Genomic DNA, 40,986 nt, shown 5'->3' with positions numbered 1-40,986 from the left:
CGTGTCCAGCACCTGCGCCGTGTGCTCGTCGGCCTCGCCGTCGAGCAGGCCCAGCAGGATCGTCACCGCCGCCCGGCCCGCCGCCTCGGTCGGCATCGCGATCGTCGTCAGCGGGGGCGCCGAGATCGCCGCGAACACCAGGTCGTCGAAGCCCACCAGGCTGATCTCGTCCGGCACCGGCACGCCGCGGGCGTTCAGCCGGGCCAGCGCGCCGAAGGCGACCAGGTCGTTGTAGGCGATGATCGCCGTCACGTCCGCCGCCAGCGCCAGGTCCGCGCCCTGCAGGCCGCCCTCGAACACCGGCGGGAACGGGCCGAACTCGACGACGTCCGTGCCGTGCTTCTGCGCGGTCTCCGCCAGGCCCTGCTTGCGGGCGCGGTTCGCCCACGACGCCCGCGGCCCGCCCAGGTAGGCGCAGCGGCGGTGGCCCAACGCGGCCAGGTGCTCGATCGCCTGGCGCATGCCGTCCGCGGCGTCCAGCACGATCGACGGGATTCCCGGCACCTCCCGGTTGAGCAGCACCAGGGTCGTCTGGCCGGCGAGCGCGCGCAGCTGGTCGTCGGTCATGCTCGGGCTGCACAGCACGACGCCGTCGACCTGCTTGGCCATCCGGCGCACGAGGTTCTGCTCCATCGCCGGGTCCTCGTCGCTGTTGGCGAACAGCACCGCGATGTCGTTCTGCCGGGCGCGGGCCTGGACGCCGTTGAGCACCCCGGTGAAGAACGGGTTGCCCAGGTCGGAGACCACGATCCCGATGTGCCCGGTGCGGGCCGCCGGTCCCGGCTGCGGCGCGCCGGCGGCGTGGTAACCCAGCTCGTGGGCCGCGGCCAGCACCCGGGTGCGCGTCTGCTGCCGGACCAGGTCCGGGGACGTGAACGCCCGTGAGACGGTCGAGATCGACACGTTGGCCCGGCGGGCGACGTCGTGAATGGTCACGGTCACGGCAACTCCTCGGCAGGCTCCGAGCAACATCATGGAAACGGCCGCGAGCGTTGTCAACAAATCTTGCAAACCGTTCCCGCGACTTGCAGGCCGAGCTGGTCTATTCCAGTAAGCGCTATCTCGAAACCCGCGCCGCCATCCGGAGTATCGAATTTTCGATGATTTCGACATCGCGGTCCTGATGATTGACACGTTTGTCGCGCACACCCTACGGTGGCGACCGGAAGTTTCTCCCGAAAGCCTGACCCCATTCGTCAGTCCCGCGCGGGCCGCCCACCGGTGCCCGCCGATCGGAGATCCATGTCGGGGAGCCGGAGCCGCACCGTGGCGGACCCGCCGAGGCTGGCGGTCGTCGGCACGTCCGGCTACGCCTTCAGCTATCTGCACCGCGCGCGAATCCTGCACGACGAAGGCCTGGTCCGGTTCGCCGGCATGGCCGACATCCGGCCTCCCTCGGCCGCCGCCGGGGCGCTGCTGCCGCCCGGCGGCACCGCGCACCCGAGTGTCGATGACCTGCTCCGCCGTTGCCGCCCGGACATCACCGTCGTCGCGACGCCGCCGCACGCGCACGTCCAGGCCGGGGCCGCGGTGCTGAGGGCGGGCAGCGACCTGCTGCTGGAGACCCCGCCGGTGCTCGACCTCGACGGCTTCACCACGCTCTCGCGGCTGGCCGCGGAGACCGGGGCGGCCTGCCAGGCCGGGTTCCAGAGCTTCGGCTCCCCGGTGCTGCCGGTCCTGCGAGCCGCGATCGCCGACGGCAAGCTCGGTACGGTGGTAGGTGTCGGCGCGGCCGGGGCGTGGATCCGCACCGACGCCTACTACCGCCGCAACCCGTGGGCCGGCCGGCGCTGGCTCGACGGCGAGGCCGTCGTCGACGGGGCCCTGACCAACCCGTTCTCCCACGCCGTGGCCACCGCGCTGCTGGTCGGCGGGGTAGCCGGGCGTGACCCGGAGGAGATCGCCCTCGAGCTCTACGGCACCCGGGACATCGAGGCCGACGACACCGCCTGCCTGCGGATCCGGTTCGCCGACGGGCCCGAAATCGTCGTCGCCGCTTCGCTGTGCGCCGAACAGGACCACGAGCCCTACGTCGTCGTGCACGGCGAGCGGGCGCGCGCGAAGTTCTGGTACAAGAGCCACCGCCTCGAGATCGACGACGAGCGGTGCCACCTCGGCGAACCGGCCGACCTGCTGCGCAACCTGATCGCCCACCACCTCGACCCGGACGGCGTGCCGCTGCTCGCGCCGCTGTCCGGGACCCGGGCGTTCGCCTCGGTGGTCGAGGCGGTGCGGGACGCGCCGTCGCCGTCGCGGATCCCGGCGGGCTGGATCCGCACGGTCGGTGAAGGGGCGAGCCGGCACCCGGTCGTGCGCGGGATCGGCGAAGAGGTCGCCGTCGCCGCGGACCGGCTGGCGCTGTTCTCGGAAATCGGCGTCCCGTGGGCGAGTGCCGCACGACGCCGGACGGGCGGCGCGGCCGCCGAACGCACCGGATAGCCCCGGCCGGTGCGCACCAGCGCTGGCAGCCCGGTCGTCGACGCCGCTGCTGTAAGCGCTTTCTCGACATGCCCGCTGAACCGTGAAAGCGTTGGTGCGCAAGGAGTATTGCCACCGTTTGCCCGTTGACACCGCTGCGGCGCACTGCCTACCGTGAGCGCGCTGACAGCGTTTTCAGAAAAGTGCTGACACGCTGAGGACGGAGAGTTCGATGGGGCGGACAACTGAGCGCAGGACCAAGAGGCGGGGTGTGGCCGCGCTGGCCGTGGTGGTCCCGCTGCTGCTGACCGGGGTGGCCGCCTGCGGCTCGGACTCCGGTGGTGGCGGGAACGTGACCATCAACTTCGTTTGGTGGGGCAGCGAAGGGCGGGCGAACCTCACGAAGAAGGCCGTCGAGCTCTTCCAGCAGAAGAACCCCAGCATCAAGGTGCAGACGTCGTTCTCGGCGTACGCGGCCTACTGGGAGAAGCTGGCGACGCAGACCGCCGGGGGCAAGCCGCCGGACGTGCTGAACGTCGACAGCCGCTACCTGGCCGAATACGGCGGCCGCAACGTCCTGGCCGACCTGAACTCCGGTGCGGGCAAGGCGATATCGCTCGCCGACGTGAACCCGGAACTGGCCGCCACCGGCGTCTACCAGGGCAAGCGCTACGCCGTGCCGTGGGCGCAGAACACCCCGGCGATGATCTACGACCCGGCGGCCTTCACCGCGGCCGGCGGCGACCCGGCGAAGGGGATGACCTGGGACGCCTACGCCGAGGTGGCCCGGAAGGCCGGCACCGCGGGCCCGGCGCGCGGGGTGACCGACTTCGGCATCCTCGACACCACGCTGGAGATCTGGCTGCGCCAGCAGGGCAAGCAGTTCTACACCCCCGAGGGCAAGCTCGGCTTCACCGCCGGCGACCTGCGCGGCTACTGGCAGCTGGCGAGCAGGTTCCGCGACACCAAGGCCGCCTCGCCCGCCGACGTCACGGCGTCCTACAACACCTCGCCCGAGCAGTCCCCGCTGGGCAAGAAGCTGACCAGCTCGGAGTTCGCCTACGACAACCTGCTGCCGGCCTACCAGAAGGCGAACGGCAAGCCGCTGAACGTGGCGCCGTACCCGACCGGCGCGAACGGCGACACCGGGCAGTACCGGCGGCCGTCGATGTTCCTCGCCGTGTCCGCGCGCAGCCAGCAGCAGGAGGCCGCCGCGAAGCTCGTCGACTTCCTGATCAACGACCCCGAGGTCGGCAAGATCGTCGGTACCGACCGCGGGCTCGCGCCGAACCTCAAGGTCCGCGCGCAGCTGGCGTCGTCGGCGAAGGGCAACGACAAGACGCTCTACGACTACGAGGCCGCGCTCGAGCCGAAGCTCGGGGCCGCGCCACCGGTGCCGCCGAAGGGTGCCGGGGCGATCCAGAAGCTGCTGCAGCGCACGTACGAAGAGGTCGCGTTCGGCCGGATGAGCATCGACGACGCGGTCAACCGGTTCATGACCGAAGCCCAGAAGGGACTGTCCTAGCCGATGACGACCCTGCGCACGCCGGACCCGCCGGTCGCGCCCCCGGCGCCCGCCGCGCGCGGCCGCCGGGGCCGTCCGGCCGGGCGCCGCCGCAAGAGCCAGCCGGAGGCGTTCGCCTTCCTCACGCCGTGGCTGCTCGGCGCGGTGGCGCTGACCGTCGGCCCGATGGTGGTCTCGCTGTACCTGTCGTTCACCGACTACGACCTGTTCACCTCGCCGGAGTGGGTCGGGTTCGGCAACTTCGCGCACATGTTCACCGGCGACGACCGCTACCTGCAGTCGGTCAAGGTCACGCTGATCTACGTGCTGGTCTCGGTGCCGCTGAAGCTGGCGGTGTCCCTGCTGGTGGCGATGCTGCTGAACACCCGCCGCGGCGCGAACGGCTTCTACCGGGCAGCGTTCTACGCGCCTTCGCTGCTCGGCGCGAGTGTCGCGGCGGCGCTGGTGTGGCGGGCGCTGTTCATGGGCGGCGGCCCGGTCAACGAGGTCCTCGCCTTCTTCGGCTGGCACACGCCGAGCTGGGTCGACGACCCGCAGTTCAGCCTCGCCTCGATCGTGCTGCTGGGCGTCTGGCAGTTCGGCGCGCCGATGGTGATCTTCCTGGCCGGGCTCAAGCAGATCCCGGCGGAACTGCACGAGGCGGCCGCGATCGACGGCGCGGGCGCATTCCGCCGGTTCCGGCACATCACGCTGCCCATGCTCTCGCCGGTGATCTTCTTCAACCTGGTGATGGAGGCGATCCACGCCTTCCAGGCGTTCACCCCGGCGTTCGTCATCGGCGGCGGCCGCGGCGGCCCGGCCGACGCGGACCTGTTCTACACGCTCTACCTGTTCGAGGTCGGCTTCCAGGACTTCCGGATGGGCTACGCGTCGGCGATGGCGTGGGTGCTGCTGGTGGTCATCGCGATCGTGACGGCCATCGTGTTCCGCACGGCGAAGCTCTGGGTCTTTTACGACGACGTGGAGAGCACGGGGGAGCGCAAATGACGGTGCTGCCGCGGAGTGCCCGCTCGGTGGGCCGGCACGTGCTGTGCCTGGTCATCGTCGCGATCGTGCTGTACCCGCTGGTGTGGCTGGCGTTCGCGTCGGTCAAGCCGCCGGACGAGATCCTGTCCCGGCTCGCGCTGCTGCCGACCCGGTTCGTCTTCGACGGCTACCCGAAGGGCTGGGAGGGCGCGGCTGACGTCGGGTTCGGCCGCTTCTTCCTCAACTCGTTCCTGGTGGCCGGCCTGTCGGTGGCGGCGAACGTGCTGTCGTGCTCACTGGCCGCGTTCGCCTTCGCCCGGCTGAAGTTCCGGTTCCGGGGCGCGCTGTTCGCGTTCATGATCACGACCCTGATGCTGCCCTACCACGTCACGCTGATCCCGCAGTACGTGATCTTCCAGCAGGCCGGGCTGGTCAACACGGTCGTCCCGCTGATCCTGCCGAAGCTGTTGGCCACCGAGGCGTTCTTCGTGTTCCTGATCGTCCAGTTCATGCGGGGGATCCCGCGCGAGCTCGACGAAGCGGCGATCATCGACGGCTGCTCGGTCTACCGCACGTTCTGGCACGTGGTGCTGCCGCTGTCGAAACCGGCGCTGGTGACGACGTCGATCTTCACGTTCATCTGGACGTGGAACGACTTCTTCACGCAGATGGTGTACCTGAACGACACGGAGAAGTTCACCGTGCCGCTGGGGCTGCGGCTGTTCGTCGACACCAGCAGCGAGTCGAACTTCGGCGCGATGTTCGCGATGTCCGCGCTCGCGCTGGTCCCGATCGTGCTGTTCTTCCTCGCCTTCCAGCGGCTGCTGGTGGAGGGCGTCAGCACCAGCGGCCTGAAGGGGTGACGGCGATGCGTACCCGATGGCGAACCGGGCTCGGCGACTTCTCGGACTGCCTGCTGGCGGGGCTGCTGGTCGCGCTGGCGTCGGTTCCGGTGGTGACGGCGGCTCCGGCGCTCGTGGCGGGCTGCCGGGTCCTCGACCGGGCCCGCCGGGACGTGGGGAGTCCACTGTGGACGACGTTCTGGGCGGACTTCCGCGAGGCCGCGCGGGGCGGGGTGCTCTTCGGGCTGGGGTTCGTGGCGGCGGTGGTGGTGTTCGCGGTGGACCTCGAGGTGGTGACGTCGATGCCCGGGGCGGGGGTGCTGAAGCCGGCGTTGTGGGTGCTGGCGGTGGCGGGGGTGGTGGTCGCCGTGCGGACGTGCGAGCTGGTGGCGACCGGCGGCCCGGCCTGGCGCCGGGCGATGTCGACCGCCGCCCGGGAAACCGCCGCCGACCCCAGGAACGCTCTGCTCCTCGCCGCGGCCCTCGGGATCGCCGTCCTGCTCGTCTGGATGCTGCCGATCCTCGCCCTCGTGGTGGCCGGGCCGCTCGCCCTGGCCGCCGTCGCGACCGGTGGCCGCCGATGAGGCCGGACGTCGTCGTCTTCGGCATGGCCGGCTACGCGGGCCAGCACCTGCGCCGGGCCCGCGCCCTGCACGACCGCGGCGAACTCGTCCTCGCCGGGGCGTGCGACATCCGCGAGCCGCCGCCGGAGGCGCGCGCGCTGCTCCCCGAAGGCGCCGTCATCACCCGGGACGCGGCCGAACTGCTCGCTCGCACCACGCCGGACGTCGCCGTGGTGGCCACCCCGCCGCACACCCACCTGCCTCTGGCGAGGCTCGCGCTCACCGCCGGGTGCCACCTGCTCGTCGAGAAGCCGCCGGTGCTCGACCTCGCGGCCTTCGGCGAACTCGCCGAGCTGGCCCGCGGCCGCGCCTGCCAGACCGGCTTCCAGAGCTTCGGCTCCGCCGCCGTCCCCGTCGTCCGGGCGGCGATCGGAAACGGCGAGATCGGGACGGTCACCGGGATCGCCGCCGCCGGGGCGTGGATCCGGCGGGACCGGTACTTCGCCCGCGCCGAGTGGGCCGGCCGCCGCCGGGTCGGCGGGCAGCCGGTCGTGGACGGGGCGCTGACCAACCCGTTCGCCCACGCCGTCGCGACCGCCCTGCTGGTGAACGGCACCGCCGAGGACGTGCCCGAGCGGATCGCCGTCGAGCTGTACCGGGCGCGGGACATCGAGTCCGACGACACCGCCTGCGCCCGGCTGAGCTTCGCCGGGGCACCGGACGTCGTCGTCGCCGCGACGCTCGACGCCGAGGCCGACCACGAGCCGTACGTGCTGGTCCACGGCACCGAAGGCCGGATCCGCTGGCACTACAAGACGGACCTGGTCACCATCGGCGGCCGGCAGCGCACGGTCGCGCCGCCCCGCGACCTGCTGGCCAACCTCGTCACGCACGTCCGCGACGGCGAGCCGCTGCTGGCCCCGCTGGCGGCCACCCGCGCGTTCACCGCGCTGGTGGAAGCGGTCCGCGACGCCCCCGAACCGCTGCCGCTGCCCGCCGAGTGGGTCCAGGCCGTGGACACCGGGCCCGAACGGCACTTCGTCGTGCCGGGCGTGGACCGGGACGTCGACACCGCGGCCGAACGGCTCGCGCTCTTCTCGGAACTCGCCCTGCCCTGGACCGGCGCCGGCACGCGCGCCTGAAAGAGATGAGGTGATGGCCGTGCGTCGCCACGCGATCGTCGGCCTGGGCTCCCGCGCCCAGCTGTTCGCCCGGGCCCTGGCCACGTCGCCGCGGGCCGAGCTCGCGGCCTTCTGCGACCACAACGAAACCCGCATGCGGGTCCACAACGGCTGGCTCGGTACGGGAATCCCCGGCTACCGGCCGGACGACTTCACCGCGATGCTGGCGAAGGAACGCATCGACGTCGTCGTGGTGTGCACGCCGGACCACACGCACGCCGGCTACGTCGTCGCCGCGCTGGAGGCCGGCTGCGACGTCGTCACGGAGAAGCCGATGACGACCGACGTCGAAGGCGCGCGGCGGATCCTCGCCGCGCGGCGCGAGACGGGCCGTTCGGTGCGGGTCGCCTTCAACTACCGGTACAACCCGGTGCACCGCCGGGTGCGGGAACTCCTGGCCACCGGGGCAATCGGGGCGATCGGCTCGGTCGAGTTCAGCTGGCTGCTCGACACCGCGCACGGCGCCGACTACTTCCGCCGCTGGCACCGGGACAAGGCGAACTCGGGCGGCCTGCTCGTGCACAAGTCGGGCCACCACTTCGACCTCGTCAACTGGTGGCTCGGCACCGGCCCCGAAACGGTGTTCGCGCTGGGCCGGCTGTTCTTCTACGGCGACAGAACCGGCCACCGCACCGATGGCGACCGGTTCGCGCTGGACCTCGAAGCGTCACCCAAGCTGCGCGCGCTCTACCTCGACGCCGAGCGGGAGGACGGCTATGTCCGCAACCAGGACGTGTTCGCGCCCGGCGTCACCATCGAAGACGACGTGTCCGTGCTCGTGCGCCACCACGGCGGAGCGGTGCTGAACTACCACCTGCACGCGTACTCGCCGCGGGAGGGCTATCGCGTCGCGTTCTCCGGCAGCGAAGGACGGCTGGAACTGGACGTCCGGGAGAACGAGTACGCGCCCGGCGCCGAGCCGGTGGCGAAGCGGGCGCGCGCCCGGCTGACCGTGCAACGGCACTGGGAACCGGCGGAAGCCGTGTTCGACGGACTCCTCGGGGACGGGCACGGCGGTGGCGACGAACGGATGCTCGCGGAGCTGCTCGGCGACGCCGAACCGGACGCGCTCGGCTGCGCGGCCGACCACGACGCCGGCCTGCAGGCCCTGCTCACCGGGCTGGCCGCGAACCGGTCCCTGGAAACCGGGCGGTCCGTGTCCGTCGGGGAACTGCTGGGGGAGATCGGGGAACCGGCGTGAGCCGGGCCGCGGTGGGGGACAGCACACCGGAGGCGACCGAGGAGGCCGACGGCCGGGTGCGCGTCCGCCTCGGCGACGTCGTCCTGGCCGAGTACGTCGTCGAGCCGCCGACGCCTGCCGGGGACTCGCCCAAGCCGTACCTGCACCCGCTGCGCACCACCGCGGGGGAGGTCGTGACCGCCGTCCGGCCGCACGACCACACCTGGCACAACGGCCTGCAGTTCACCATGGCTCACCTCTCCGGCGAGAACTTCTGGGGCGGCCGCACCTACGTCCGCGGCCGCGGCTACACCCCGCTCGACAACAACGGCACCGTCGGCCACGTCCGCTGGGAGAGCATCGACGACGCCGGCGGGCACTGCGAGCTGCGGCACGAGCTGGCCTGGCGCACCGCGGCCGGACGGCGCTGGCTCACCGAACACCGGACGCTGCGGTTCGGGGACGTCTCGCTGCGCGGCGGGCACTGGACGCTCACCTGGTCCAGCCGGCTGCGCAACACCAGCGGTCACGAGCTGCGCTGGGGGAGCCCGGTCACCGAGGGCCGCGACACGGCGGGCTACGGCGGCCTGTTCTGGCGCGGGCCGCGCTCGTTCGTCGGCGGCACGGTCCGGACGTCGGACGGGAAGTCCGCGGCCGACGCGATGGGCCACCGGGCGCCCTGGCTCGCCTTCACCGGCCAGCACGACGAAAGCCTGCGGACCTCGACGCTGCTGTTCGCCGACAGCCCGGACAACGCCGCCCACCCGACGGCCTGGTACGTCCGCGCCGAACCGTTCCCCGTGGTCAGCTTCGCCGCGACCTACCACCGGCCGTGGCTGCTCGAACCGGGCGAGGAGCTGGCCCTGACCCACCACGTCGTCGTGATCGACGGCGCCCCGGACACGGCCGGGCTCGCCCGGCACGCCGCGCGGGCGCTCCGGAGACCGGACACCGACTAGAGGAGCCGACATGCGCTGGAAGGCTTTCGCGGGGTGCTTCGCCCTGCTCGGACTGACGCTCACCGCGGCACCCGCCCAAGCCCACGGCCGCGACCCCGGCCGGGTCGTCCTCGGCGCCCACGACGGCTGGGCCGCCGCGACCACCGGCACCACCGGCGGTTCGGCCGCCGCTCGCGGAGACATCCGCACGGTGACCAAGCGCTCGGAACTCGCGGCCGCGCTGGCCGCGCAGCCCGGCGCACCGAAGATCATCTACGTCCGCGGCACGGTCGAGGGCAATGTGGACGCGACCGACCGGCCCGTGAGCTGCGAAAGTTTCGCCGATCCGGCGTACAGCCTTCCGGCGTACCTGGCGGCGTACGACCCGGCCACCTGGGGGAGAGTGCCGCCGTCCGGGCCGCTGGAGGAAGCGCGCGAGCGGTCGCAGGCCAACCAGGCGAAGCAGGTCGTCCTCGACGTCGGCCCGAACACCACGATCGTCGGCCTGGGACGCGACGCGACGCTGCACGGGCTCACCTTGCGCGTCACCGGTGACAACGTCATCCTGCGGAACCTGCACTTCTCCGATGCCCACGACTGCTTCCCGCAGTGGGACCCCCTGGACACCGCCGACGGCAACTGGAACTCCGAGTACGACAACCTCGACCTGGTCGGCGCGACGCACGTCTGGGTGGACCACAACGACTTCAGCGACGGCGGGAACGACACGCAGCCGACGTACTTCGGGCGCAAGTACGAGGTCCACGACGGCCTGCTCGACATCGTCAACGGCGCGGACCTGGTCACGGTGTCCTACAACCGGCTGCACGACCACGACAAGACCATGCTGATCGGCAACACCGACAAACCCACCTACGACGTCGGCAAGCTGCGGGTCACCTTGCACCACAACCTGTTCTCCGAGATCGGGCAGCGCGCGCCGCGGGTGCGGTACGGCCAGGTGCACGTCTACGACAACCTCTACTCGATCGAGGACCCGGCCGCCTACACGTATTCGCTCGGCGTCGGCGTGGAGTCCCGGACGTACGCGGAGAACAACTTCTTCCGGATCCCGGCCGGGCTGCCGCTGGGCCGGCTGGTGCACTACTGGAAGGGAACCGTGCTGTACGCGACCGGAACGCTGGTGGCCCAGGGCAACCAGTGGCCGCACGCGGTCGACCTGCTGGCCGAATACAACGCGGCCAACGACCCGGATCTGGGTTCGGACGTCGGCTGGACGCCGGCCTTCGTCGAACGCCTCGATCCCACCTGGGCCGTTCCGGCGCTGGTACTGGCGACCGTCGGGCCCGGCCGCTGACCTTCGACAGTTTCGGCGTTTTCTGAAAACCCGCGCCGGCGGCGACCATCCGGGCGACATGCGCGCCGCTGCGGCGAACGACATTGACACGCCACGACCCGCAACCCGAAACTCGGGGGCGAGAAAGCGCTTTCACAACCCGGTCGGACGTTTTCCATCAGCGCCGATTGAACGCACGAGACCAGGGAGTGATGAATGGTTCCCCCAACGATGTCCCGGATCATCCGGGTCGTGGCGGTCGCCGCGCTCGCCGTTTCGGCGGCGGTCGGCACCGGCGCCACCGCGTCGGCCGCGTCGTGGCCGACGCCGAGCGGCAGCGTGCCGGTGGGTGTCACGATCAAGGTCACCAGCGGCACCTACGACGGCGGGCTCAAGCGGTTCTACGGCACCGGCGACCTCGGCAGCGGCGGCCAGGACGAGGGCCAGAGCCCGCTGTTCCAGCTGGCCAACGGCACCACGCTGAAGAACGTCGTCCTGGGCAGCCCCGCCGCCGACGGCGTGCACTGCCTCGGCACCTGCACGCTGCTCAACGTCTGGTGGGAGGACGTCGGCGAAGACGCCGCGACCTTCAAGGGCACGTCCGCCTCGCAGACGATGACCATCGACGGCGGCGGCGCGCGCAAGGCTTCGGACAAGGTGTTCCAGCACAACGGTCCCGGCACGATGTACATCCGCAACTTCCAGGTCAACGACTTCGGCAAGCTGTACCGCTCCTGCGGCAACTGCAAGACGCAGTACAAGCGCAACGTCGTCGTGGACAACGTCACCGCCACCGTGCCCGGCAAGACGCTCGTCGGCATCAACACCAACTACGGTGACACCGCCAAGCTGACCCGGATCACCATCGTCGGGGATTCCAGCCGCAAGATCGTGCCCTGCGAGAAGTACAAGGGCGTCACCAGCGGCGAGCCGACGAAGGTCGGCAGCGGTCCGGATTCGACGAACTGCCTCTACACCGCGGCCAACATCACCTACCAGTAACCGACCCGCGCCGGGGGTGCCGGCCGCCGTCCGGTACCCCCGCGCGTTCCACCGTGGAGGCGCCATGTTCAAGACCCTGCTCGTCGCGTCGGTGGTGGCGGGAGCGTCGCTGACCGCGCCGGCTGCCGGGGCCGCGGCGGCGAACGTCGTCGTGGCCAAGGACGGTTCCGGCAACTACCCGACGGTCCAGGCCGGCATCAACGCCGTCTCGGCCGGCGGCACGATCTCGATCAAGCCCGGCACCTACCGCGAAGTCGTCTCGGTGCCGTCCGGCAAGACCGGGATCACCATGCGCGGCACCACCGGGAAGGCTGCCGACGTCGTCATCGACTACGACAACGCCAGCGGGACGAAGAAACCCGACGGCTCGACGTACGGGACGTCCGGCAGCGCGACCGCGACGATCGCGGCGAACGGCTTCACCGCCACCGCGCTGACCTTCCGCAACTCCTTCGACCGGGGCGCCCACCCGGAGATCAAGGACACCCAGGCGGTCGCGGTCAAGACCACCGGCGACCGGATGGTCTTCGACAACGTCACCTTCCTCGGCCACCAGGACACCCTCTACGCCGACACCGCGGCGGTCGGCACGGTCGGCCGCCAGTACTACCGCAACTGTGCCATCAGCGGCGACGTCGACTTCCTCTTCGGCCGCGCGACGGCGGTGTTCGACCGGGTGACCATCACCGCGCTCGACCGCGGTTCCAGCAGCAACAACGGCTTCCTGACCGCGGCCAGCACCCGGCGGTCGAACCCGTACGGCTTCCTGATCACCGGCAGCAAGGTGCTCAGCCCGGCCGCCGACGCCAGCTTCTACCTGGGCCGCCCGTGGCACCCGGGCGGCGACGTCGACGCCATCGCCCAGGTCCTGATCCGCGAGACGTCCCTGCCGGCGGCGATCAAGCAGGCGCCGTGGACCGACATGTCGGGCTTCTCCTGGAAGGACGCCCGGTTCACCGAGTACCGCAACACCGGCCCGGGCGCGGGGACCGGGACCGACCGGCCGCAGCTGCCCGCCGCGCAGGCCGGGAACTACACCCCGCAGAAGTACCTGGCCGGCGGCGACGGGTGGAACCCCGTGCACTGACCGCCGGGGGCCGGGCGGGGGAGACCCTCCGTCCGGCCCTTGACGCACCGGCCCGTGACCGCCGACCATGCTCACCGTCAGACGTTGTTAGCGTTAACAGCGTTCCGGATCAGCGCCGACCCCGAGGACACCCATGAAGCTGCGCCGCCTCCCGGCCATCGCCGCCGTCGCCGCCGCCCTGCTGAGCGCCCCCGCCGCGCAGGCCGCGACCTACCCGGATCCCGGGTACGTGACCGGGGACATCGAGGCGGTGCACGACCCGGCGATGATCCGCGCGGCGGACGGCAGCTACCTGCTCTACTCGACCGACCAGTACCTGCAGATCCGCCGCTCCACCGACCGGATCCACTTCACGAAGATCGGCTCGGTCTGGCCGAACGGCGCCCCGTGGACCGCGCCCTTCACCGATCCCGCCAAGCCGGAGTACCTGTGGGCGCCGGACATCTCGTTCCACAACGGCAAGTACTACCTCTACTACGCCGCTTCGTCGCTCGGCTCCCGCAACTCGGCGATCTTCCTGGCCACCAGCACGACCGGCCTGCCCGGCAGCTGGACCAACCAGGGCATCGTCATCCAGACGAGCACGAGCAACGACTACAACGCGATCGACCCGAACCTGTTCGTCGACTCCTCCGGCCGCTGGTGGCTCAGCTTCGGCTCGTGGTGGACCGGCATCAAGATGATCCGGCTCGACCCGGCCACCGGCAAGCGCAGCACCTCCGACACCGCGTTGCGCGGCATCGCCCAGCGCACCGGGAGCACCTCGGCCGAGGAAGCGCCGTTCATCATCCAGCACGGCAGCTACTACTACCTGTTCGTCTCCTGGGACCTGTGCTGCCAGGGCACCAAGAGCACCTACCGCGTGATGGTCGGCCGTTCGACGTCGATCACCGGCCCCTACGCCGATCGCAACGGTGTCCGGATGACGGCGGGCGGCGGCACCCAGATCCTGGCGAGCCACGGCGCGGTCCACGGCCCCGGCCACGTCGCCGTCGTCCACGACTCCGACGCCGACGTGCTGGTCTACCACTACTACTACTCGGACGCGACGCCGCTGACGGGCAAGCTCGGCATCAACCTCATCGGCTACGACAGCGCCGGCTGGCCGTACGTGTACTGACTTCCGTATAACGACCTATACCTCGTCCGACCGGAGAATCCAGCCATGCGGCGGTTCCTGTCCCTGCTCGTCACCCTGCTCGTCGCGACGGGGCTTTGTACGGCACCGGCCTCGGCCGTCCCGGCGGCGTCACCGAGGCACCAGGTCACGTTCGACAAGTACTCGCTGATGCTGGACGGGCGCCGCCAGATCGTCTGGTCCGGCGAGTTCCACCCGTTCCGGCTGCCGAGCCCGGACCTGTGGCGGGACGTGCTGCAGAAGATGAAGGCCACCGGCTATACGGCGGTCTCGATCTACTTCGACTGGAACTACCACTCGCCCGCGCCGGGGGTGTACGACTTCACCGGCGTCCGGGACATGGACCGCGTGCTCGACCTCGCCGCCGAAGCCGGGCTGTACGTCATCGCGCGGCCCGGCCCGTACATCAACGCCGAGGTCACCGGCGGCGGCTTCCCGGCGTGGCTGAGCACCCAGGCCGGCCGGGCCCGCAGCGACGCGCCCGACTACCTCGCCGCGTCCGACGAATGGCTGTCGCGGATCGACCGGATCATCGCCCGCCACCAGTACACCGACGGCCGCGGGCCGGTGGTCCTCTACCAGATCGAGAACGAGCTGGCCGCCACCGGCACCGCGCAGCGCAACTACATCGCCCACCTCTACGACAAGGTGCGCGCCGACGGGATCACCGTCCCGGTCTTCCACAACGACAAGGGCCGCAACGGCATCTGGGTGCCGCCGGGCTCCGGGGTGGCCGGCACCGTCGAAGGCAAGGTCGACCTCTACGCCTTCGACGGCTACCCCGGCGGCACCTGCCGGACCGACGCGACGCCGGGCAACCCGAACGCGGCCCCGGACTGGGGGACTTACGGGCCGGGCGGGGCGAAAGGCGGTGCGAGCGCGTCGCCGAACACGCCGGGGTTCGCCGCCGAGTTCGGCGGCGGCTGGTTCGACTACTGGGGCAGCAACGGCACCTACCCGTGCACCGCGGTGCGGCAGGGGCCGGGCTACGAGCGCGTCTTCTACGGCACCAACCTGGCGAACGGCCTGACGCTGCAGAACTTCTACATGACCTTCGGCGGCACGTCGTGGGGCGGGCTCCCGGCGCCGGTCGTCTACAGCTCCTACGACTACGGCTCGGCGATCGACGAAGGACGTCAGCTGCGGCCGAAGGCGCTGACCATGAAGGAGATCGGGTCCTTCCTGGCCACCGTGCCGGATCTGGCCAAGATGGACCGGGCCGCGCCGGTGACGCCGTCGTCGGCGGCGGTGAAGGTCTACCACAACGTCAACCCGGACACCGGGGTGCACTTCTACCTGCCGGTGCACTCGCCGCCGAACGCGACGACGGACGACTCCTTCACCTTCCCGCTGTCCACATCGGACGGTGACTACACCGTTCCGCTGCGGCTGGCCGGGCAGGACGCCAAGTACCTGGTCGCGAACTTCGACGTCGCGGGCCAGCACCTGGTGTACTCGACGTCGGAGCTGATGGCCCGGGCCGCCGGCACCGTGCTGCTGCACGGCCGGCCGGGGGAGACCGGCGAGACGGTGCTGCGGTACGCGACGCGGCCGCGAGTGGACGTCCTCGCCGGAAATGTCACGAGCACCTGGTCGGGCCACGACCTGCGCCTGGACTACCGCCACGACGGCCTCGCGCGGGTCCGGATCAGCGGCGGCGGCCGCCCGGCCGTCACGCTGCTGCTCGCCGACGACGCGACCGCGGACACGTTCTGGCCGGTGGACGGCCTGCTCGTGCGCGGGCCGGACCTGGTGCGGACCGCCCACGCCGGGATCGTGCTGACCGGCGACACGAAGGCGCCGAGGGACCTCGAAGTGTGGGGCGCCCGCGGTCCGCTGCTGTGGTGGAACGGCGCCCCGGTGCCGGTGCGGCCCACCGCGTCGGGCAGCGTGGTCGCGTTCCGGCCGGTGCCGGGACCGGCCGGCCCGCGCCTGCCGGAGCTCACCGGCTGGCGCTCGGCCCCCGGCTCCCCGGAGGCCGAGCCGGGGTACGACGACTCGGCGTGGCCGCCGGCGGACCGGACGACGACGAACAGCACGACTCCGCCGCCGGCCGGGCAGCCGGTGCTGACCGCGGACGACTACGGCTTCGGCGTCGGCGACGTCTGGTACCGAGGGCGGTTCACCGGGACGCCGGGGGAGCAGCTCGGCCTCCGGTACGGCGGCGGGGGCGCCGGGATGCTCCAGGCGTGGCTGGACGGGCAGTACCTCGGCCAGCACGTCCTGCCGTCCGCGCTGGCCGCGCCGCCGACCACCGGCACCGCGGTGTTCACCGTGCCGGAGGGCCTGCGCGGCGACGGCTCGCACGTGCTGTCGGTGATGGTCCGCAACAACGGCCACAACGAAGACGGCGGCGTCAACGACGCGCACAAGGAAGGCCGGGGGCTGATCTCTTCGTCGCTGACCGGGGTGGCGTGGAAGCTGCAGGGCGGGACGGCGGACCCGGTGCGCGGCCCGCTGAACAACGGCGGGCTCGCGGGCGAACGCGCCGGCTGGCACCTGCCGGGCTTCCCGGACCGCGAGTGGACGCCGGCGGCGGTGCCCGCACCGGCGGCCGACCCGGGGACGACGTGGTACCGCACGACGTTCTCGTTGCGGATCCCGCGCGACCAGGACACCTCGGTGGGCCTGACGATCGGCGACCCGGCGAGGCCCCGCTCCGGCGGCCGCTACCGGGTGCTGGTGTTCCTCAACGGCTGGAACGTCGGCCAGTACATCGGGGACGTCGGCCCGCAGCACACGTTCGTGCTGCCGACCGGGATCCTCGACCCGCACGGCCGCAACACCCTGGCGCTGGCGGTGACCAGCGACGGCGGCCCGGGCAACGGCCTGGAGAAGGTCGCGCTGACCGACCTGGGCACGGCGCGCGGAGGGGTCGCGGTCCGGCCGGTGTCGTCACCGGGCCGGCGGCGGTGAAAGCGCCTTGCCGCGGGCGACGATGTGGCCCGCCTTGACGACCAGGTCGCGCGGCGGGCGGGTCACGACGGCGTGGGCCGGGGTCTCCGCGTCGACCACCACGAGGTCGGCCGGCGCGCCCTCGGCGAGGCCGTAGCCGGTCAGGCCGAGGGCTTTCGCGCCGCCGTAGGTGACGGCTTCCAGGGCCATTTCGATGTCCTCGTCCCGGCGGAAGGTGCTGCGGTAGGCCAGGTGCATCGCCCGGTCGAGGAGGTCGCCGCTGCCGTAGGGGCTCCACAGGTCCCGGATGTCGTCGTGCCCGCACGCCACGTTCACCCCGGCCGCGCGCAGCTTCTGCACCGGCGGGACCGGGAAGTCGAAGACGGCGGCCGTGGTGATCGTGATGCCCCCTTCGGCCAGCCCGGCGGCCAGCCGGTCCTGCGTCGCGTCGTCGGCCTGGCCGAGGGCGTAGGCGTGGCTGACCGTCACCCGCCCGGCGAGACCGGCCGCCCGGGTCCGGTCGATGATCAGCTCGAGCTCGAACACCCCGAGCGAGCCGGGGTCGTGCAGGTGCAGGTCGATCCGCACGCCGTGGCGTTCGGCGAGGCCGAAGACGACGTCGAGGTGGCGGACCGGATCGCGGTCCATCCCGGCCGGGTCGATCCCGCCGACGGCGTGCACGCCGAGCTTGATCGCCTCTTCCAGCAGCGCGGCCGTGCCCGGGTTGCCGAGGATGCCGCTCTGCGGGAAGGCGACCTGCTCGACGCTGATCCGCCCGGCCAGCCGCGCGGCGGCATCGCGGACGACCTCGACCCCGGTGAGGCCGGTCCCGGCGTAGACGTCGGTGTGCGTGCGGACGTGCGTGGTCCCGGCGGCGGCCATGGTTTCCAGCAGCGCGCTGACCCGGGCGGGATCGGGCAGCCCGAGTTCGGTGCGGCGGAGGCGTTCGTCGGCGATCCGGTCGGCCAGCGCGGGCCCGGCGGAGTGCGGCCGCCAGGGGCCGCCGTAAAGGGTCTTGTCGAGGTGGCAGTGCGCTTCGACGAGTCCCGGCAGGACGAGCCGGCCGCCGAGCTCGACCACTTCGGCGTCCCCGGCGTCTTCGGCGCCGATACCGGGGCCGATGGCGGTGATGACGCCGTCGCGGACGAGGAGGTCCGCGGGGCCGGTGGTTCTCCAAGGACGGCCGTCGCGCAGCAGAAGTCCGGGCATCGTCGCTCCTCACAGTCGTTTCCGAGCTTCACACACTTCGGTCGGTTTGGGGGCCGCGGCCGCGGGGTAGAGGTGATCATCAACGCTGAACCCGTGGAAGGAGCACCCCGATGAGCGCCCCCGACCTGTCCGCGATGCTGCTGACGGCGACGACCGCGGAACCCCGCCCGGGAACGCTGCGGGTCACGGTCACGGGCGAGATCGACATGGCCACCCGCCCCCGCCTCGACGAGGAACTCGACCGCGCGGTGGCGGCGGCTCCCCAGCGGCTGGTGGTCGACCTGCTGGGCGTGGGGTTCTGCGGGGTGACGGGCGTGGCGTCACTGGGCCGCCTGCGGTCCCGCTGTGCGGAGCAGGGCATCGAGCTGGCGCTGAAGTGCTCGGTGGTGGTGCGGCGCGCCCTGGACCGGGCCGCGATCGCCCCGCTGTTCCGGATGGAGGGCCGGCCGGAGCAGCTCATCGCCCGGTAACGGCAACCGGCGGCACTCCCGGGCCTCTTCGGCAGCGGCGGAGCGCCCGGCCGGAGCACCTCACCGCCCGCCGAACGTCTTCGCCTCCTCGTCCGCCGCGGCCCACTCGCGGTCCGCCGCCGCCCGGTCGCCCGGTTCCCCGCGGCGGACCAGCGCCTCGGCGTGCCGGCGCCGCGAAAACACCACCGCCGGCCAGTGGGCGAGCGCCAGGTTGTGCCGCACCGCGGCGCGCAGGTGCGTCACCGCCCGGCCGGGGTCGCCGGCCGTCAACGCCGTCGTCCCGAGCGGGTGGTGGACCGAGCCGAAGCACGCGACGCCCAGGCTCGCCATCGCCGGCAACGGCCCGAACGGCGCCAGCAGTTCGTAGACCCGCGCTGCCGTCGCGCGGTCGTCGAGCAGGTACGCCGTTTCCGCGGCCCCCGACAACGACGTCAGCCAGGTGCTCGACCGCGGCAGCGCCCCCAGGTCTTCGCCGCACAGACGGGCCAGCGCGCCCGCGGCCGTGCGGCGGTCGCCGGCCGAGGCGGCCGCCACCGCGAGGGCGGCGTAGTACGAGTTGTCGATCGGGCTGAGCGTCGGGGAGTGCATCAGGCCGTCCAGCACCGGGACCAGCTCGCCGAGCCGGCCCTGGAACCACCGGATCGCCACCAGCTGCGCGCCGTACCAGCCCAGCGCGTCGAAGTCGCCCGCGGCCTGGCCGACTTCGGCGCAGGCCTGCGCCCCGGCTTCGGCCTCGCGGAACCGGCCGGCGCGGATGGCCAGCATGACCTTGAGCGCGTCGGCCACAAACCCCGCAGCCAGGTGCTTGCGCTCGGCCAGGAGGTCGTCGAGCTCGCCGAGGCGCCGCTCGGCGTGCGGGTCGCCGGCCAGGAACCGGTCGACGGTGTCCCACAGCACGCCCATCACCAGGTCGGTGCGCCGGCCTGTGCGTACCCCGACGAGTTCGGTGGCCAGGGCCTGCCGCCGCGCGGTGTGGTCCGGGCCGAGCAGGCAGTGGTGGGCCAGGCTCAGCGCCTCGGCGTGCGCGACCGGGTCGCCCGCCGCCCGCGTTCGCGCGGCCGCCGCGAGGACGCGGTCGTGGGTGCCGGCCTCGTAGTCCAGTTCGGCCGCGAGCCGGGCCTGCAGCCGGAGTTCCAGTGCCGAGCCGGGAGCCACCTGCGCCAGGGCGTGCCGCAACCGGGTCAGCAGGGACGCCGCCGCGACGGCCGTCCGGTGTTCGTGCACCCACACCCCGCCCAGGCCGAGGGCCGCGCGGGCGAGGGCGGTCGCGTCCCCGGCCCGCTCGGCCCGCACGTAGGCGGTTTCGAAGTGCTCCCGGCTGGTCCGGAGGTCGCCGTCCTCGAGCAGGGCGTGCTCGCCCGCGGTGAGGGCGTCGTCGGTCACCACCGCGGCCGCCCGGGTGGCGAGCAGCGCCGGGTGGTGGGCGAGCACCCGGCGGTGCACCTGGGCCAGCACCGGGGACGGCTCCACCCCGGACGCGGTGATCAGCCCGTGCCGCGCCCGGCGGAACGCTTCCAGGGCGTCGCTCTGCCGCCCGGCCCGGTAGAGCGCCGTCATCAGCTGCCCCCACAGCCGTTCGTGGCCGGGGAACGCGGCGGTCAGCGCTTCCAGCTCGGCGATCAGCCCGGTGTCCTCGCCGAGCGCGAGGTCGGCGTCGATCCGGTCCTGGACGGCGTTGTGCCGCAGCCGGTCGAGCCGCATCCCTTCCGCCGCCAGGGTTTCGACGTCGCCGAACTCCTCGTAGGCGGTGTGGCCGCGCCACAGGTCCAGCGCGGCGGCCAGCCGCTGCCGGGCGGCCGCGGGCTCCCCGGCGGCCAGCTCCCGCCGTCCCTCGGCGGCGAGCTGTTCGAACCGCGCGGCGTCGAGGGCCTCCGGCGCGAGGTGCAGGGCGTATCCCGGCGGCCGGGTGCGGATCGCCTCCGCGCCGACCGTGCCGCGCAGCCGCGAGAGGTACGTCCGCACCGTGCGGTCCGCGTGTGCGGGAGCCTTCTCGCCCCACAGCGCGCGGCTGAGCGCGGGAACGCTGACCACACGGCCCGCCTCCGCCGTCAGCACGGCCAGCAGGGTCCGCAGGCGCGGGCCGCCGACGTCCCGCGGCTCGCCGTCCAGCCGCACTTCGAACGGTCCCAGCACCCCGAGGTCCACCCCGCCCATGCCCGCCCCTCCGCGACGCGGTTATCCCGCGCGCTCCGGCGTACAGGAGCGGGCCGGACGCCGTGGGATACATCCGACGCCCGAGTGAACCTGCGTCGACGAACTGTCGATGGATTGTCGACGGGCACTGCGAGGCTCGGCAGGCGCGGACCGGGAGGGTCCGCGGCCACCGGTTCTTCGGGAGGAAGTCCATGAAACGCATGATTCGGGGTCTCGCACCGGTTTTCGCCCTCGCGGCGACGGGCGCGGCGGTGCTCGCGGGCGCGCCGGCGGCGAGCGCCGCGCCGGCGCACACCGCGGCGGTCCTCGAGGTGAAAAGTGCCACTTGGGGTCAGCTGCACGTCGGAGACTGCGAGCAGGACAACGGCACCATGATCATCCGGTCGGACGGCACGGGTGACTGGAGCGCGACGACGCTGACGTTCCAGACGCACTCCGGCGACGTCTGGCACTCCAGCTTCGACTTCAAGACCACGGCCGGGACGAAGCTGTTCTCGGCGGGCACGTTCGACAGCCCGCGGATGGACGACGGCAACCCGCCGCCGCGCTACTTCTGGACGAAGCACTTCACTTACGACGCGTCGCTCTTCAGCGCTGTCAACATCTTCAAGACCATCCAGCACTCGAGCTGCTGAACCACGGAACCGCCCCGGGTCACGGTCCGCCGGGGCCCAGGGCGGTGCCCGCGACGGCGCCGCCGGGGCGGGGCTCCTTGAGTTCGACGAACATCGCGTGCGTCGGCGTGGCGCCGACGTTCTCGCCCGCGTGCTCCTGGGCCGCGACCCAGCGCACCGCACCGGCGGGCAGTTCGACGCCGACCTCGCGGCCGCCGGCGGAGATCCGGCGGCTGAACGCGCTCAGCGTGACCATCACCGTGTCGGGGTGGCGGTGCGGGGCGGTCCGGTCGCCGGGGGTGTCCTGGTACTCCAGGACCCGCACCCGCTCGTTCTCGAAGACCACGCGGTACAGCTCGGGATTCGTTTCGGCCGGGTCACCGGTCATGGCCGCCTCCTTCGTGGGACGTGAGTACCATGATGGCATGGAGGTACCGTATGAGTCCACGGGCCGGAGCCGGCAGAAGGGCCGGACGCGCGCGGCACTGGTCGCGGCGGCGCACGAACTGCTCGCGAACGGCGTTTCCCCGACGGTCGAGGACGCCGCCGAGGCGGCCGGGATCTCCCGCACCACGGCCTACCGGTACTTCCCGAACCAGCGCGCGCTGCTGCTGGCCGCGTACCCGGAGATCTCCGGCGACGCGGGCCTGCTGCCCCCGGACGCGCCCGCCGACCCGGTCGCCCGCCTCGACCTGGTGATGCGGGCGTTCCTCGAGTTCACCCTGCGCTGGGAGCCCCAGCTGCGTGCACAGCTGAGGCTGTCCCTGGAGCCCGGCGCGCCGCAACCGGTGCTGCGGCGCGGCCGGGCGATCCGCTGGATCGAGGAGGCACTGGCCCCGCTGGCGGACACGCTGGACGTCCACGCGCTGGCGGTGGCCATCCGCTCGGCGACGGGCATCGAGTCCCTGGTGTGGCTCACCGACATCGGCGGCCTCGACCGCCCCCAGGCGGCCGAGGTCCTCGCCGGTTCGGCCCGCGCGATCCTGCGCGCGGCCCTCGAACAGGCGGCTAGCTGATCGGCACCGTCGCGGTGCAGGAGCTCGTGCCGTTGTCGAAGGTCGCCGCCGCGGTGCCCGCGTACATGGTCGGCACGGCGGTGGTCGACGGCATCGTGAAGGTGGTGTTCCCGGTCGTCGCCGCCGTCTGGGAGTACACCGTGTGCGTCGCCGAGCCGGCGCGGTAGGAGATCCGCAGGGAGACCTTGCCCGCGACGTCACCGATGTACGGGCCCGACGTGGTGTACCCGCTGAGGATGCGGTGGTAGCTGCCGTCGGTCTCGTACCGGAGCGTGAACGTGCCGCTGAAGCCGCCCGCCTTGCAGATGGCCGTCCGCTGGACGATCGTCGCCGCCTCGGCCGGGGCCACCAGCACCGTCGTGCCGGCCAGCAACGCGACCAGCCCGGCCTGTACCGCAGTCTTCATCTTTCTTCCTCCCTCTCGCATCTTGTGATCCTGCCCGGTGCCGCTTCCGTTCCGCTTCCCTTCAGGTGGTGGTGCGGACCAGGTGGACGGGGCAGGCGGCGTGGTGCAGCAGGGCCTGCCCGGTGGAGCCGAGCAGCAGCCCGGGGAAACCGCCGCGGCCGCGGTCGCCGACGACGACCAGCTGGGCGGCGCCGCTGCGTTCGAGCAGTTCCTTGCGCGGATGGGCGTGGACGACGATCTGCTCGACGGCGACGTCCCCGGTGTCGTGGGCGTCCACCCGTTCGCCGAGCAGCCGGCGCCCGGCCTCGGTGACGCACCGGGGATCCCGGTGCGGCGGCGGGCTGTCCGCCCAGGCGTGCAGGACGATCAGCGGAGCCCGCCGCGCTCGCGCTTCGGCGACGGCGGTCGCCAGGACGCGGCCACCGGCGTCGCTGCCGTCGATCCCGGTGACGACGGGCCGCGCGGAGGCGCCGGGCTCGTCCCAGCTGTCCCCGCGCACGACGACGGTGTCACACCGAGCATGCGTCCCGACGGCGGCGGCGACCGACCCGGCGAGCAGGCTGGTGAGCCTGCCGTGCCCGCTCGACCCGACGACGAGCAGCGCGGCGGACCGCGAGGCCTCGACCAGCGCCTGTGCGGCGCGGTCGGGATCGAGCCGCGTGGCGGCGTCGGACACCCCTTGCGCGGCGGCGAGTTCCCGGGCGGTCCGCAGCGCCCGGCGCCCGCGGGCCCGCAGGGCATCGACCATCTCCTCGGGCGGAGGCACAACACCCCCGGCGAGAAGCGCGGAGACATCGAGGGCGTGCACGATCTCGAGCGGAGCACCCCGAAGCCGGGCGGCCCGAGCACCCCACCGGACGGCATCAAGCGACTCGGCCGACCCATCCACCCCGGCAACAACCTTCAACCCGGCAGCGGCGGTCATTTCCAAGACTGTAGGCCCGCACGTCCACCCCCGGGGTGCTTTTGCCGCGGCCGGCCCACCCAGCCCGCCGCCCACCCCGGCTCGCCGCCCACCCCGGCCTGCCGAGCCCACCGCCACACGTGCCGGACCCGCCGCCGCACCTCCGGGCCTGCCACGGCGCCCCAACCTGCCGCCGCGCACCCCGCCTGCCGCCGCCAGCCGAGCCCACCGCCACACGGACCGGACCCGCCGCCGAGCCCGTCGCCTCGTACCCGGCCCGCCCAACTCGCCGCCGCACGGCGCGGCCAGCCCGCCGCCGCGCGGCCCATCGCCGCCCGCCCCACCACCGCCCGCCCCGCCCCAGGCCGCCGCTTCGCATACCCAGGCGGTCGGCTTGCGTACCTGGGTGGACGACTCGCGTACCTGCGCGGACGACACGCGTACTTGGATGGACGACACGCGTACCTGCGCGGACGACACGCGTACCTGGATGGACGACACGCGTGATTCGAGGGTCGACACGCGTGATTCGAGGGTCGACACGGGCGGCCGGCGTGTCGTCCGGCTGGGTACGCGTGTCGTCCATCGGAGGATTCAGGGCGGGTGGTGTCCGGTCGCGGGGTGGGGGTGGGTCCGGCAAGATCGGCGGCGGTCCTAACCCCGGAGGAGCCGATGGCGGTGCTGGTCGTGGCGGCGGCGGTGCTCGGCCTGGTCGTCGGGTCGTTCCTCAACGTCGTGATCCACCGGGTGCCGCGCGGCGAGTCAGTGGTCCGCCCGCCGTCGCGCTGTCCCGGCTGCGGGCAGGCCATCAAGGCCCGGCACAACGTCCCCGTCTTCGGCTGGCTCGTGCTGCGCGGCCGGTGCGCCGCCTGCGGTACCCGGATCAGCGTCCGGTACCCCCTCGTCGAGCTCGCCACCGCAGTCCTCTTCGCGCTCCTGGCCCTGCGGCTCGACCCACCGGACCTGCCCGCCTTCCTCTACTTCGGCGCGATCGGCATCGCGCTTGCCCTCATCGACCTCGACTGCCGTCGCCTGCCGAACGCGATCGTGCTGCCGTCCTACCCCGTCCTGGTGGTCCTGCTGACGGCGTCGGCCTGGTACCGCGGCGACTGGTGGTCGCTCGCCCGCGCCGGCATCGGCGGCGCCGCGCTGTTCGCCTTCTACCTCCTCCTCGCGCTGGCCTACCCGGCCGGCATGGGTTTCGGCGACGTCCGGCTCGCGGGCCTCCTCGGCGGGATCCTCGCCTACCTCTCGTGGGGGACGCTGCTGATCGGGGCGTTCGGCGGCTTCCTGCTCGGTGCCCTCGCCGGCGTCGTCGTGCTGGCCACCGGCAAGGGCGGCCGCAAGACCGCGCTGCCGTTCGGGCCGTTCATGATCGCCGCCGCCCTCCTGGCGATCTTCGCGGCCGGCCCGCTCGGCGACGCCTACCAGCGGCTGACCGGGCTGGCCTGACCGGTCACCGGTTCCCCGACCAGCTCAGCACCGACACCTGACGCGCTCCCGGCACCGGATTCGTCGGATCACCGTCCACATAGGCCACCCGCGCCCGGGCGGCCGGAACACCACCCGGCGCGCAGGTGGCCGACCCCGGGCACACGTACGCCGAGAGGTAGACCCCGAAGACGAACCCGGGCGAGTCGTCCGGCACCTCGATGACCGCCCCGGTGAACGTCACGCTCCCGGTCTCCTTCACCCACAACGACCGCGCGATGACGCCGAAGCGGAAGATCGGCTCGGTCGCGTTGTTCAGCGTGACGTCCAGGACGGCCTTGGGCGCGTACGTCGTTCCCTGCACGTAGAACCGGTTCCCGGAGTTGTTCACCGTCGTGACCAGCGCACACGCCGCGCTGCTGCTGTACGTCAGCTGGGTGCACCCGCTTTCCGCACGCAACGCGGGCGGGGTGTAGGTGAGCTCCAGCTGCAGCGCATCCACCAGTTCCGTGCCCTCGTGCTTCACGGTCACGCCGTAGCTCAGCTGCCCGCCGCTGAAGGTGCCGTCGTACACCGCCTGCGCCAGCTGGTTCGTCACGTCGGTGACGTCGGTCGCGGGCGTGCCATCGCTCGGCGTGGACAAGCTCAGCGTGATCGGCGAGCTGCCCGCGGGAGTGAACTGGGCGGTGCGGGTGTCCTTGTTCGCGCCCTGGTCGTTGCGGTGGGTGACGCGGATCTTCGCCGAAGTCAGGATCGTCCCGGCGGGCGGCACCGCGGCGGGGGCGAAGCCGGTCGCGGTCAGTGCGGCACTGCCGCCACCCTTGCCCGGCGAAACCCAGGCCGCACCGGTTCCGTCCACTGTGGACAGAGAGGCGGCCGTACCGGTGAAGCCTCCGGTCACCGAACCGGGAACGAGCGTCGCCGTCACCGGGGATTCCGCGCCCGAGGTCAGGCCGTACACGGCCACCGGCGGCCGGTCCGCACTGTAGGTCCCGCAGATCTCCGCCTGGCCCGCCTTCACCGCCAGCCGGCTGTCGCCGCCGAAGACGAACTGGACGCCGACCGCCTTCGCGTCGTCGATCGGGTTGTCACAGGCCCCGGGGATCTTCGCCGGGACCGGCGGCTTGGCGATGATCCGCCCGCTCTCGTCCACCGGCGTGCCCGCGACCACGTATCCGTTGTCGATCGTCCACACGTCCTCGCCGGCGAGCAGTGACGGCGGCCGGACCGGAGCACTGTTGCGGAAGTCGAAGTAGTACGTGCCGGGCGTGAACCAGAACGTGCTGTCCTTGCACTTGCTGCTGCTCGACATCATCGCCGACAGCCCGGCCGCGTCGTCGTAGAACCCGGGCTGGAACGTCACCAGCGAGCCGGACTTGGTGCACGGCGGCAGCGCTTGGCGCGGCGGTACGGACGTCAACGCCGGCGCGTAGCCGGGGTCCGCGCCGAGGCTCGACCCGCCGTAGCCGCAGGACGCCGCGGGCGTGCTCCGGATCGTGCCCGAGCAGGCGCCGCGGGCGTACACCGCGGTGTTCGTGTCGAGCGCCCCGTTGACCACGCGGATGTTCGAATTCGAGTACACGATGCCGTGCACCTTGAACGTCGACCCGGTCGGCTGCTGGATGTTGAGCCCGTCCTCGCCGCCGGTCCCGAGGGTGAGGATCGCGTTGCCCGGCCGGTTGCACACGCTCAGGGACGGGCACTGGATCTGCACCTTCGCCGGATCGGCGGTGCACGACACGGCGGCCGAGCCGGCGCCGCCGAAGTTCGGCAGCGTCAGCGTGTCCGACGCGCCGAAGCAGTGTTCGCCGGCCGCGCCGGTGAACGTGCTGGTGCGGATCGCGTTGATCCCCGCCTGCAGCGCCCCGTCGGCCGTGTAGGCGGACGCTGCTTGGTCGCGCAGGTTCACCGTGGTGCGGACGCTGGTGTCGGCGAACGACAGCAGCGCGCCGAGCACCACCGCGATCACCGTGACCAGCACGAGCACCAGCGGCAGCGCGGCTCCGGTGTCGTCGCCCTTCCACCGGCGGGTCATGTCTGCCTCCGTTGCCCGAACAGGGTGATGGGGTAGGGGTCGGCGCGGGGCGCCACGGCGGTGAAGGTGAACTTCACCCACAGCGGGACGGCCGCGGCGGTGCACGGGCTCGAGCAGGTGATCGCGGGTGTGCCCGGGGCGACGTGGTGTGCGACGACCGAGTCCGACGAAGCCGCGGAATCCAGGCAGCGCAGGCGGTGCAGCTCGGTCCCGGCGAGGTAGTAGGCGACGATTGCGGTCCGCCGGGTCGCGACCGGCGGGCCGGTGTCCCAGTCGTCGGACAGCAGGCGCACCACCGAAACCGGCGTCGCGGCCGTGCCGCACACCTGCCCGCCGCTGTCGTAGGCGGCGCCGACCTGGATCGACGGCGAGTACGGGACCTGGCCGTTCGCGACCTGGCCCGAGTAGTCGCGCAGCCCGACCGCGGCGACGTCCTGGGCGAAGAACGCCGAGCTCTGCTGGGCGTCGTGCGACACGGCCAAGCGAGCGGATCGTGGGCGCGGACGGCGCGCAGTCTTTCGAGCATGGTTCTTTCCTTTGCGTTGCAGGGTTCGAGGGGTGTTCCGGAATCAGCAGGCGGCCACCTCCGGAGATCGCGTCCCCTTCCAGGAACCGGCCGTGGCGCGCACGCTCACGTAGACCTTGTTGTTGCCGGGCAGGGGGATGGTGGCCGAAGTGGTCGTGGCGGTGCCCGCGGTGGAAACCGGGCCGCCCGCCGTGGTCGCGGTGAGGAGCTCGAACCCGGGCGGCAACGGGGTCGGGTAGGTCCAGTGGAGCGTGGCCGAGGGACCGCTGCCGTTGCCGTTGTTGCACTTCGCCGAGTCGACGACCGGCTGGCCGGGCGTCTGCAGCTTCAGCGCCGCCGCGTATCCGGCGCCGGAGCCGGACTTCAGCCAGGCCGCCTCCGCTCGCGCCGCGCCGATCGCGGTCAAGCCGGTGATCACCGTGGTCCACGCGGCCGCCACCATCGCGGCCGCGAAGACCACCCGGGGCGCGCTCATCCGCTCACCACCGTGACCGTCACCGGGATCGTGAACACCGCGCCCTGGCAGCCGTCGTCGGAAGCCGTGCTCATCGAGACCGCGCCCGTCAGCGTGAGGGTCGTGCTTCCGCCCGCGGGCACCGGCGCGTTGGGCGACTGCGCGGTCCAGCTCACGCCGGTCGTCGTGCAGGTGCCGGTGCCGTTGGCTCCCGTCGGCGTCCCGTTCGCCACGATCGTGCTGACCTTGACCGGGTACGGGTTCGGGTTGCCGACCAGGATCTTGGCGTCGCCCACCGGACCGCCGGGGTAGAGCGGGCCGGTCGTGAGGGCCGAGGCCGGCACCGTCCCGGTCGTCGGCGCGGCCGCCGTTCCGGCCTTCGCGTTCGCCGCCCCGGAACCGGAGCTCGTCCACGCCGCGACGGCGATCCCGCCGCCCAGCGTCGCGCCGACCACCGTGGTGACCACGAGCACGCGGCGCAGGGTCGGGTTCTTCATGGCTTGACCGCCGTTCCTGTGTACGTTAGGGGAAAGGTGAGCGATCGGCACGCCTCGGGGGTGCCGGGCAGCATGCGGGTGGTGAGGGCGACGTCGGCGGTGCCGTCACGGGGCACCGTCACCGGCCGGGCGAGTGGGTCGACCTGCACCGAGGCCGCCGGGCAGGCCGGGACCGGGCGGCCCCGGCTGTCGACGGGTTTGCCGACCGCGGCCGTCACGGTCTGGACGAGGATGGGGAAGTTCTCGGCGTTGGCCAGCCGGATCCACCGGGTTCCGGTCGCGCCGGGCACCAGCGCGGTGGCCCGGCCGGGCACGTCGGCGATGCCGAACTGCTTGATGCCGTTGCCGTTCGCGGTGTTCGCCACCGGGGCGGGGCCGATCGCGAACCACGTGACCACGACGGCCGCGAGCGCGCCCGCCGGAACACCGCTCCGCCACCTGGACATCGGGGTCCTTTCGGGGAAGGGCGGGGCGGTGGTTGGCGCACCGCCCCGCCGTGGCTCAGGAGGCGTTCGAGGCGAGGGTGGCGGTGAGCGGCAGCACGAAGGTCTGGCTCTTGCAGGCGTCTGTGGCGTTGGCGTTCATCGTCGCGTGCAGGGTGTAGGTCTTGGAGCCACCGGCCGCGATGGTGCCGGTGGTGTCCGCGGGGACGGCGCTCGTGACGGTGCCCGCGGCGCAGCCGTTGACCGCGTTCGAGGAGCCGGCGCTGATCCCGGTGACCACGACGGGGTAGCTGTTCGGGTTGTCGACGGTCACGGTGAAGTCGGTGCCGCCGCCCGGGTAGAGGGCGTTGCCGGAGCCCGCGGGCGTGATCGTCGAATTGACCGACGTGGTCGACGACACCGAGCCGGTGCCGCTGCCGGTGCTCGTCCAGGCCGCGTAGGCGACACCGGCGACGACCACCGCTCCGGCGGCACCGAGGACGATCGCGGACCGCTTGCTGATCTTGCGCATGAGGTTCTCCTGGGAGCTGTTCCGTCGGGAAGGCCGGGCTCGGTCGCGGTCCGGCTGGTCCGGTGTGGACCGTCACGATGAGTGTGCGAACTCCCCGGCGATCTTCTCCCCGGGCGACCGGCCCGACTGCGAAGGTCCGAGGTCCCTTGTCAGCGGCAGCCCGTCGTGTTACGCGCGCGGGATGTGACGTCCTCCCCAGCGGGTAAAGATCCGATGCAGGAGTGTGACCTGTGGTTTTCCAGACCCGTTCGGCCGAATGGCGGAGACCTCCTCGTGATCTTCCGAAGGGGTCTTCGGTGGTCTTGGCGCCTCTTGGGGTGGCGGTTGAGGCTCGCATTACGGTGATTACTCCCAGTCATAATTGAACATGTTCAACTCCTGCGGTACGGTCGAGAACATGAAGGTTGTGATTCCGGGCGGCACCGGCCACCTGGGCCGGGTACTGAGCCGCGCGCTGGTCGAGCAGGGGCACGAGACCGTGGTGCTGACCCGGCGGGAGGCCCGGCCGGAGCCGGGCGTGCGGCACGTCCTCTGGGACGGCCGCGGCCCGGGGCCCTGGACGGCGGAGGTCGACGGCAGCGACGTCGTCCTCAACCTGGCCGGCCGGTCGGTGAACTGCCGGTACACCCCGGCGAACCTGCGCGAGATGCGGAACTCCCGCGTCGACTCGGCGCGGGTGGTCGGCGGCGCGATCGCCCGCGCGGCCCGGCCGCCGCGGGTGTGGCTGCAGATGAGCACGGCCACGATCTACGCGCACCGGTTCGACGCGCCGAACGACGAAATCACCGGAGTGCTGGGCGGCGACGAGCCGGACGTGCCGGCCTACTGGTCGTACAGCGTCGACATCGCCAAGGCGTGGGAACGCGAGCAGCGCGAGGCGGAGACCCCGGGCACCCGCAAGGTGGCGCTGCGCACGGCGATGGTGATGAGCCCGGAGCCCGGCGGAGCGCTGGCGATGCTCCTGCGCCTGACGCGCCTGGGCCTCGGCGGCCCGGTCGCGGGCGGCGGGCAGTACATGTCGTGGATCCACGAAGACGACCTGGTCCGCGCGATCGGCTTCCTGGTCGAGCGGGAGGAGATCAGCGGCCCGGTGAACCTGGCGGCCCCGCAACCGTTGCCGTACCGCGACTTCGTGCGCGCTCTGCGAGCGGCGGCGGGGATGCCGGTGGGATTGCCGGCGACGAAGTGGATGGCGGAGATCGGCGCGTTCGTCCTCCGCAGCGACACGGAACTGCTGCTGAAGAGCCGCCGCGTGATCCCGGGCCGGTTGACGGAGGCGGGATTCTCGTTCGGGTACCCGGAATGGCCGGCCGCGGCGGAGGACCTGGTGCGCCGGTCACGCCGGCCGTCGAGGGTGGGCTGAGTCCGGTGCGGACCGGTGGACGCCGGGTCGACGTTGTTCCGGAGCTCGCCGAGTCCACTCGGGACGGTCGGCCGAGGCGGGCGTTGTCCCGGGTTGCCGGGTCCACTGAGGACGGTGCGGACCTGGCGGGGTGCCCTCCGGGGGTCTGGCTCGGGCGTTGTCCCGGAGCTGCCGGGTCCGCTCGGGGCGGGTCAGCCGAGGTCGGCGTTGTCCCGCAGGCGCCGCAGCACCAGGGCCAGGTGGAGGCGGAACCGTCCGGCCGGCGAGTCGACCTCGAAGCCCAGCACCGCTTCCGCGCGGGCGAGCCGGGCCGGCATCGTGCTGTGGTGGCGGTGCAGCGCCGCGGCGGCCTTGCGGGCCGAACCCGTCGCGCACAAGGCGTCCAACGCCGCCAGTGTGTCCGCGCCGTGGGGTTCGGCCGCGAGGCGGTCGAGGGCCCGGACGTCGGCCTGCTCCGCGAGTTCCGCGGGGGCCAGCTTGTCCGCGAGCGCGGCCAGCCCGCCGAGCCGTTCCCACCACACGACCGGCTCCGCCGCGGAGGTGAACCGCAGCGCCGTCCGGGCGGCCGTCCACGAACGGGCGACCTCGATGGCCGGCCCCGCCGGCCCGACACCCGCGCGGGCGCCCTCCGGCAGCGAGGCGACCTCGCCCGGCAGCAGGACGGCCCGCACCCCACCCAGCCGCGCCGAACGGCCCGCGAGCGCGTCGACGCCGCTGCCCGCGAGCACCCGCAGCCGGGTCGCGGGGCCGAAGCCGAGCAGGTGCAGGGCGCGGGACCGTTCGACGGTGCCGGTGTCCTCGGACAGCACCAGCTCGACCAGCGCCGGATCCCCGAGTTCGGGCCGCGGCACCCCGGAGTGCTCCAGCAGGATCGCGGCGGCGATGGCGAACCGTTCGAGCAGCATGTCATCGAGGGGGAGGGGCGCACCGTCCCGCGCCACCCACACGACGACGCCGCCTTCGAGCGTCCGCGCGGTGGCGCCCACCGGCGCCGCACCCGGGGTGACGACGTCGTGGCCCGGCGCCGCCCGCAGCGACAGGCCCCGGCCGGGAGCATGCACGCCGACGGGACACCCGGCGAGCTCGGCGGTGCTGCGCACCAGAGCATCGACTCCGGAGCGGCCGGTGATCAGGCGGTCGAAGAACCCGATCACCCGCACGGCGTTCTCGGCGTCGGCATCGAGCCCGGACAGCCGCAGCAGCAGGCCTTTCATCCCGCCACGATAGGCGCGCCCACCACCGGATGGCGAGCTCTGCCCAGGCAACGCACCGCGACGGCGAGCGAGGTCCGGCCGGGCAAGGCCTCCGCCCGCCAAGCGCCCTGCCGCTGGACCCGCCCGCCCGATCCACTAGCGCCCTGCCGACATTGTAAGGCCGCCCACCCCCGCCGGTCCGCTCACCAAGCGCCGCCGGACCCTGCGCGCCCAAGCCACCAGCGCCCGGCCGACACCGCAAGGCCGCCAACCCCCGTCGGCCTCCGCTCACCAAGCGCCCTGCCGCCGGACCCCGCGCTCCCAACCCACCAGCGCCCGGCCGACACCGCAAGGGCGCCGACCCCCGCGCGACTTCGGCCCGCCAACCGCGTCGGCCTGCGCCGACCCCGCTCACGTGCCCCTCCGCCGGGTGGCGAGGTTCCTCCCCGCAACCCCCGCCGCGTGGCGGTGGCCCGGCCGGACGGCCGGCGCCGATGATCGGAGCATGACCTACGCCATCGATCCCGAGCTGCTGCCCTGGCTCGACATGCTCCCCGCCGTCACCCTCACCGACCACGCCTCGCTCGTGGCCGCGCGGTCCTCGATGGGGCAGCTCAGCGAAATCCTGCCGTCCTACGAACCCGCCAACCCCGTCGACGTGCAGGACATCGCCGTGCCCGGGCCGTCCGATGTGCCCGATGTCCCCGTGCGGATCTACTCTCCGGCGAACCGCACCTCCGCCGTGCCCGGGCTGCTCTACATCCACGGTGGCGGGTTCGTCATGGGCGATCTCGACATGTTCCACCCCGCCCTGCTGCGCCTGGTCGACGAGCTCGGCATCGTGATCGTCTCGGTCGACTACCGGCTCGCCCCCGAGCACCCCTTCCCGGCCCCCGTCGAGGACTGCTACGCCGCCCTGGCCTGGGTCGCGGCCAAGGCCGACGAGCTGGGCATCGATCCCGCCCGCCTCGGCGTGGCCGGCGAGAGCGCCGGAGGTGGCCTGTCGGCCGCGGTGGCGCTGCTGGCCCGCGACCGCGGTGGCCCCCAGCTCTGCTTCCAGTACCTCGGCATCCCGGAACTCGACGACCGCCTGGACACCCCGTCGATGCGGGACTACACCGACACGCCGATCTGGAACCGGCCCAACGCCATCCACAGCTGGACGAGCTACCTCGGCGCGGAACCGGGCGGCGCGGACGTCTCGCCCTACGCCGCCCCGGCGCGGGCCACCGACCTGGCCGGGCTGCCGCCCGCGTTCGTGACCACCTGCCAGTTCGACCCGCTCCGCGACGAGGGCATCGCCTACGCCCAGCGGCTCGCCCACGCGGGCGTGCCCGTCGACCTGAGGCACTACCCGGGCACCTTCCACGGTTCCTCGATGGTCGAAACGGCCGGGATCTCCCGGCGCATGTTCGCCGACGAGGTCGACGCCCTGCGCCGCGGCCTGCGCATCGACGGCTGAACTCGACGACCTGCCACCGGCCGTGGTCGCGGACCGGCGGCCGGCGGAGGCCGCAAAGTCCTGGCCGGCTTTCCGGTCTCGTGACAGGAAAGCCGGTCAGGACGCGTGCAGCCCGCCCGGCTCAGTCGGCCGGACCGACGTCGATCAGCACCTTCCCCGTGATCCCGTCCTCCGAGGCCGCGTGCGCCTTCGCCGTTTCCGCCAGCGGGAAGCGGTGGAGCGGCACCCCGCGGTCCTCACCGAGCCGCAACGCGCCCTCGGCCATGGCCGCCGTGATGTCCTCCGCGCCCGCGCGCAGCTTGTCCTCGCCCACCGTGTACAGCACCAGGAACTGGTACCGCGCGTTCAGCCACAGGTTCGTCCCGAAGTCGAGGCTCACCGTCCCGGTGCCCCGGTCGTCGCCGTACGTCGCGACCGTGCCCCTCGGCCGCAGCACCTCCGTGTGCAGCTTCGCGTTGACCCCCATCGCCACCTCGACCACCAGATCCACGCCATCGGGAGCGACCGAGCGGATTTGCGCGCCCAGTGAAGAGTCGGGGTAACGCAGCACGTGCTGCGCCCCGGCCGCCCGGGCCAGTGCCTCCTTCTCCGCGCTGCTGACGGTCGCGATCACCGTCGCTCCGGCCCAGCGGGCGAGCTGGATGGCCGCGTTGCCGACCGCACCCGCTCCGCCGCTGACCAGGACCGTGCGACCGGTCAACGCTCCGGGGGAGAGCCGGGCCGGGCCGTCCTCGGCGACCGTCAGCGCGCGGTGGGCCGTCAGGGCCGGGATGCCGAGGCCGGCGCCCTCGTCGAACCCGGCGCCGTCCGGCAGCCGGACCAGCTTCGAGGCCGGCAGCACCGTGTACTCCTGCGCCGTCCCCGACGCGGGCCCGTACGCGCCCGCGATGATCAGCCACACGCGGTCGCCGGGGGCGAACTCCGTCACGTCCGGGCCGACCGCGTCGACCACGCCCGCGCCGTCCTGGTTGGGCACGGTTTCCGGGATTTCGGCGCCGGGCTCGGCGCGCAGCCCGCTGCGGGCCTTCCAGTCCGTGGGGTTGACCGCGGACACCACGACCCGGACCCGCACCTCGCCCGGTCCCGGGTCCGCGACGGCCCGCTCCGACAGTTCCAGCACCTCGGGTCCGCCGTGGCGGCGGTAGACGACTGCCTTCATACCCGGTGCAATCCGCGGACCGCCCGGGATATTCCCCGCATCTGCGGAAATGCGCGCGGGAAATCGTTTTTCGGCACCGGGAAAGCGCGAAAACAAGATCCCCCGGCCGGGCGATTTTCCGGGTTCGTGCCAGCGGAATCGGCGGTCGTCGCAGAAACTGGGCGCGTGGGAGAGGAAAAGAGTGACGAGCGGCCGAAGCGCGACGACGGTGAGCCGACGCCGATCTTCGACGCCGTGTTCAATGCGACGCGCGCGAAGGCGAATCCGCCGAATCCGCCGAATCCGCCGCGGGAACCGGACAAATCCGCGCGGTGACGTGCAGCAGGTTGTTCGCCGTCCGCGACGGACATGTAGCATCCCGGGTGCCCGAGCACCCGTGGCCGAGGAGGGGACCGTGGCCGGCGTCGTCAACAGCATGATCGCCGCCGAGTACGCGGCGGGAGCGTCGATCTCCGAGCTCGCCGAGCGCTGGGGGATCGACCCCCGGCAGGTCGTCGAGCGGATCTCGGCGGCCACCCGTTCCTGAGCGCGGCTCAGATCGCGCGTTCCCCCTTGCCCAGCACGACGATGCCGCCCTCGCTGACGTGGTAGTGGCCGCGGTCGCGGGCCAGGTCGACGCCGATGTGCGCCCCGGCGGGGACCACGACGTTCTTGTCTAGGATCGCCCGCCGCACCACCGCTCCGCGGCCGACGCGGGCGCCGTCGAGCAGCACCGAGCCCTGCACCACCGCGCCCTGCTCGACGATGACGTCGGGGGAGAGCACCGAGTCGACCACCTGGGCCCCGGAGATGATGCAGCCGTTGCTGACGATCGACTGGTTCGCCGAGCCGCCCTCGACGAACTTCGCCGCCGCCCGCTGGCCGGGGTGGGCCAGGATCGGCCACCGCCGGTTGTAGAGGTTGAAGATCGGGTGCGTCGAAATGAGGTCGGTGTGCGCCTCGTAGTAGCTGTCGATGGTCCCGACGTCGCGCCAGTAACCGTGGTCGCGTTCGGTTTCGCCGGGCACCACATTGGTGTTGAAGTCGTAGACGGCGGCTTCGCCCGATTTGACCAGCGCCGGGATGATGTCGCGGCCCATGTCGTGGTGCGAGGCGGCGTTTTCGGCGTCGGCGTAGAGCGCTTCCAGCATCACCTTCGTGGTGAAGATGTAGTTGCCCATGGACACGTACGCCTCTTCGGGCGAGTCCGGCAGGCCCGGCGGGTCCGCGGGCTTCTCCATGAACGCGTCGATCAGCAGGCCGTCGGTGGTCCGGATGACCCCGAACGAGCTCGCCTCCTTCCGCGGGACCCGGATGCCGGCGACGGTGACGCCCGCACCGGAGGCGATGTGCGCCTCCAGCATCTGCCGCGGGTCCATCCGGTAGATGTTGTCCGCGCCGAACACCGCGATGTACTCCGGGTTCTCGTCGTGGACGAGGTTGAGGCTCTGGTGGATGGCGTCGGCGCTGCCCTGGTACCAGCGCGGGCCCAGCCGCTGCTGCGCGGGCACCGGCGTGACGTACTCGCCGGTCAGCGACGACAGCCGCCACGTCGTCGAGATGTGCCGGTCGAGCGAGTGCGACTTGTACTGCGTCAGCACGCACAGCCGCCGGATGCCGCCGTGCACCAGGTTGGAAAGCACGAAGTCGATCAGCCGGTGGGTGCCGCCGAAGGGCACCGCCGGTTTCGCCCGGTCCGCCGTCAGCGGCATCAGGCGCTTGCCTTCCCCACCCGCGAGCACGATGCCCAGGACATGGCATTCGCTGTTCACAGCGACCTCCCGCACGCCTCGTAGAGGGCGACCGTCCGCTCGGCGATCGCCTTCCAGCCGAACTCGCCGACCGCGCGCTCGCGGCCGGCGGTGCCCATCGCGGCGGCCCGCTCCGGGGAGCCGACCACTTCGTTCAGCGCGGCGGCCAGTCCCGCCTCGAACCCCTGCGGGTCCTGTTCGTCGTAGTGCACCAGCAGCCCGGTGCGGCCGGCGTCGACGACCTCGGGGATGCCGCCGACGTCACTGGCCACCACCGGCGTGCCGCACGCCATCGCCTCCAGGTTCACGATGCCGAGCGGCTCGTAGACCGACGGGCAGGCGAACACCGCGGCGTGCGTGAGCAGCTGCACGACCTCGCCGCGCGGCAGCATCTCCGGGATCCAGCGGACGCCGGTGCGGGTCTTCTCCAGCTCGGCGACCAGCCCGCGGAACTCGGCGTCGAGCTCGGGCGTGTCGGCGCCGCCCGCGCACAGCACCAGCTGGACGCCGGGGTCCAGCGAAGCGCCGGCCCGGACGAGGTGCGGGACGCCCTTCTGCCGGGTGATCCGGCCGACGAACAGCACGTACGGCCGGTCCGGGTCGATGCCGTGCTTGGCCAGGGCCTCGGTGCCCGGGTCGGGGCGGTAGAGCGTGGTGTCGATGCCGTTGTGGATCACGTGCACGCGCTCGGGCGGCACCGCGGGGTAGGCGGCGAGCACGTCCCGGCGCATGCCGCCGCTGACCGCGACGATCGCGTCCGCGGCTTCGTAGGCCTCGCGCTCGATCCAGGAGGAGACGCGGTAGCCGCCGCCGAGCTGCTCGGCCTTCCACGGCCGCAGCGGCTCCAGCGAGTGGGCGGTGACGACGTGCGGGATGCCGTGCGTCATCTTCGCCAGGTGCCCGGCGAGGTTCGCGTACCAGGTGTGGCTGTGCGCGAGGTCGTGGCCTTCGAGCGCGTTCGCCATGGAGACCGCGATGTCCATGGTCGTGAACGCCGGCTGCCGGTAGCCGTGCGGATCGGTGTGCCCGGTGGCGTCGGGGCGGTCCGCGCCCCAGCAGTGCACGTCGAGGTCGACCAGCGGTCGCAACTCCCGGGCGAGGAACTCCACGTGGACCCCGGCGCCGCCGTAGACCTCCGGCGGGTATTCGCGGGTGAGCAGGCCGACCTTCATGATGCGAACCCTAGGGCCTCCCGGGCCCGTGGCGCAGTCTGGCGGACAGGGGAATTCGGCGAGTTTTCCGTCACTGTCGGGGTGATCGTGACGCCGGAGCGGCCGTCGCCCCCGGTGACCCGGCGCGCGGCCGGGCCACCGGGCGAGGTCAGCGCTGGTACCGGAGAGCCCAGTCTTCCCCGCAGTACCAACAGGTGCCGACGGTGACGGACGCGCCGTCCGCGCCGAACGGGCGCCAGCCGTCGATGCGCACGATGTACGGGCCGGCCGGGACGGTCCCGAAGGCCACGTGCCCCTGGGCGTCCGACACGGCGGTCGCGGTGACCGCGCCGTCGACCCGGTCGACCAGCTCGGCCGTCGCACCGGTGATCGCCTCACCCGGGTCGACCGCGTAATTGGCGTTGTCGTCGTGGTAGAGCACTCCACCGGTGGCGGCCGGCGGGGCCGCGACGTGGGCGTACAGGTCGACCTCGGGCCGCCCGTCGAGCGGACCGGGGTCGATCCCGAAGTCGCAGGCCGCGTAGAAGCCGCCGTAGGTGGGGGCGGCCGAGGGCACGGTGCCGGTTTCGGTGAACGTCCGCGTCTCGCCGGCGGCGAGGTCGAACGAGCCGGGGGCGGTGATGTCGTTCCAGCCGTCCCACCCGAGCAGGTGGTCGGGGCCTCCGAAGCGGTCGCACCCGAGGGTGATCCCGTGCAGGTCGCCGGCGCTGACGTTGGTCACCGTGAAGGTGACCTGGACGCTGTCGCCGACCTGGTAGGTACCGCGGTCGAACGAGCCGGTCGCGTGCAGCTTCTCGGAGAACGGCCGGACCGCGCGCAGCTGGACGACCGGCCCGGGGTCGCTGCCGTCGACGTCGAGGCGCTGCTCGGTGGCGGCCTCGTAGACCCAGCCGTCCGGCAGGTTCCGGCTGGAGATCCCGTAGCGCTGGGCGGGCAGGCCGGTGAAGGCGAACCGGCCGTCGGCGTCCGTGGTGACCTCGATCGGGTTGCCGGAGCTCGTGCCGTACAGGTAGGCGATGGCGCCGGGCAGGCCCTCGCCCGCGTCGAAGGCGCCGTTCTCGTTCCGGTCGCCGTAGAGCACACCGGATGCCGGGCCCTGCGTCGTCGTCGGGTCGACCATCGGGACGGCCAGCTCGCCACCCTCGGCGTCGGGCCCGCGGAACCGGTCCTGCGGCGCGCCGTTCCAGCTCCAGACGGCGGCGGTGATCGTGAACGTCCGGGTGGCCCCGGCGTCGATCGTGACACCGGCCTGCGGGCTGCCGCCGAGGCCGGCCCAGTCCTGGATCGACAGCCACGAGCCCGCGAGGTGCTCGTCCCAGAGCGTGACCTTGGTCAGCGGCTGGTCGGTCGTGTTGGTGAGCGTCAGCGTGATCGGGAACGGCTTGGCGACCAGCTGCGGCCCGGCGCCGACCGAGGCGGTGATGAGCAGCGACGGCCCGTCGGCGTGGGCGGCCGGTGCGACGAAGGCGCCGGCGGTGAGCACGGTGGCGAGCACGGCGCAGAGCCGTCTCACCCCGCGCAGGGGTGTTCTGGACACGGTGGATCCCCCTGGAAAGGGCCGGACCGGCGGCTCCCCGCGGCGCCGCCCGGCGATGGCGCAGAAAAACTGCGATCACCGTCAAGCTAGCGAACGCGGAGGCCCCGGACCAGGGCCGACGGGGTGATCGCCACCCCTATGCGGTCTCCCGCGGCCGCAGCGGCCGCCCCGCGACGGCCGCCTGGGCGGCGTCGAGCCCGGGGTGCAGCGGCAGCAGCGCGTCCAGGCCGAGGATCTGCAGCGGCCGGTGGACCGCGGTCTCCTCCGCGGCGATGGCGTAGGGCACGTTCCGGGCGGTGGCCTCGCGGTGGGCCTCGACCAGCACGCTGAAGACGGTCGAGTCGCAGTAGGTCGTTTCGGTCAGGTCCGCGACGACCCCGCGGGCGCCGGCGCGGATGGGCCCCAGCAGGGCTTCCCGGAGCTCGGGCGTGCGAGCGAGGTCGAGCTCGCCCGCGCGACGGACGATCACCACTCCGGCGTCGGTCGGGCCGGTGGATTCGGTCATGGTTCACTCCTCATCGGGCACCGGGACAGAAATACCCAACCGCGGGCGAATTCACTCGTGACGTCCGGCGCCGGGGCCTGCGTGTCTTCGCCGTTCGGCCGCCGCGGGGATCGGTAAACTTCGGCAGTTCGCGGTCCGCGAGGCGAAGGGGCACGGTGGAACCCGACAACGACGCACCGCCCGGGGCCTGGGCGCCCGGCAAGGTCGCCGAGCTGCTCGGGGTGTCGCCGGTGACGCTGCGCAGCTGGAGCGCGCGGTACGGGATCGGGCCGCCCGCCGGCGCCGGGCGCCACCGCCGCTATTCGGACGCGGACGTCCGCCGCCTCCAGCACATGCAGCGCCTGGTCGCCCGCGGGATGCCGGTCCGGGAGGCGGCCGAGGCGGCGTTCGGCCACGCCCCGGCCGGGCTCGAGGTGCCGGCCTCGCGGCGCGCGCGCGAGCTGACGGATGCCGCGGACGAGCTCCGGTACGCGTCGGTGGCGGGCCTGCTGGACGAAACGCTGGGCACCCTGGGCCCGGCGGCGGCCTGGACCGACGTGCTGGCCCCGGTCCTGCGCGGCCTGGGCGACCGCTGGCAGCGCGGCGACGCGTGTTTCGCCTCGGAGTGGGCGCTGACGTCGGAGATTTCCCTGGCGTTCGAGCGGTTCAGCGGCCGCTTCCCGGCGGCGGTGCCGGGCCGCCCGGTGCTGCTGGCGTGCTGCCCGGCGGAGAGGCACTCGCTGCCGATCGAGGCCCTGCGGGCGACGCTGGCCGAGGCGGCGGTCCCGGTGGCGTACCTGGGACAGCTGGTCCCGGCGGAGACAGTGGCGGACCTGGCGGCCCGGATCAACCCGGTCCTGGTGGTGCTGTGGTCGATGGCCCCGACAACGGCCGACGACCTCCTGGCGGCGCGGCTCCGGACCCTGGGGTGCGAAGTGGGCACGGCGGGCCCGGGCTGGGCGCACCTGGCGGACCGCGGCTTCCGGTGGGTGAACGACCTGGGGGCCGCGGTGGAGCTGGCCGTGGCGCACGCGGAGTTCTGAGCCGGCGTTCATTCGCGGCTCCACCACCGGCCGGCGAGGTCGCGAATGACTCATTCGGGGGGGGGTGTGCCGGCTTTGTCAATAGCGCGGGCCCCCCCCCCAACGGTAGATGTCACGTCAGAAAAACAATAACCCCCAAAA

Annotated in this window: 40 protein-coding genes; 22 read left to right on the top strand and 18 right to left on the bottom strand. The window is 72.7% G+C overall.

What is annotated here, in order from left to right; genetic code table 11:
• Positions 1-942: LacI family DNA-binding transcriptional regulator (locus tag ACWDN5_RS29400; RefSeq protein WP_449678558.1), on the bottom strand; the 942-nt coding region annotated here is incomplete at its 3' end.
• Positions 943-1,242: 300 nt separating this feature from the next.
• On the opposite strand from ACWDN5_RS29400, the gene ACWDN5_RS29395 reads away from it, so the two are divergent.
• The 13 genes from ACWDN5_RS29395 to ACWDN5_RS29335 all read left to right on the top strand — a co-directional run bounded on the left by ACWDN5_RS29395 (position 1,243) and on the right by ACWDN5_RS29335 (position 17,053).
• Positions 1,243-2,439: a Gfo/Idh/MocA family protein gene (locus ACWDN5_RS29395; protein ID WP_449678557.1), complete on the top strand. Its 1,197-nt coding sequence runs from the start codon at positions 1,243-1,245 to the stop codon at positions 2,437-2,439.
• A gap of 250 nt (positions 2,440-2,689) precedes the next feature.
• Positions 2,690-3,943, top strand: coding sequence for an ABC transporter substrate-binding protein (locus ACWDN5_RS29390; protein ID WP_310976212.1), 1,254 nt, complete (start codon positions 2,690-2,692; stop codon positions 3,941-3,943).
• 3 nt (positions 3,944-3,946) lie between these two features.
• Positions 3,947-4,930, top strand: a complete 984-nt coding sequence (locus ACWDN5_RS29385) for a carbohydrate ABC transporter permease (RefSeq protein WP_310976211.1) — start codon at positions 3,947-3,949, stop codon at positions 4,928-4,930.
• Positions 4,927-5,772, top strand: a complete 846-nt coding sequence (locus ACWDN5_RS29380) for a carbohydrate ABC transporter permease (RefSeq protein WP_449678556.1) — start codon at positions 4,927-4,929, stop codon at positions 5,770-5,772. Before ACWDN5_RS29385 ends, ACWDN5_RS29380 begins: the two co-directional genes overlap by 4 nt.
• Before the next feature lie 5 nt (positions 5,773-5,777).
• On the top strand, positions 5,778-6,335 hold the full coding sequence (locus ACWDN5_RS29375) for a DUF624 domain-containing protein (RefSeq protein ID WP_449678555.1): 558 nt from the start codon (positions 5,778-5,780) through the stop codon (positions 6,333-6,335).
• Positions 6,332-7,456 (top strand): Gfo/Idh/MocA family protein, encoded by a 1,125-nt coding sequence (locus ACWDN5_RS29370; RefSeq protein ID WP_449678554.1) that lies wholly within the window; start codon positions 6,332-6,334, stop codon positions 7,454-7,456. The genes ACWDN5_RS29375 and ACWDN5_RS29370 overlap by 4 nt, the downstream gene beginning before the upstream one ends.
• 13 nt (positions 7,457-7,469) lie before the next feature.
• Positions 7,470-8,696, top strand: a complete 1,227-nt coding sequence (locus tag ACWDN5_RS29365; protein ID WP_449678553.1) for a Gfo/Idh/MocA family protein — start codon at positions 7,470-7,472, stop codon at positions 8,694-8,696.
• Positions 8,693-9,634 carry a DUF6807 domain-containing protein gene (locus ACWDN5_RS29360; RefSeq protein ID WP_310976206.1) on the top strand — a complete coding sequence of 314 codons (942 nt, stop codon included), beginning with the start codon at positions 8,693-8,695 and terminating at the stop codon, positions 9,632-9,634. The genes ACWDN5_RS29365 and ACWDN5_RS29360 overlap by 4 nt, the downstream gene beginning before the upstream one ends.
• Before the next feature lie 10 nt (positions 9,635-9,644).
• Complete coding sequence (locus tag ACWDN5_RS29355) at positions 9,645-10,931, top strand: pectate lyase family protein (RefSeq protein ID WP_449678552.1); 1,287 nt, start codon at positions 9,645-9,647, stop codon at positions 10,929-10,931.
• A 210-nt stretch (positions 10,932-11,141) separates the two neighbouring features.
• Positions 11,142-11,912 carry a pectate lyase gene (locus ACWDN5_RS29350; protein WP_449678559.1) on the top strand — a complete coding sequence of 257 codons (771 nt, stop codon included), beginning with the start codon at positions 11,142-11,144 and terminating at the stop codon, positions 11,910-11,912.
• Between the two features lie 64 nt (positions 11,913-11,976).
• Positions 11,977-12,999, top strand: a complete 1,023-nt coding sequence (locus ACWDN5_RS29345; protein WP_449678551.1) for a pectinesterase family protein — start codon at positions 11,977-11,979, stop codon at positions 12,997-12,999.
• Positions 13,000-13,132: 133 nt separating this feature from the next.
• Positions 13,133-14,119 carry an arabinan endo-1,5-alpha-L-arabinosidase gene (locus ACWDN5_RS29340; RefSeq protein ID WP_449678550.1) on the top strand — a complete coding sequence of 329 codons (987 nt, stop codon included), beginning with the start codon at positions 13,133-13,135 and terminating at the stop codon, positions 14,117-14,119.
• A gap of 45 nt (positions 14,120-14,164) precedes the next feature.
• Positions 14,165-17,053: a beta-galactosidase gene (locus tag ACWDN5_RS29335; RefSeq protein ID WP_449678549.1), complete on the top strand. Its 2,889-nt coding sequence runs from the start codon at positions 14,165-14,167 to the stop codon at positions 17,051-17,053.
• Here ACWDN5_RS29335 and ACWDN5_RS29330 read toward each other — a convergent pair.
• Positions 17,033-18,241 carry an amidohydrolase gene (locus ACWDN5_RS29330; protein ID WP_449678548.1) on the bottom strand — a complete coding sequence of 403 codons (1,209 nt, stop codon included), beginning with the start codon at positions 18,239-18,241 and terminating at the stop codon, positions 17,033-17,035. The genes ACWDN5_RS29335 and ACWDN5_RS29330 overlap by 21 nt on opposite strands.
• A 110-nt stretch (positions 18,242-18,351) precedes the next feature.
• Here ACWDN5_RS29330 and ACWDN5_RS29325 point away from each other — a divergent pair, with 110 nt between their 5' ends.
• Positions 18,352-18,711, top strand: coding sequence for an STAS domain-containing protein (locus tag ACWDN5_RS29325; RefSeq protein WP_449678547.1), 360 nt, complete (start codon positions 18,352-18,354; stop codon positions 18,709-18,711).
• A 60-nt stretch (positions 18,712-18,771) separates the two neighbouring features.
• Here the strand turns inward: ACWDN5_RS29325 and ACWDN5_RS29320 are convergent, their stop codons facing one another.
• Entirely contained in the window at positions 18,772-20,865 is a 2,094-nt protein-coding gene (locus tag ACWDN5_RS29320) for a BTAD domain-containing putative transcriptional regulator (RefSeq protein WP_449678546.1), read from the bottom strand.
• Positions 20,866-21,056: 191 nt separating this feature from the next.
• Between ACWDN5_RS29320 and ACWDN5_RS29315 the strand changes: the two genes are divergently transcribed.
• On the top strand, positions 21,057-21,500 hold the full coding sequence (locus ACWDN5_RS29315; RefSeq protein ID WP_310976198.1) for a DUF6294 family protein: 444 nt from the start codon (positions 21,057-21,059) through the stop codon (positions 21,498-21,500).
• Between the two features lie 19 nt (positions 21,501-21,519).
• Here ACWDN5_RS29315 and ACWDN5_RS29310 read toward each other — a convergent pair whose 3' ends face one another.
• The gene (locus ACWDN5_RS29310; protein WP_310976197.1) at positions 21,520-21,867 is read right to left on the bottom strand and encodes a cytoplasmic protein; all 348 of its coding nucleotides are present in this window, start codon (positions 21,865-21,867) and stop codon (positions 21,520-21,522) included.
• A gap of 37 nt (positions 21,868-21,904) precedes the next feature.
• Here ACWDN5_RS29310 and ACWDN5_RS29305 point away from each other — a divergent pair, with 37 nt between their 5' ends.
• The gene (locus ACWDN5_RS29305; protein ID WP_449678545.1) at positions 21,905-22,495 is read left to right on the top strand and encodes a TetR/AcrR family transcriptional regulator; all 591 of its coding nucleotides are present in this window, start codon (positions 21,905-21,907) and stop codon (positions 22,493-22,495) included.
• On the opposite strand, the gene ACWDN5_RS29300 is transcribed toward ACWDN5_RS29305, so the two are convergent.
• Complete coding sequence (locus ACWDN5_RS29300; protein ID WP_449678544.1) at positions 22,488-22,901, bottom strand: hypothetical protein; 414 nt, start codon at positions 22,899-22,901, stop codon at positions 22,488-22,490. The two genes, ACWDN5_RS29305 and ACWDN5_RS29300, sit on opposite strands and share 8 nt — an antisense overlap.
• Before the next feature lie 61 nt (positions 22,902-22,962).
• The gene (locus ACWDN5_RS29295; RefSeq protein ID WP_449678543.1) at positions 22,963-23,826 is read right to left on the bottom strand and encodes a universal stress protein; all 864 of its coding nucleotides are present in this window, start codon (positions 23,824-23,826) and stop codon (positions 22,963-22,965) included.
• Positions 23,827-24,477: 651 nt separating this feature from the next.
• Between ACWDN5_RS29295 and ACWDN5_RS29290 the strand changes: the two genes are divergently transcribed.
• Entirely contained in the window at positions 24,478-25,257 is a 780-nt protein-coding gene (locus ACWDN5_RS29290) for a prepilin peptidase (protein ID WP_449678542.1), read from the top strand.
• Positions 25,258-25,261: 4 nt separating this feature from the next.
• Here the strand turns inward: ACWDN5_RS29290 and ACWDN5_RS29285 are convergent, their stop codons facing one another.
• The 6 genes from ACWDN5_RS29285 to ACWDN5_RS29260 form a co-directional block, all read right to left on the bottom strand.
• Positions 25,262-27,271, bottom strand: coding sequence for a hypothetical protein (locus tag ACWDN5_RS29285; RefSeq protein WP_449678541.1), 2,010 nt, complete (start codon positions 27,269-27,271; stop codon positions 25,262-25,264).
• On the bottom strand, positions 27,268-27,753 hold the full coding sequence (locus ACWDN5_RS29280) for a prepilin-type cleavage/methylation domain-containing protein (protein WP_449678540.1): 486 nt from the start codon (positions 27,751-27,753) through the stop codon (positions 27,268-27,270). Before ACWDN5_RS29280 ends, ACWDN5_RS29285 begins: the two co-directional genes overlap by 4 nt.
• Before the next feature lie 87 nt (positions 27,754-27,840).
• Entirely contained in the window at positions 27,841-28,272 is a 432-nt protein-coding gene (locus ACWDN5_RS29275; RefSeq protein ID WP_449678539.1) for a hypothetical protein, read from the bottom strand.
• On the bottom strand, positions 28,269-28,748 hold the full coding sequence (locus ACWDN5_RS29270; protein ID WP_449678538.1) for a hypothetical protein: 480 nt from the start codon (positions 28,746-28,748) through the stop codon (positions 28,269-28,271). Before ACWDN5_RS29270 ends, ACWDN5_RS29275 begins: the two co-directional genes overlap by 4 nt.
• Positions 28,745-29,194, bottom strand: a complete 450-nt coding sequence (locus tag ACWDN5_RS29265; protein WP_310976183.1) for a hypothetical protein — start codon at positions 29,192-29,194, stop codon at positions 28,745-28,747. Before ACWDN5_RS29265 ends, ACWDN5_RS29270 begins: the two co-directional genes overlap by 4 nt.
• Positions 29,195-29,249: 55 nt before the next feature.
• The gene (locus ACWDN5_RS29260) at positions 29,250-29,702 is read right to left on the bottom strand and encodes a hypothetical protein (protein WP_449678537.1); all 453 of its coding nucleotides are present in this window, start codon (positions 29,700-29,702) and stop codon (positions 29,250-29,252) included.
• Between the two features lie 397 nt (positions 29,703-30,099).
• Between ACWDN5_RS29260 and ACWDN5_RS29255 the strand changes: the two genes are divergently transcribed.
• The gene (locus ACWDN5_RS29255; protein WP_449678536.1) at positions 30,100-31,065 is read left to right on the top strand and encodes a TIGR01777 family oxidoreductase; all 966 of its coding nucleotides are present in this window, start codon (positions 30,100-30,102) and stop codon (positions 31,063-31,065) included.
• Positions 31,066-31,256: 191 nt separating this feature from the next.
• On the opposite strand, the gene ACWDN5_RS29250 is transcribed toward ACWDN5_RS29255, so the two are convergent.
• A complete protein-coding gene (locus ACWDN5_RS29250) occupies positions 31,257-32,279 on the bottom strand; it encodes a helix-turn-helix domain-containing protein (RefSeq protein ID WP_449678535.1) in 1,023 nt (340 codons plus the stop codon).
• A 484-nt stretch (positions 32,280-32,763) separates the two neighbouring features.
• On the opposite strand from ACWDN5_RS29250, the gene ACWDN5_RS29245 reads away from it, so the two are divergent.
• The gene (locus ACWDN5_RS29245; RefSeq protein ID WP_449678534.1) at positions 32,764-33,720 is read left to right on the top strand and encodes an alpha/beta hydrolase; all 957 of its coding nucleotides are present in this window, start codon (positions 32,764-32,766) and stop codon (positions 33,718-33,720) included.
• Positions 33,721-33,841: 121 nt separating this feature from the next.
• On the opposite strand, the gene ACWDN5_RS29240 is transcribed toward ACWDN5_RS29245, so the two are convergent.
• Complete coding sequence (locus ACWDN5_RS29240; protein ID WP_310976178.1) at positions 33,842-34,879, bottom strand: NADPH:quinone reductase; 1,038 nt, start codon at positions 34,877-34,879, stop codon at positions 33,842-33,844.
• A gap of 165 nt (positions 34,880-35,044) precedes the next feature.
• On the opposite strand from ACWDN5_RS29240, the gene ACWDN5_RS29235 reads away from it, so the two are divergent.
• Both ACWDN5_RS29235 and ACWDN5_RS29230 read left to right on the top strand, forming a co-directional pair.
• Positions 35,045-35,194: a hypothetical protein gene (locus ACWDN5_RS29235; protein ID WP_449678533.1), complete on the top strand. Its 150-nt coding sequence runs from the start codon at positions 35,045-35,047 to the stop codon at positions 35,192-35,194.
• Between the two features lie 79 nt (positions 35,195-35,273).
• Positions 35,274-35,405 (top strand): hypothetical protein, encoded by a 132-nt coding sequence (locus tag ACWDN5_RS29230; RefSeq protein WP_257920605.1) that lies wholly within the window; start codon positions 35,274-35,276, stop codon positions 35,403-35,405.
• 7 nt (positions 35,406-35,412) lie between these two features.
• Here the strand turns inward: ACWDN5_RS29230 and glgC are convergent, their stop codons facing one another.
• The 4 genes from glgC to ACWDN5_RS29210 form a co-directional block, all read right to left on the bottom strand.
• Positions 35,413-36,630 carry a glucose-1-phosphate adenylyltransferase gene (gene glgC / locus ACWDN5_RS29225; protein ID WP_310976176.1) on the bottom strand — a complete coding sequence of 406 codons (1,218 nt, stop codon included), beginning with the start codon at positions 36,628-36,630 and terminating at the stop codon, positions 35,413-35,415.
• Positions 36,627-37,781 (bottom strand): glycogen synthase, encoded by a 1,155-nt coding sequence (gene glgA / locus ACWDN5_RS29220; protein ID WP_310976175.1) that lies wholly within the window; start codon positions 37,779-37,781, stop codon positions 36,627-36,629. The genes glgC and glgA overlap by 4 nt, the downstream gene beginning before the upstream one ends.
• A 148-nt stretch (positions 37,782-37,929) precedes the next feature.
• Complete coding sequence (locus tag ACWDN5_RS29215) at positions 37,930-39,318, bottom strand: MSCRAMM family protein (RefSeq protein ID WP_310976174.1); 1,389 nt, start codon at positions 39,316-39,318, stop codon at positions 37,930-37,932.
• A gap of 136 nt (positions 39,319-39,454) precedes the next feature.
• Positions 39,455-39,823, bottom strand: coding sequence for an STAS domain-containing protein (locus ACWDN5_RS29210; protein ID WP_310976173.1), 369 nt, complete (start codon positions 39,821-39,823; stop codon positions 39,455-39,457).
• A 155-nt stretch (positions 39,824-39,978) separates the two neighbouring features.
• On the opposite strand from ACWDN5_RS29210, the gene ACWDN5_RS29205 reads away from it, so the two are divergent.
• Positions 39,979-40,845, top strand: coding sequence for a MerR family transcriptional regulator (locus ACWDN5_RS29205; protein WP_449678532.1), 867 nt, complete (start codon positions 39,979-39,981; stop codon positions 40,843-40,845).
• The last annotated feature ends 141 nt before the right edge of the window (positions 40,846-40,986 follow it).

The organism is Amycolatopsis sp. NPDC003731 (assembly GCF_053586895.1).
This window is presented reverse-complemented; position numbering and strand designations above follow the sequence as displayed.

Coding starts and splice junctions, on each gene's coding strand:
- ACWDN5_RS29395 (WP_449678557.1), top strand. CDS start 1,243: ATGTCGGGGAGCCGGAGCCGCACCGTGGCGGACCCGCCGAGGCTGGCG.
- ACWDN5_RS29385 (WP_310976211.1), top strand. CDS start 3,947: ATGACGACCCTGCGCACGCCGGACCCGCCGGTCGCGCCCCCGGCGCCC.
- ACWDN5_RS29380 (WP_449678556.1), top strand. CDS start 4,927: ATGACGGTGCTGCCGCGGAGTGCCCGCTCGGTGGGCCGGCACGTGCTG.
- ACWDN5_RS29375 (WP_449678555.1), top strand. CDS start 5,778: ATGCGTACCCGATGGCGAACCGGGCTCGGCGACTTCTCGGACTGCCTG.
- ACWDN5_RS29370 (WP_449678554.1), top strand. CDS start 6,332: ATGAGGCCGGACGTCGTCGTCTTCGGCATGGCCGGCTACGCGGGCCAG.
- ACWDN5_RS29365 (WP_449678553.1), top strand. CDS start 7,470: ATGGCCGTGCGTCGCCACGCGATCGTCGGCCTGGGCTCCCGCGCCCAG.
- ACWDN5_RS29355 (WP_449678552.1), top strand. CDS start 9,645: ATGCGCTGGAAGGCTTTCGCGGGGTGCTTCGCCCTGCTCGGACTGACG.
- ACWDN5_RS29350 (WP_449678559.1), top strand. CDS start 11,142: ATGTCCCGGATCATCCGGGTCGTGGCGGTCGCCGCGCTCGCCGTTTCG.
- ACWDN5_RS29345 (WP_449678551.1), top strand. CDS start 11,977: ATGTTCAAGACCCTGCTCGTCGCGTCGGTGGTGGCGGGAGCGTCGCTG.
- ACWDN5_RS29340 (WP_449678550.1), top strand. CDS start 13,133: ATGAAGCTGCGCCGCCTCCCGGCCATCGCCGCCGTCGCCGCCGCCCTG.
- ACWDN5_RS29335 (WP_449678549.1), top strand. CDS start 14,165: ATGCGGCGGTTCCTGTCCCTGCTCGTCACCCTGCTCGTCGCGACGGGG.
- ACWDN5_RS29330 (WP_449678548.1), bottom strand. CDS start 18,241: ATGCCCGGACTTCTGCTGCGCGACGGCCGTCCTTGGAGAACCACCGGC.
- ACWDN5_RS29325 (WP_449678547.1), top strand. CDS start 18,352: ATGAGCGCCCCCGACCTGTCCGCGATGCTGCTGACGGCGACGACCGCG.
- ACWDN5_RS29320 (WP_449678546.1), bottom strand. CDS start 20,865: ATGGGCGGGGTGGACCTCGGGGTGCTGGGACCGTTCGAAGTGCGGCTG.
- ACWDN5_RS29315 (WP_310976198.1), top strand. CDS start 21,057: ATGAAACGCATGATTCGGGGTCTCGCACCGGTTTTCGCCCTCGCGGCG.
- ACWDN5_RS29310 (WP_310976197.1), bottom strand. CDS start 21,867: ATGACCGGTGACCCGGCCGAAACGAATCCCGAGCTGTACCGCGTGGTC.
- ACWDN5_RS29305 (WP_449678545.1), top strand. CDS start 21,905: ATGGAGGTACCGTATGAGTCCACGGGCCGGAGCCGGCAGAAGGGCCGG.
- ACWDN5_RS29300 (WP_449678544.1), bottom strand. CDS start 22,901: ATGAAGACTGCGGTACAGGCCGGGCTGGTCGCGTTGCTGGCCGGCACG.
- ACWDN5_RS29295 (WP_449678543.1), bottom strand. CDS start 23,826: ATGACCGCCGCTGCCGGGTTGAAGGTTGTTGCCGGGGTGGATGGGTCG.
- ACWDN5_RS29290 (WP_449678542.1), top strand. CDS start 24,478: ATGGCGGTGCTGGTCGTGGCGGCGGCGGTGCTCGGCCTGGTCGTCGGG.
- ACWDN5_RS29285 (WP_449678541.1), bottom strand. CDS start 27,271: ATGACCCGCCGGTGGAAGGGCGACGACACCGGAGCCGCGCTGCCGCTG.
- ACWDN5_RS29275 (WP_449678539.1), bottom strand. CDS start 28,272: ATGAGCGCGCCCCGGGTGGTCTTCGCGGCCGCGATGGTGGCGGCCGCG.
- ACWDN5_RS29270 (WP_449678538.1), bottom strand. CDS start 28,748: ATGAAGAACCCGACCCTGCGCCGCGTGCTCGTGGTCACCACGGTGGTC.
- ACWDN5_RS29265 (WP_310976183.1), bottom strand. CDS start 29,194: ATGTCCAGGTGGCGGAGCGGTGTTCCGGCGGGCGCGCTCGCGGCCGTC.
- ACWDN5_RS29260 (WP_449678537.1), bottom strand. CDS start 29,702: ATGCGCAAGATCAGCAAGCGGTCCGCGATCGTCCTCGGTGCCGCCGGA.
- ACWDN5_RS29255 (WP_449678536.1), top strand. CDS start 30,100: ATGAAGGTTGTGATTCCGGGCGGCACCGGCCACCTGGGCCGGGTACTG.
- ACWDN5_RS29250 (WP_449678535.1), bottom strand. CDS start 32,279: ATGAAAGGCCTGCTGCTGCGGCTGTCCGGGCTCGATGCCGACGCCGAG.
- ACWDN5_RS29245 (WP_449678534.1), top strand. CDS start 32,764: ATGACCTACGCCATCGATCCCGAGCTGCTGCCCTGGCTCGACATGCTC.
- ACWDN5_RS29240 (WP_310976178.1), bottom strand. CDS start 34,879: ATGAAGGCAGTCGTCTACCGCCGCCACGGCGGACCCGAGGTGCTGGAA.
- glgA (WP_310976175.1), bottom strand. CDS start 37,781: ATGAAGGTCGGCCTGCTCACCCGCGAATACCCGCCGGAGGTCTACGGC.
- ACWDN5_RS29210 (WP_310976173.1), bottom strand. CDS start 39,823: ATGACCGAATCCACCGGCCCGACCGACGCCGGAGTGGTGATCGTCCGT.